The following is a 57,671-nucleotide window of genomic DNA, read 5'->3' as shown; positions in this document are numbered from 1 at the left end:
GTCGAAGGCGCGAAACGTCCGCTCCTGCGTTGCAGCGATGAACATCAGGCCGGAGCGCGTGACCAAAGGTCCACCGAGCGCGGGAACGCCCATAGGAAGCGGCAGCATCGATGGAATACCCAATGGGCCGGTGTCGCGGCCCGTTCCAAGAGGCTGACGCCACACGGTCTTGCGCGTCTTTAGATCGACCACCGCAACCTCGCCATAGGGCGGCTGGATGCAGGGTGTGTCCAGCGGCGAAAGGAAACCGCCCGTGCGGGTCGCATAAGGCGTGCCTTCCTGCGGCCAGGCCTTCAGGTTGATCGGAACCGAGCCGGCCAGATAGGATTTCACATTGTCCTTGCGCGCCTGCTCGCGGGTTATCATCTGGTTATACATGGCGAAATGGTTGACGTTGAGCGCCATCAGCTTGCGCTCTGGATCGACCGCGACGCCGGCCCATTCCGATCCGCCCAGATAGCCCGGATATACGATCGTTGGCTTCATCCCGATGGGCGTGAAATCGCCATCATAACGGGCCTGGCGGAACTTGATGCGGCACCACAGTTGGTCGAACGGACTGATGCCCCACATATGGGCCTCGGTCAGCTTTTCGCCGCCGAAACTGGGCATGCCCACCGGGTAGGGTTGCGTGGGCGACAATTTTTCGCCTGGCACCGGGTTCTGCGGAACAGGCACTTCGACCGTTTTGACCAGCGGTTCGCCGGTTCGCCGGTCGAGTACGAAGAATACGCCACGTTTCGTCGGCTGGATCAGCGCCTGCCGCATGCCCTTGCTGGTCGGCAGGTCGATGAGGGTAGCAGGGGACGCGATGTCATAATCCCACACGTCCCGATGGGTCGTCTGATAATGCCAGCGCAACGATCCGGTATCGACATCGATCGCTACGACGGAACTGGTATATTTGTTCATGACGTCGCTACGATGCGCCGCCACATAATCGGGGGTGGCATTGCCCAGCGGCACGTAGACCATCCCCAGGTCGGAGTCTCCCGTCAGCGGCGCCCAGGCGTTGGGCGTGCCGAGCGTAAAGGTTTTTCCTGGCGGTGGCAGGCCATGATCATCGGGCCGTCCCATGTCCCATGCCCAGGCAAACTTGCCCGTTACCGCGTCAAAGCCTCGGATGACGCCGGAAGGTTCGAGCGTCGACTGGCCGTCCAGGACGGAGCCGCCGACGATGACCTTGCCACGAACAATCACCGGACCCGAGGTCAGATAATAATAGCCCTTCTTTACTGCGCCCATGGCCTGGGTCATGTCGACTTCGCCGTTGCGCCCGAAGCCGGCGCAGCGCCGGCCGCTGCCGGCGTCAATGGCGAACATCCTGGCATCGCGCGAAAAGCTGATAATGCGTTCGGCGCAGGGGCCAGTGGCATCAGGCACCTTGTAATAGGCAACGCCGCGGCACACGCCCATTGCGACCGTCGAGAGATCCAACTTGGGGTCGAACCGCCATTTGATCGCTCCGGTCTCGATGTCGAGCGCGATGACCTGATTGATGACGTTGCAGGTGTACAAAGTATCGTTGATCATCAATGGCGTCGCCTGGATAGCCCCGACGACGCCCGCCGGGGGCATGCCCAGACGCGTTTTCCATGCGACCTGCAGATGCTCCACATTGACGGGCGTGATCTGCTCCAGTGCCGAGTAGCGGTCGGAACGGCTGCTCCCGTTGGAGAAGGGCCAGATGGATGCTGCGGGTGAGGGGGCCGGGCCGTCCGCGATTTCCAGCGGGCCTTCGCGATCCGACAGTGCATAGGCGGCAACGGCCACTGACAGGATGCCGAGGGCGGCAATGACAGCCCAGCGCCGCCGGCCGGACTGCATGCCGACGCTGCGCGCGCGGGAGCGACGAAGCCGATGGGCGAGCGTGACCAGTGCGCCCAGCAGGACGAAAATGCCCAGGCGGGGGAACAAGGCCCAGCCGTTCAGGCCGACTTCCCAAAGCGCCCAAGCCAGCGTTCCCGCCGCAGTGGCGGCGAAAATCCATGTCCCGGTGGCACTTCCCTTCCAGAGGAACATGCCGGCGGCGACCAGGGCGACGCCGCATAGAAGATAGTAGGAGGATCCGCCCAGCGTCGCCAGCTGAACACCCGGAATGGCGAAACCAAATCCCGTCAGGATGAGGATGAACCCGACCAGTTTCGAGACAAGTGGAGGCCATCTTCTCTTGCGGTCGGTGTGCAGCACCATCTGCGTCTCTGCCCCGCCGTTGCTCCCACTAGCTGTCATCCATTCTCTCCATCCCGACGCCGCGTGTTATCGCGCTTCGATTGATATGCTTCGTTCGATTTTCCATGGATCGCCCTTTTGGAACGGCCCGCTGGCGGTTGCCCCGTTACGTCATAGCTGGTGTCGCTCGGTTACGCCTGCCCGCTTCGAACACGATCATGACGAACAACAAGCAAGACAATGCCAGAGCAGCTGCGCAGGATGCGAATGGCAAGGCGTAGCTTCTGCTGGTTTCAAACAATAGCGCCGCCAGCGGTGCGAACGCGAAAAGGAACGGCAGCTTGATTGCGTAGCTCAGCCCTATCGCCCGGCTAATGCTAGACACGGGTACGAGCGCACCCAAAGCTGCTCCATGCAATGTCATCATCGGAACCGCGCTCATGCCCATCAGCGCTGCCACCAGATAAAGAGAGGTGCCTTTGACCATCAGCAGCGCGCAGAACAGCAGCATCTGACACAGGCTTGTCAGCACCAGAACCTGAGGGGCGCCGATCCGGTCAGCAAGACGGCCGACTATCAGAACGCCGATAAGGCCCGATGCGGCATGCACTGACAGCAATTTTGAGGCAGTCTGGATCGTCATGCCCTGACCGACGCCAAACGGAACGATGTGAACGACAAAAACAATTCCGCATCCCGCCATGATGCCGATCGCGATTGAAACCAACCAGAAAGGTCGGCTCCGCAATATGTCGCCGGTGGACATCGGCGCGGCAACGCCGGCGTCGGCTGGTGAGGCCGCATTGGTAACGCCGTTGCCTGTTCGCAGGGTCTGGGAGGGATAGTCGCGCAGGAACAATAGCAGTAACGGAACTAAGACCAGAAAAAACGCTGCGGCCCACATCAGAATGAGCGAACGGCCAAATTGTGGTAATAGCTCGCCCACCAAATAGGGGGTCGTCAATAGTGCCACGGGCAGATTAACGATCGACAATATGGTCGCGCGACCGGTCGTAAACCATCGACTGATCATGGTAAGCGGACCAATCACCCCGGTAAGAGACATGCCTGAGCCGACAAGAACGAACATCACGAGGCCGATGGGATAGACGGTGATGGTGGCCAAGCCAAAATATCCCACCGCGCTCAACACTGCCCCCAACGCCATCGCATAGCGCACAGGGATACGCTGCATTAGCCCGCCCAGAAAAGGCGCAAGGCCTCCCAAGGCCAGATTGATGAGACTCATGCCCATACTGGCACCCGCACGGCTGACACCAAAATGCGATTCGGTGGCGGCCAGCAATGGGCCGAAGGAGCCGAACGCGAAGCCAATCGCCAGATTTTGCGACAGGAAGCATAGCCCCACTATCAGCCATTTTGTTACCGGCGAGTCTGCGCGCATGCGTCCGAATCCTTGTTCATCATTGTCGAAAGCCTGCGCAACAGGTCAAGGTGCCGCGCAAACATATAGTGGGACGGCCGGCACGAGCTATCGCTACACCTGCAATCTTAAATGCCTGTCACGGCATGCTCGGCCGATTCAGCGCTGCGGCGGGCTAAGGCCATGATGTCTCTATTCAGTGCGTAGCAGGCGTTGCCGGAGTCTTCCGCAGCAGACGTCTTTCATGTAGTCGACTGAGATAACGACATACTACTAATCGCGTGAATCCAAAGTTCGTCGGATAAAGTCTGCTCGATTTTCTGGCAGAAGCGCTTCACTGAGGCTTGGATTTGGTCCATCGATATGGCGTGGAGTTTTCCTTATGCCGGTCGATGATGGTGAGGATGTTTGCCTCCAGTTGGCCGCTTATACGATGGACGTCGAGCCCGTCGAGTGCCGCTCGGTCGATCTGCTTGAGAAAGTCAGGGAACTCTGTTTCCCGGATTCTCCTGCAGCATTTGACGATGAAGCAGCTCAAAGCGATGTCAAGTGCTGCAAATATAGATGTCGGCCTATGCTCTACATGGCTGTGGGTCCGGCGTTAGGGGGATGTCCGGCATCATTAACAGCACTGGCTGTTTGCGGTCGAGCGTCTGGACCTGATCCTTCTCATCGACGCTAAAGACGATCGCGGGGGTTGACGGCGACAGGTAAAGTTCAAAGATTTATGGCATGTCGCCCGCCGACCTCGCCAATTATCATTGTCCCTTGCTGGTCTCCTCATTCATTTGAAGGCAGGCTTCGTCGACATGAAGGCCCTTATGCGACCGCTCAATTGACTACCACGGAATGCCGTATTTGCCAAAATTGACGGCACCGATGTACATTCCAGTGAACCGTGCCGCTGCAAAAGCGAAGGGGGACGACGGAGCTAACTCCGCCGTCTCCGATCTTTCTCAGCTACCGAATTTGTACGTCGCGCGGATCATGACTTCCCGTCCCCGGCTGATGACAGCAAACTGATCTTCCAGGGGATTGCCCGCTGTGAAGTTACCGGTAAGGGGGACGCCCTGTGAGGTTGCCCAATAATGCTGATCGGTAAGATTGCGACCGATCAGCGCCAGTTCCCAACGATCGTCCTGTGCGCCGATCCTCAAAGTAGCGTCAAGAAGGGCGCGCCGCGGTGAGACAGCGTGGGGCGTAGACTTGGCATCGGTGATTTCACTGCTGGTATAATTCAGATCAGTGGAGAAACCGAGTTTCAGATCGCTGCCGATCGGCGCTTCATAACCCATGCCCAGGGAGCCGCTAAGCTTCGGGGCGTTACGGAGAGTGGTGCCGCCGAGATCCTGTACCGGCGCGCCTCCGCTATTGACCATATCGCATCCCAAGGCCGGCGTTTGTCCGGTATAGCAAGGCGCCAAATATTCATCATATCGACCCCGGTTATAGGCAATCGCACCACGCAGCGTGAAGCCATCGATCGGCGTGCGATAGTTGAAGTCGAATTCGGCGCCCTTGACGCTGACCTTGCCGGCATTGCGGATCGTTCCGACGGTGCCGGCAAAGCTCGTGATCTGCAATCCCAGGATGTCATAGCTGTAAGCGGCGAAGTTCACACGCAGGGCTCGATCGAACAGAGCGGCTTTCAACCCCGCTTCAAATCCGCGAACCTTCTGTGGCCCATAATTTATCGGCAAGGATACATCTGCGGAGGAGCCGTTATATCCGCCTGACAGGAAGCCACGCTTGTACGACCCGAAGATGGTGAGATCATTGGTAGGACGATAGGAGAGGGTAACCTCCGGCGAGAAGTCATTGAAGCTGACTTTACCCGGATTGACGGGAATAACCGTTCCGGGGGACACAGTCGGGTTGCCAGTGACGTCAGCGATCAGGAGGGGAAGCCGCTTTTCCTCATGAGAATAGCGTCCACCGCCTGACAATTCGAGCGTCGGCAGGATATCCCAGTTCAGTTGTCCGAAAAACGAATAGGCCTTGCCCTTCTGCTTGAATAAATATTCATTGAACTCGATCGGAGTGACCGGATTGGCGAAGGTATGTGCGCCGGTAGTTGCAAGCGTGTCCTGGTAAAGACCTCCGAGCGTGAAATTGATCGGGCCGTCAAAGTCGCTTTGAAGGCGCAATTCTTCCGTGATCTCCCGGTCATAATATGTGATCAGGGAAGGCAGCATCGGAAGGCCCAGCCCGTAATTGACTTCCTGGGTCGCGATTCCTGTCGTGAAATGCGATGATGTCAAATAGTTTATGCGGTAATATCCGGTGACTGATGTCAGCCTCAGTTGATCCGTCAGATCGTAGTTGAGTTCCAATCCACCCAGTTGCTGGTTCACGCGAGCATAAGGCGTTCCATCGCCAAACGCAGGTTCGAATTGGGTGAAGTTGGGACCAATATTTGCGTGGGAAACCTTGTTGTTCGCACGACATTCATCATTAACGCCGACAAATTGTGGAACGCCACCATAGGGGCAATGAATATACTGGAAATTATAGGAACTGTCAGCACCACGACCACGGCCATATGTGAATTTAAGCTTTGCACTAAAGCGATCGCTCGGTTCGAACAGCAGCGTCCCGCGCACGCCCCATTCGTGGTTCTTGGGTCCATATTCTCGATTGGGCGACAGGATGTTGCCCTGGGTCTGGAAGGACAGATTCTTGACCCAGCCGCGCATATCGGATGTGTAGAAGGCAATCCTCGCGCCGAGCGTGTCCGTAACCGGTCCTGCAATATACCCTTCCGTCCGCCATTCATGCGCGTTGACTTCGTACCCGACGGATAGCTTGGCCGACAGCGACGCCGTCGGATCGGCCGTCCTCATCGAGATCACGCCGCCGGGGCTGTTCTTGCCAAAGAAAAGTGTCTGCGGACCCTTGAGAACTTCTACCTGAGCGATGTCGAAATTACCGAGCCGCCGGACGGAGGCCTTGGCGACTTGAACACTGTCGATATTGAAGGAAACGGCCTGATCGCCCAGGGGATTGGTATCAGGACCCGCGATGCCGCGCAGCGTGATGGTCCCGCCCTGAACAGTCCCCCCGCCCTCCGCGATGTTCAAAGAGGGAACAAGCCGTGCGATCCCGTCCAGGTTACTGATCCCGCGACGGTTGAGTTCGCCGCCGCTGACGGCGGTGATGACGACCGGCACCGCGATGGCGTTTTCCTCGCGCTTGCGTGCGGTGACGATGATGTCGTCTTCGCCGCGCGTGGTGGCCACCGGAGCCGATTGAGCATAAACTTGGGCCGCAGGCAGCAGGGCCGAAACGGCTACACTCGCCAAGAGCGCGGCGCATGGGCGTTTGTTCATATATCCTCCCCTTTTTCTTCCAATACCGGACCGGCAATCTCGACTGCTGCCAACTCCAGAAGATACAACCTGCGCAACTCGCCGGGGCAAAGCAACAGATCGACCAATAGCTGCGGTGCAAGGCTCATATCTCTTCATGTGAAGACTTGAGTTTTGCAGTGGAGATATATCCCTGACAGGGTGCTGAGGCGCCCGGTGTTTTGAGGAGGCTCCAATTTGTGAGACGGAGCATCCGTTATGCGCAAGACAACCAACAAATTTTCACCTGAAGTCCGGGAACGGGCGGTTCGTATGGTGGTGGAGCAGCGGGCCGAGTACGGCTCGGAATGGGAAGTGATGAAGTCGATCGCGGCGAAGATCGGCTGCTCGCTGGCGACCGATGGCCGGGAGCGTCTGAGATTGCTGGAGCGCGAAGTGAAGGAACTACGCCGGGCCAACGAGATTTTGCGCAAGGCATCTGCGTATTTTGCGATGGCGGAGTTCGACCGCCCCGGGAGATGATGATGGCGTTCATCGACGTCCATCGCGAGGATTTGGGGATCGAGCCGATCTGCCGGGAACTGGCAATCGCCCCCTCATCCTGCCATGAACACTCCGCGCGTCGTGCCGATCCCGGCAAGCGTCCAGCCCGTGCGCAGCGCGATGACGAGATCAGGGAGCAGATCAAGCGGGTACATGATACCAGCTTTGGTCTCTATGGCGCACGCAAGGTCTGGCACCAGATGCGCCGTGAAGGCATCATGGTGGCGAAATGCACCGCGGAACGATTGATGCGAGCTATGGGGCTGGCGGGCGTCAGGCGTGGCAAGAAGACGATCACCACCGTCAGCAGCCCGAAGGCACCGTGTCCGCAGGACAAGGTCAATCGGGCATTTCACGTCAGCCGGCCAAACGCCCTGTGGGTCGTCGATTTAGCTGCGCTGCCCTTCGGGTCACCTACGTGCGTAGTTGGGCAGGCTTCGTCTATGTCGCCTTCGTGATTGATGCTTTTGCCCGGCGGATCGTTGGATGGAAGGTCAGTACGTCAGCCACTGCCAGCTTCGTTTCGGATGCCCTGGAGCAGGCGATCCATGCGCGTCGGCCGGGTCCAGAGGATCAGTTGATCCATCACAGCGACAGGGGAGTTCAATACCTTGCCATGAATTATACCCACCGCCTCGCCGAAGCCAAGCTCATCCCCTCGGTCGGCAGCGTTGGCGATTCCTACGACAACGCCTTAGCCGAGACAATCAACGGCCCTTCGGCCTCATCGGGCACATCCCGCCCGCTGAGGCCGAAGACAATTACTATGCAGCCCTCAAGAACCTCGACATGGCTGCATAGCCTAAAGAATACCGCCTCCTGAAAACACGGGCCGCTTCAGGAACTGGCTGGGCGGGTCTTGCGATCCTCAGGAGTTTGGCGTTACCGCCACCTGGCCACGGTCTTCGGGTTGATCCCGTCGCGCCTGGCCAGAGCCCTCAGCCTCTCTTGACTATCTTGTATTGCTCGACGGAATGCCGCTGTCGTGCGGGCGCTCCCGTGGAGAACCTGGCCCGTAGTGCATCCTTCCATTCCAGGCCGAAAATGCACCATCAAATCCCGGGACCAAACATCTAGGTAGCCGGTGTCATCCCAACGGGGCGACCTCTCTGGCTGTAAGAACCCCGACGCACGTCTTCGATCAGATCAAACTGAGTTGGCTCCCAGCCCAGTTCACGACGGCTGCGAACCGCGCGCGACCGACTGCTCACACCAAAAAACGGGTCTGCATAAATACCCCAGATTTCGCGGGCTTCTTCGAACGTCACGGAGCGGGTCGAACACTGCATCACCTCTGCGACGGCTTCGGCGACCGTTCGCCAAGCAACTTCGCCCGCAACCGCGTGATAGAGCGCACCGGGAACACCCTTATCTATGGCCAGCCTAAACATGCGCGCCAGATCGTCGACATGCACATGTGTGTAGAGGTTCAGTCCGGCGCCAACATAGCATGCGCTGCCGGTCTTCTCGACGGATTCGAAGATCGCGGGAATTTGAGCGCTGCCGTTACGACCCCATATCTGCGGTGGCCGCATCACGATGGCCCGGATGCCTCGCTCACTTGCCCGCCGAACCATGTTCTCGGTTTCGACGCGCAACTTCAGCCAGTGCTGGCCTTCATAAGCATCGTCCTCCGAATAGCTCTCTTGCCGCCATTCGCCCATCCGCGTCTTGATCGAAAGAACGCCGGTACCTGAGGTGTAGAGCAATGCCTTATTCGTTCCCTCGTAGGCGTCCAACAGGGCCTCAAGCGCGGGGACTTCCTCCTCAAACGGAACCACCGGCGCAAACACAATCGCGTCGGACCATGCCGCAGCCTCGCGAAGCACATCCAGATCGGTCAGCGTGCCGCTGATCGGCATGATCCCTTTCTGTTTGAGAGCTTCGGTCGATTCGGCATTGCGCGCCAAGGCGCCGACCTCATGACCATGCTCCTGGAGCTCCTTGGCGACATTGCTTGCAATATAACCATTCGCGCCAAATATGAATGTCTTCACCTATTATCTCCAATATATTGCAACGCATAGATTATCGAACAACTCGCAAATGTATTTGTTCGCAGCTCTTAAAAAGAAACGAAAACAAAAATTTCATTCTGACTATATTATAATAAAAACTTCGATCTATTCAGTGACGCACATGGCTTATCGGCGGCCCGAATATTCACTATGATGGATCGCAACAGACGATCTAATCTTGCGGGCGAACCCGCGTAGAAGATTGCCCATATTTACTGCTTTCGTAGATGATGCACCATCAGACCGGGACCAACCGCGACAAGAAAGTCATCCTTGGCGACTCAGATATGCATGCCGCCGCTCGCCTCCAGAACTTGACCGGTGACCCAGCGACCATCGTCGGACGCAAGGAACGCTACAACCGCTGCGATATCGTCTGGCTGGCCAATGCGGTTGAGTGCGGCCTGCGCGGCATAATATCGGGTAAGTTCGGGGTCCTCCAGCAGCTTCGCAATGAAATCGGTGTCGGTGGCACCGGGCGCGACAGCGTTAACAGTGACGCCCCTCTTGCCGAGATCGGCGGCGAGCGAGCGTGTGAAACTGTTTACCGCTGCTTTTGTAAGCGCATAGGCGATCGTGCCTGGATAGGCGGCGAGGCCTACCATCGATGATATGTTGATGATGCGTCCACCATCAGGGATGCGCGACACAGCTTTCTGGGTGACGAGGAACGTTCCTTTCACGTTAGTGGCGAGCAGATCGTCGAGATAGGCCTCGCTTACCTCGTTGAGGCTACCGCCTCCTCCAACGCCGGCATTGTTGACCAGAATGTCGAGAGGACGGTCGGCAAGGATATGGTCGACCTCGGCGAACAGCTTGTCGATCTCGCTGCTGTCGCGAACATCACCACCGAGCACCGCCGCCTTGCCACCGGACTCAACGATTTTGGCGACGGTTGCCTCTGCGCCCTCGCGGCCTTGCCTATAATGGCAAAGCACGAACGCACCATCCCGCGCGAGACGCTTCGCAATCGCCTTGCCAATACCACGTGAAGCGCCAGTCACCAGCGCGGTCTTGCCCTCCAGTGCACCCATCATTGGTCGTCCACTTCAAATTTATTACGTGTACCGCCGAAGCACATGATGATGTCGATATCGACACATCGCGATCACCGGCAGAAAAAGGCTGCGCGATGATGCGGCTTAGCTAGGAAGCGTTGAAACAACCTCGTCGCACGTGAATACGCGGAATTCGGCGCGATCCATGAAGTTCTTCTCGTCTTCCTCGAAAATCTTCCCGATAACGGGATCGGACATAATCCGCTGCGCTTCCTCAAAGGCTGCGCGATCGCGATAGCGGAGCTCTGTTATGGCGTCATAGGGGCTCTGGAAGGCAGTGGGAGTGTCGCTTGACCGGGCACCATATTCGACAAATTTGGGATAGTTACGTCGGTAGTCAAGAAACAGATGCCCCAAATATTTGTGGGCCAGCTCGGCGTGAACTGTCTCGTAGTGATGACGAAACTGTTCATGCGTAATGTCTGATCGACGCTTGAGTAAAACGATAGCTTTCATAACAAAAGTCCTTCGGTGCTAAGCTTAGGTGGGCGAGGCCTGCAAATTTGGCATGGCATGTGGTTGGATGGGAAGATAAATGGGATTACCCTATTCCGATCATTCGCCACCAAACTCTTGCGTGAGGAAGATACTTATTATCTCCGCCCTTCCCTTGCATTTCAAGCACGCATTCAAAAGAGATCAAGGAGCTATGCAGCAGTGGTCAACCATGGGTGGCTGAATCGAATTGGACAGCAGCACAATTGAGTGGTCGATCAGGCCCATCGCGATGCGTAGCTCACTATGCACTCGCCCTTCAGCGGTCTGTGATCATTGGAAGCGTGCTCGCCTCACCGTTGCGGCACGGGCGAACTTTCGGTCTGCAACTGGTTTGACGACCGCCGTGGTCAAGTCGACCAACTTGCCAAGATGGCGGGACCACCTTACGGCTTTCCTTCCAACCGCCATGTCCTGACTCGAAATTGTGCGCGCCGATTGGCATTTCGCTACGAACTTTGGGTTGCTGAAAAATATTTTAGCGGCACCAGGATGAGTTCCATCGAGTCGTGATTTGCGGATGCGGTTTTATTTCCTGATGAGCGTAGCTGTATCATGTCAAAGGCGAGGTATTATGAGCGCAATTATCGATAATGATGGTCGTGCCGTCCACTGCACTATCGAAGGAAGCATAGGATGGCTTCGGATCGACAATCCCAAGCGTATGAATGCACTCTCGATTTCAATGGCCGTTGCTCTGGCAGACGGTGTGAGCCATTTGGCAGCCGATGAGGCGGTGCGTGTCATTATTATCGCGGGTGCCGGTAATAAGGCATTTTGTGCAGGCGGCGATCTCGATGAGATTGTGAGCAGCGGCAGTGCAGCAGGCAGCACGGATTTTGCATCGGTGCTCAGTCGCGCGGTGGAGAGCATACAACGTGCGCTCAAGCCGACGATCGCGATGATACACGGCCATTGTGTGGGGGGCGGAGTGAGTATCGCCACGGCATGCAATCTGCGCATTGCAGCGAATGAATCAAGCCTGTCGATACCTATAGCCAAGCGTGGCCTGGCCCATGATGTCGCCGGCCTTCAGCGACTGGTACAGTTGATAGGTCCTTCGCGCACACGGCTGATGCTGTACACAGGTCGCAAGTTTGGGGCCGTTGAAGCCTATGCTATTGGCCTTGTTGACGAGCACGTCCCCGCCATCGAACTGCAAGACCATACAATCTCGCTGGCACAATCCATCGCCGCTAATGCACCGCTCTCGATCTACGCAACTCGGGTCGCGATTGACTACCTGTTAGCAGACCCAATTGACCGCAACCTTGACGCCTGCGAGAGAGCAATCGAAGCGTGCCTCATCAGCGAAGACCTAGCGGAATCTGCACGCGCCTCCCTCGATAAGCGGCCACCGGTCTTCAAGGGTAGATAGGATTCCGAATCGATCAGAGCCAGAAGGCGACGGCGGTGGCGAGTATGATTGCTGACCGATAGTTACGGGCGAACCTGTCGTAACGGGTGAAGACACGCACGAAATCCTTGCCGATAAATTTGCACTTTACAAGCCAGCGGTCGCGAAATGGCGCACGTCATCTGACAGATATGCCAAGATTCCAACTACCCACGGGTGGTTTGGAAAGGCTGGCACCAACTTCAATATCCATAAGAGGCTGTCTCGAAATGCGCGGAAGAGCGCATTTCGGTTGCCGCACCAGCCCTCACCCCCACCCGACCTCCCACAGAGTGTATCCTGAATGGGAGGTCGGGTGGGGGTGTGGGCCGGTGCGGATGCGCCGGAGGCGCATTTCGAGACAAACTCTAAGTTGGACCATCCTCGCCAGTTGACGAGATTGCCAAAAGGCTAATTATTGGGCTACTTTTCGTTTCGTGACAGCAATAGCGAACGTCGATCTGCCTTGAGGGTGACAAAGGCACGGTAAATTGCGGATCGAAATGCCTCCTTGTATCGCCTTTGCTGGTGCTCAGTCCAAACGCGTTGGCCATGATTGAGCATGCAAGGATCGCCTATTCTCTGCCGCATGGCGGGAATGTTACAGAACAGCTGAATTTCAGGCGGAATAGCGCACATGCCATACTGGCCGCAGATCCGCCGCCGAGCGATGCGCCGGTGCCGGCTTATCAAGCGTAGTTGGCGAGTTTCAATCCTGCACGGGGCCAACGGACCTTCGCGAGCTTTCCGGTCGTCGACATCGTCACCCATGCGTCCTGCATATCCTCTCCGCCAAAGCAGATGTTGGTCGTCAATACATCGGGGAAAGGATAATTGGTCACCACACCCGTCGCCGGATCGACCGATCCGATCCCGGCACCGTTCAGGCATGTCGCGACACAGATATGGCCCGCTTCGTCCACCGCCAGGGAATCAAGCAACTGGCGTGCCGCGAATTGCGCGACCACATGCCCCGAACCGAGGCCCGCGATCGGCTCCAACTTTCCTTCGCCCACGATGTCGAACCCGACCAGCAGCGATTCGAACGATAGCGCACCATAGACGGTTTTGCGGTCAGGCGAGAGCCCGATGCCGTTAACATTGATACGGTCGACCGCACGTGTGATGAACGATCCATCCGGTTTGGCGAAAAAAATGCCGCCATTGAGCGTCGCGTTGCCGACATACTTACCAAGGTCGCTGAACCAAATATTGCCTTCATAATCGAACACAATGTCATTGGGACCGGCAAGGCGCTGACCGTCGCAGCTGCTGTACAGCCGTTCAACCTTGCCGCTGACCGGATCGATACGGTCGATCCAGCCGCCTTCATAGTCTTCGGGGCATTCACCAGTGGTCAGGGTCAGCCCATGCTGCTGATAGGTGATCATTCCGCCATTATTGCACACATAAAGCATGCCATCCGGCCCGACCGCGATGCCGTTAGGTCCACCGCCGCACTCGGCCACGGTTTCCTTGGAGCCGTCGGGTAGAATGCGGGTCAGTTTTCCAGCTCCCGTTTCGACGAGAATGATCGAACCGTCCTTCATCCAGACAGGTCCTTCAGGAAAGGAAAGGCCTTCGGCAACGATTTGAATGTCCATCTCATCCTGTCCCTTAACTAGAGCGTGATCGGCCGTTGTGGAGTTGGCTCTTGCCCGTGAGTCTTTCGTTTCGCAGGCGAGTGGCAGGCGGTCAGCGCGCATATCAGAATGGCCAGCCTACCCGCATCCAAGGACATCTGCCCGTTCTGCGGATGCCTTCAAACGATCGGGCGTTCGGCCACGATGGCCAAGCCATAGCCACTGATGCCGACCGGGTGCTGATGTGAGTTAGTTAGGAGCACCATGTCGCGGACGCCAATTTCGGCGAGTATCTGTGCGCCGATGCCATAATCGCGCAAATTGCCCAGATCCGCGATCGAACCCGCCCCCCCCCGCATGCGCAGCACCTGCGAAAGTACATTAGGGGTGAAACGGTTGATAAGCACGACGAGGCCGCTGCCTTCCTCGCCGATCATTCGCATAGAGCGCCCCAGCAGGCCGGACCGGCTGCCGCTTTCGCCCAGCGTGTCCTGGAAGACATTCAGATTATGCATTCGGACCAGAGTGGGGCGCGAAGGGTCGATACTACCCTTCTGCAGCACCATAATCTCGTCTCCACTAATCTTGTTGCGGTAGGAGATGATCTTCCAATCTCCACCGAAATCGCTCTGGAACATAGTTTCGGCCAGACGCTCGACCAGATGGTCATGTTTACGGCGATATTCGATCAAAGATCGGATCGTGCCCACTTTCAATCCATGTTCGCGTGCCGCGGCCAGCAGATCGGGCAGGCGGGCCATGGTGCCGTCAGCGTTCATGATCTCGCAAATGACCCCAGAGGGATTGAGACCCGCGAGACGCGAAATATCGACCGCCGCCTCTGTATGCCCCGCCCGCACAAGGACGCCGCCATCCCGCGCAACCAGTGGAAACACATGACCTGGCGAGACGATTTCCTCATGGCCTTTGCCCGCATCAATGGCCACCGCGATGGTGCGCGCCCTGTCTGCCGCCGAAATGCCTGTGGTGACCCCGTCGCGCGCCTCGATCGAAACGGTGAAAGCCGTTTCATGATGGGATTCATTGACTGTGGCCTGCAGGGCTAGCTGGAGCTGCTCAGCACGCTGCCGGGTTATCGCAAGGCAGATCAGGCCCCGCCCATATCTGGCCATGAAATTGATGGCGTCCGGGGTCGCCATCTGCCCCGGGATGATCAGATCGCCCTCATTTTCCCGATCTTCATCATCGACCAGTATGAACATCCGTCCATTGCGAGCGTCATCGACGATCGCCTCGATCGATGAAAGCCCCAACGTCCCGTCATCGCCATTTAGTCCCATGTCGTTGGCGATCATTGGTCAACCCACTGAACGACATCGGACAGTGCTGAACGCTTTGACCGGAAATTATTGGCGGGATGGTCGGGCGCAGGATAACCGAATGAGGCACCCATCACGATCATCCGGCTGTCGGGAATGCCGAAATATTCGTGCATCAGCGGTGTGTAAGTCGCCAGGGCCGCCTGCGGGATGATGCCAAGGCCCAGGCTTTCTGCTGCCAGCAGCATCGATCCCATGTACAGGCCGCAGTCGATAGCGCCATAAGGCCCCAAATCCCGTTCCGACGTGATCACCATGACGTGCGGCGCGCCGAAAAAGCGATAATTCTCAAGGGCCTGCTTGCCCGATGCGACGCGGTCGCCATAGGTCACGCCGACGCTTTCATAAAGCTGCCAGCCTACCTCGCGCTGGCGATCCTTGTATATGCCGCGATAGGCGGTGGGAAAGTCGAAATCGGGCTGCATGCGGGGAACGCCGCCGTTAGAGGCGTGATCGGCGACCGCATGATCGTACAGCGCCTTGCGGAACCGCTCCGTTCCCGCCCCTTCTGTGACGATCGTCTGCCAGGGCTGGGAATTGCACCAAGAGGCGCTGAGTTGGGCCAAACCGAGCATACGTTCGATGACGACGCGCGGAACCTGGTCCGGTTTGTAGCCCCGGCAGCTGAACCGCGCCTTGAGCAGGTCGCCGAGGACATTCGACGCTTCGGGCCACTCCCCCGCCCGGCCTTCCTGCTCGAGTACGTCCCGGCTCACACTTTCCATCGCAATCACTCCGTCATTGTCAAGCGATGCATTGCATCCACTACGCCGCATATTGCCCACTCCGATCAACACTCGATAATCCGGGCCGAAACGCCGCCTCTTTGGGTCAGAGTTAGTGCGCGAGCCAGCCTTCCGCAATCAGCGGACAAGAAGTGGCTTTTGCCTCCCCGCGCACTGCACTTTGAAACACCGAACATAGCAGAGCGGGCTATAGGATAGCGGGCTGTCAACCAGCCCCGCTATCCCATAGCATCAGCCGCCATAGCGAGCCGTCAGCCGCAGCATGATCTGCCGGCCGCGATTGACCGATCCTTGCGTGTCCGCCAGCACGCCGGTCAAACCGCCGGGCGCCGACCCGCCGAGGGGCGAGTCGAGCGTGCGCTGCACATAATATTTGTCGGTCAGATTACGACCGATCAGCGCGATTTCGTAGCGATCGTCAGCGGTGGCGAGCCGGATGTTCGCATCCAGCATGCCATAATTGTCCTGCCAGCTGGCGGGCTTGTTCGTGGCATCCGAGAAATAGCCGCTCGAGAAGCTGGTGTCGACATTGGCGCCGAAGCGCAGCGTGTCGTTGATCGTGGTTTCGTATCCCACGCCGGCCGAGCCCGTCCATTTCGGTGCCTTGACTAGGCGAGCGCCGTCGAGATTCTGCGTCGAATAGATACCCGCTGCGGACGGTGCCCCGGCATTGCAACCCAGCGCCTGCGTCTGGCCGCGATAGCAACCGATCGAGAAGCGGTCGTAGGTGCCGTCATTATAGGCGACCGCGCCCCGTAATGTAAGGCCCACGCGGGTCCGCAGCGTAGCGTCGAATTCGAAGCCCTTTACACTGACCTTGCCCGCATTGGTGACGCGCTGGATATTGCCGTTGTCGGTCGTTTCGCTCGTCGTGATCTGCAAGCCTGCGACCTTGTAGGAATAGGCCGACAAATTGGTCCGCAGCATCCCGTCGAGGAGTGACGCTTTGATACCGCTCTCGAAGCCTTTGATCAGTTGTTGATCGAAGCGCAGGTCGCTGTTGAAGTTCGTAGAGCCCGCGTTGAAACCGCCCGACAGGAAGCCCTTCTTGTAGGAGGCAAAGACGGTGAGCTTGTCGGTCGGCCGATAGCTGACCGTGAATTCCGGCGAAAAGTTGTTCCATTTATCCTTACGCGGAAAGAGCGGATTGATCGGCACCGCAGGTGGCTCGCCCAAACCGAGTCCGGAATTGACAACCGGCAACGCCTTCTTCTCATGGGAATAACGCCCGCCGACGCTGATTTCGATCACATCGATGGGCTTGATCATGGCTTGGCCGAAAACGGAAAACGCCTCTCCGTTCTGGCGCAGGAAATAATTGTTGATTTGCCTCGGCGTGACGAGGCCGATGAAAGACTCGGCCCCGGAATAAGTCTTGGACTTCTGGTAGAAACCTCCGACCATGAAATTGACCATGCCGTCAAAATCGCTGGTGAGGCGTAGCTCCTCACTGAACTCGCTGGTCCCAAAGCCTATGGTGGCGGCCAGGGCGGCATTGCGGTCATATGCCAGATTGAAATCATCGGCGAAACGTGCTTTCAACCAATAATAGCCCGTCACCGACGTCAGCGAGAGCGTGTCGGTCAGATCATAGTTCATCTCGTGCGAAACGAGGACCTGGCGCTGGCGGAAATAGGGTTCGCCATTGCCAAATTCGGGAGCCAGTGTGCCCAGCACCGGGCCAAGGTTTAGCCTTGCCATATGTCCGTTGGGCCTGCAGTCCTCCGGACCGCCGCCCTGTGCCGGTCCGCCGCCGGGGCAGTCGATCTTCTCCTGGCTCGACAGCAGGCCCGTGTCGTTGACGCGCGCATACGAGACCTTCAATTGCGCATTGAACCGGTCGTTGGGTTCCCATTTCAAGGTGCCGCGCGTCGCGAAATCGCGCGACCGCGGGAGATGTTTGCTATCAGGAGCGTAGGGCGCATAGATGCCGGTCGCTCCAGAGGCTTCATTGTCCATCCAGCCACGCATCCCCGAGGCATAGACCGCAAGGCGCGCACCAAGGGTGTCGGTGAGCGGCCCGGAGACAAATCCTTCGCCTCGCAGTTCGCGCGCATTGAATTCATAGCCGAGCGAAGCCTTTGCCTGGAACGTGGCGGTCGGATCGGCGCTGCGGATCGAAATGATGCCGCTGGGACTGTTTTTGCCGAAGAACAGAGCCTGCGGCCCCTTGAGCACCTCAATCTGGGCGGTGTCCATTTCCGCCATGCGGCGGATGTTGGCGCGCGCAACCTGGACGCCATCCACGTTGAATGAAACTGCCTGGTCCGCGAATGGATTTGAGTCCGCGCCTGCAAGGCCGCGAATGACCACATTGCCGCCCTGAACCGACCCGCCGGTGCTACCGATCATCAGCGCCGGCACGATGGTGGCCAGACCATCGAGCGACGCGATGCCGCGCTGCTGAAGCTCTGCTCCACCTACTGCAGAGACCACCACAGGCACAGAAAGCGAGGTTTCGTCGCGCTTGCGCGCGGTGACAACAATATCACCGGCAGATACCGCATCATGCGTACCTCCCCCCTGCGCGGCCGCTGGCGCGACAGAGACGAGACCAACACATGATATGATTGCGCTTGTTCCACGCAAAGCCGACGTCAAAGTGAGCGGTTCTTTGGTGCCAGACATGGTAAACTCCCCTTGAATTTTTTTGAAGCACATGAAAACGCGCGGATAATGTTGCGAGCTTCCATAATCTAACCTTCGTCGGCTCTATCGAACGCAAGTGAACCCGACACCGCCAATCCTTCGCGTCTGTGCGCTATACCGTCAATCTTCGTACACTATGAGTGTCACTGGGATTTCTTCTGTTATCATTTCAAGACAAGAAGGATCGATCTTTCTATAAGATTTGCCTACTGATGTGACCGCTGCACTCTGCAGGTGAAGGATTCGAAAAATAGCTTGACGATTTCACCCCTTGCATTGCGACACAACAGCGTTCTACTGGATGGACCTTCGACACACCCGGTCATACTATGTGCCTGATTCATATTTATCCGATGATATTTCATGGTCTTTCGATGCGAGAGGCTATGAACAGCGATGCGGTTGCTTATGCGATGGCCTGCTCAAAGTCCTTGGCAAGGCGGCGTTTGCGGTTTAGCCAAGCCTGTGTTCGCGCCCCTACCCAGCGGCGCGGGCGCACCACGAAGCCCTTTGCAACATCGGATCGCTTGACGATCGCGACGGCCCATTTGCCGATACGCCAGAGTGCAGCCCGCAGCTTGTCTCCAGCATAGCCGCCAGCCGCATCAGCTTTACGGGCAAGCGACACTGCACCAGAGGACCATGGCGGGGCCACGCTTTTGCCATAGAGCGACCTGAACTAAAGGACATGAGGCAAGGACAGGAATTATGGCGACAGGACCGTTGGTAGGAGTCAAAGTTCTGGAGTTTGCTGGACTCGGGCCGGGTCCGCTTGCCGGGACATTCCTGTCTGATCTGGGTGCCGACGTGCTGCGCATAGAACGCATAGGCGCTGGCGACCCCCCGGCGACCCAGATCGACTCCCGTGGACGCAGGGCGATCATGGTTGACCTGAAATCGCCTGATGGAATCGCTCTGTGCCTCGATCTTATCGAAAATGCTGACATCCTTTTCGAAGGCAACCGCCCTGGTGTCATGGAACGGCTCGGCCTTGGGCCAGACGTCGCGCTCGCGCGCAACCCGCAGCTCGTTTACGGTCGCATGACCGGATGGGGGCAGTTCGGCCCCTATTCCGCGGTGGCCGGACACGACATCAACTATCTTGCGCTGACCGGTGGATTACATGCCATCGGCACCAAGGAGCGGCCCGTGCCTCCATTGAATCTGGCTTCGGACTATGGTGGAGGTGCGATGTTCCTCATCAGCGGGGTTCTGGCCGCATTGTTGCACGCAAGATCCAGCGGACAGGGACAAGTCGTGGATGTCGCCATGACCGATGGAACAGCATATCTCATGTCCATCTTCTACGGCATGCTCGCGTCGGGCTACTGGAAGGATGAACGGGCATCGAACCTGCTTGATGGCGCGGCACCCTTCTATGACGTCTATGAGTGCGCCGATGGCAAATGGATCTCGATCGGTTCAATGGAGCCGCAGTTCTACGCCCTGCTGCTTGAGAAGACCGGAGCCGGACCAGTAATGGACAAACCCCAGATGTCGCAAGCGGACTGGCCTGAAATGAAGTCTGCCTTGCAAGACGTGCTGCGAACCAAGTCACGCGACGAATGGTGCGAGATCATGGAGTTCACGGACGTCTGTTTTGCGCCGGTGCTGTCCATGGAGGAGGCACCCAACCATCCCCACAACGTGGCGCGAAAGACCTTCATCGACGTTGACGGGGTGGTGCAACCAGCGCCTGCCCCGCGCTTTTCCGCAACGCCCGCTGCGGTCCAGTGGGGCCCCGCGCCGATCGACCGCGACGGCATCGATGCCATGATCCAGTGGGGATTGCCCGAAGCCAAGGCGCGCCGCTCAGCCCTGAAGGACGACGCTCGATGAACGTGAATCAGGGTGTCGCCATTGCCGCCAGCTTCGAATTGAAGCCCGGTCGTTTCCCCGATCTAAGTCCCAACGACCTGTACAGGCATCTGGCAATCAGTGCGATCCAGCAATGGGGCATCAAACCCAGTGATGTGGGGGGCTTGCTGACCGTACCATCGGGTCAGGGCGTAGGTGAAATCGACATCTACACGCACGAGAAATTCGGGGCCGAACTCGGGCTGACGCCGTCGTTCTCCGAAACATTGAACGCCGGTGGCGCCAGCTTTGCCATAATGGTGAACCGCGCCGCCAGCGCCATCCGCTCCGGGCTCACCGACAGCGTGCTGTGCCTGGGAGCCGGCAAGTTTACCAAACCCGCAAGCGGCGGAGCGGAAGTCATGGCGCGCATGATCAGCGAGCCCGATTTCGAGGTCGGTTACGGGCCTTTCATCCCGGCACTTTACGCGCTTATCGCGTCGCGATTCATGACCGAACGTGGCGCGACGTCCGAGGATCTCGCGCGTGTTGCAGTTTCCGCGCGACAATGGGCGCTGCGCAATCCTCGCGCACTGATGCATTCCAAGGGCGCGATCACGATCGAGGACGTGCTGGAATCGCGCATGATCGCCGAGCCCTTTCATTATCTCGACTGCTCCGTGCCTTGTGATGGTGGCGGCGCGATCCTGGTAACGACAGCGGACAAAGCCCGAGACATGGTGACACAGCCGGCGTACCTGCTGGGCTATGGCGAGGCTCACAGCCACAACTCCTTGAGCGCGGCTGGCGACAGGCTGATCGACACGCTGGCCATCCGTACAGGTGACGAGGCCTTTCGCCAGGCCGGACTTGGCAGGGACGAACTGGACATGGCCATGCTCTATGATGCTTTTTCGGCCACACCTTTGATCCTTCTGGAAAACCTCGGCTTGTGCGACGAGGGCCGATCGGGTGCATTCGTGCACAGTGGAGCGATCGATCCGGGCGGCAGCCTTCCGGTCAACACCAACGGAGGCCTCATGTCGTTCGGACACACCGGTGAGTCATCGGGAATGTCGCTGATCGTCGAGGCTGCGCGGCAGGTCATGGGGCAAGCCGGAGACAACCAGCTCGACAAGGCTCGCACGGCGCTGGTCCATGTATACGGAGGCATGATGTACGAGCACGCGACGATGATCCTGGGGCAATCGCTATGACCAATGGCCCAATCCCTGACGTTACGCCGACAAATCAGCTGTTCTGGGACGGTACGGCTCTGGGTGAACTGCGGCTGCGCAGTTGCAATCCCTGCGGCCACCATTTTCGCTTCGTCAGCAACTGGTGTCCCAAATGCTGGTCGACCGATCTTTCGTGGATCAAATGCACCGGTCGCGGCCGGGTGAGAGCGCACACCGTCGTGCACATTGCCCCTTATGAGTCGATGTCGGCGCGCACGCCATACAGCATCGCACTGATCGAACTTGAGGAAGGGCCGACGATGATGAGCAACATCCTCGATTGCGACCCCGCGACGATCAAGAACGGAATGGCCGTGGAGGTCATTTTCGAGGACAGGGGCGACCTTCGATTGCCGCAGTTCCGTCCTGCCTGAACCGTCACGGACTTTTGAATTTCCAAAGCATCATCGCCGCGACACGCGGGCACAAGCAGCAGTGGCGGCGACCCTTACAGGCTGGAGGCGCTTAGCGCGTTACGTTGCCCGACAAAGGCAGTGCATCGCCACAATAGGAGAAACGACCGACATTTACATATTTGGACGTGTCTTGTTGCTCCTCAAGCGACGCACGAAGACCCGTCCGGCAGGCTTCGACCGTCGCATGGGAAAAATCGGCATAGGCGTCCATCGGGACGACGCCTTCCGACCAGGACATGACTTCCTCCACCATGTTCTGCTCGTATTTCGTTACCGCAGTTTGCGCTCGGAGTGCAATGGCGGCGTGCCGCTCGTAACGGCGAGATACGTCCTTTTTCGGAATGGCAGGGTTCCACCGGATCGCACAGACGCTGGTGATTTCCGGCCGTACCCCGTTCGGTCCTGCTTCTGCGATGCGGGGATCCAGCATCAGGCGTGGAACGACGTGGTAACTTGCATAGCGCAGCCCCTCATGCGCGAGTTGCCTCTCCAGAGGTAGAACTTCCCTGCGGAAATCTTCGGCAGAGCTGAACCAACTTTCGATCAACACATCGAAGCAGCCGAAGTTTGCGTCGATACTATCATCAAATTGGTCGAAAAAGGTGCCAGGGGACGGCCGTGACAACCGATAGACAGCGCCGCGCAGGCTCGACGCATTGGCCTGGAGCGAAGGAAGATATGTCTGGGCCACCCAGTCGCAAGAAACTTGCGGGTCCGCATCGCGAGCATCAATGAAGGTTGCGAATTTCATGATTTCCTCTCCTGTTTCTATCGGTGATGACGGGCACCGGGGGCCGCCATTCAGCGCGCCCCGGCACCCGCCTCGCGACTATGAATCTTTAGGCGTGAAGAGATCGCGAACAGGACGATCGGCGACCAAAGGCCGGGCATAGGATATGTCGTCCTTGTCCCAGCGACCGAGGATGAACAGATCGAACGGCGGGATGTTGCTGCTAGCGGCGAGTTCCCCCGCCCATTCGAGGACGCAGACTCGGTCGGTAATTGCCCAAACATCGTCGCGCTTTTCCAGCCTGTCGACATAGCGGCTTCCAGCCATGTCGATAGTACCGTCCGCCCTGACGAGATTGACGATGATGTAGGACTCGCAATGGGCGGAGTCACCGTCCACTTCGATGATCTGGTTCGTCATATGGTGCTGATGACGGACCCAGTTCTTGGCATGCAGGGCATTGTTCGCGCGCGCGAAATCCTCACGATTGCCGATAAAGCCGCCGTGATCGTCTCGTGCGTCGGGATGATAGGCCGAGACGAGCAATTCAGTATCGTGACGATCGAGACCGCGCGAGTAACGCAGCGTGGCATCACGTATTTCTTCGCGATCAATCAGAAGCTGCAATTTAATAGGGTCCGGGCTCACAATACTCTCCTGTTATTTTCTGTATCCGCTGAACCAAATAAAGGCTCTTCGTAAATCTTGCGTTGGGTACTGGCGTCCTTCAGCATGATGCTGATTTTCCAGTCATTCGACGCGCGGATCAGTGCGCCCGGACTATCGAGCCGACGCGATCACCAGCCACGACGTCGACCTTCCGACCAACCATCTCTTCACTTTCGAACAGGGCGAGAAGATCCTGATCGACGATTTGGACATGACATCGGGCATCATTGGGCAAATCACATATCGCGGCACCGTGCGAAGCCGCACCATCCCGATCGTACATCACCGTATAGGCCGCAATCCTGGCTGTCCCGGAATAGGCATCAACGATCACGCACGTCGGTTCACGATCAACCTCCGCCTGGACCGCAGGCTGATCCGGCTGGCGCACATGAGCGCCGGGCGGCGTGGTCGAGTAGGTGGCGAAAACATGGTTGGACATCATCATGCCCACCCCACTCACCATCCCGAACTCCGCTGGGTCCGCTCTCAGGCAAGCGGCCATCCGGGCTATCGAGGTAAGCATGTAACTGCTTCCCGGTCCACCGGCATAGGGTAGCCCGCCGGTGACAGTTATGCGATTTCCGGGCCGATCCGGGATGCCCAGCGCATCACGCGCAAAGTTCACGGCCGAAGGAAAGCAACTGTAAAGGTCGATATACTTCACATCCGCGATTGTAATGCCTGCGGCCGAAAGCGCGGCCTCGCCCGCCGCCGCCATAGCGGGCGAACACCAGATTTTGCGGCGCACGGCCAGATAGACAGGGTCTTCCGCATAGCAGCTTGTCCAGGGATAGACCCGCCTCTCCTGTCCGATCCCATGACTGTCGGCCCATTCTTCGCTGCAAAGCATCACGGCCGCGGAAATGTCCACCTCGAGCATGGCTACCATGTGCTTTGTATAGGGATAAGCCACAAGGCGGTTCTCCGCACGCGGCTCGATCAGGAAATCCTCCTCGCGCGCTTGGGAGAACCAAGCGGAGGGATTGGCCGCCGCAATCTCGGTCATCCCGGCCAGTGTCTGACCCAGCTGCCGCCGATAGTCTTTGGGCGCAATGCCCAGATGGGCTCGCCGGGCAATATCCCGCAGCGCGAAATTATAGACCGCGCCCACGCCTTCGGTCAGGCCGATCGCTGCCTCGCCGGGATGCTGTTGTTCGTCCAGATCAAAGGCGAACTCCGGTCCTTCCGGATGCGGAAAGCTCCACGCGGGCTGCTCGCCCTGCTTGCGATACGCCCTCAATGAAGCGAGCGCTTCGCCGCCGCATACAAGCGCGACGCTAGCCTCCCCGCGTCTAATCCGATTTGCCGCCAGATTGACCAACGTCTGGCCGGAAGTTCCGCTGGGCGGGCCAATATGGCGGAACGAAGCCGATGCACCGAGCCGCTCGGCCAGTCGTGCCGCAGGATCATCATACCGCCAGCTCATGCAATCGGTGAGGAGCAGGGCATCGACTTCGGACAGGGAACGAGCATCTAGCCCTGCATCGGACATGGCATCCCGGCAGACGATTTCCCAGGCCGACAGCGGTTCCGGCCCGGGAAGTTCCTGGCGCTTCACAGTATGCTGTGCGATTCCCACCAGGACGGGCGTTCTGGGATCAACGCCGTTCATTGCACCACTCCATCGGTCATGATTAAGCGCCTGGCATCGTCAGCGACGTCTGACTTGGATTCCTGCACTCTCACGGTCCCAGGTCTGAGCGGTGACACCTTCGTCGCGCAGGCTGTACTTCAAGATTTTGCCGGTTGGGTTCTTGGGCAGTTCCGAACGGAATTCGACATATCGCGGAACGGCAAAATGCGGAAGATTATCAATCGACCAGCGGCACAGATCCTCTTCAGTTGTCCCGCAGTTTTCCCGCATCACCGCGGTAATCTTGACCTCGTCGTCGGCAGCTTTCATGCCAACGGCATGGACTGCAACCTCAAGGACATCGGGGTGGCTGATGAACGTGCTTTCCACCTCGAAACTGGAGATGTTCTCGCCTCGGCTGCGCAGATAATCCTTCTTGCGGTCGCAGAAGTAGAGGTAGGGCCCTTCCAACTTGCCGAGGTCGCCCGTGTGCATCCACATATTGCGCCACACTTTAAGGGTTTCCTCTGGACGTCGCCAATAACCCTCGAACATCACATGCGGCTCACGCGGACGGTACACGATCTCGCCGATCTGGCCGTCCGCCAACGGCCGGTCTTCATCGTCGAAGATCATGACCTCAAACTGGCAGGCGACACGCCCCGCCGATCCCTCGGGCGGTTCGGGGTCACCGATATTGTAGGTCGACAGGCGGCAGCCTTCGGTCTGGCCATATTGGAACGTGCTCATGCTCTTGACGCCAAAGCGCTCCATCCAGATACGCTTGACCTCCGGAGAGATTGGAACGCCCTGAACCACTTGAAGTTGCCCATAACACCGCTTCATTTCCTCGCTATCGGGCGCTTTCGCCACGAGCGGGAAAATGGACGCCATGAGGATGGCACTGGTTGGACGTGTGAGTTCGATCTCCTTCCAGAAGTTCGAAAGAGAGAAGCGCGCTGCCAGTGCAACACCGGTCTGGGCTAGAAGCCCGCCCATAACAACGTTGAGTGCCGACATGTGAAACAGCGGAAGGCAGGTCCAGGTCCGGTCGTTGGGGCCCTGCGGCACCGCATCAATGTGCTGCCGCCCCAGCATACAGAACAGGTTATGGCTGAGCATGCAGCCCTTTGACGGGCCAGTTGTCCCGGACGTGTAGACAAGAAGCGCGAGGTCGCCTGGCACCACCGAGATAGGGATGTCGGTTTCGTCGGTCCCGCGAAACCTGTCGAACGGCTCGACACGAAGCCCCTCGATCGTTTCATCGACCCAGTCACGGCACAGCACCAGTTCCACATCATTGAGACCTGGGGCGATCTCCGATATATATTCCAGATACTTATTATCGCAAATGACGATCTTGGCGGCAGAGTCGTTGACCTGGTGACGCAGGAATTCATGCCGATATGAGAGGTTTAGCGGAACCCAGATCGCACCGATCTTGTTGACCGCGAACCAGATGGTAAAAACGTCGAGATGGGTTTCCAATAGGCTGACAACCGTTTGGCCCTTTACCACCCCCAGATCCGCGAGCGAATGAGCAAGCCGGGTCGAGGCGCGATCCAGTTCCCGGAAGGTGAACTTCTCTCCGGAAAGATCCGCGAAAATCCCGTCAGGCTTGTCGTGGACTGCACGCTGCAAGGCGTGAAGCGGGGTGTCAGGATCGCCCAATGTGTAGTTCACCGTCATCACATTCTCCAAAATTCAACTTGGCGCTTACCGGCAGTCCTAAGGAACGGGAGGCCCAACTTTGACGGCACATCTTGCCGAGCAATGGCAAGCCGACGGACCAAGGCCTGTCGGTTGAACGCGCACCGCGCGAGCGCCGTATATTGCAAGCATAGCAAGTCGTGGAGCAGCGGTCTTATCCTTGGATGTCCGACGAATTGTCGCGCTGCGAAAATTGCGCATGACCGCCTGCCCACGTGCGTGCGCAGCTAGGCCGAATTGCACCCAGAACAGCAGCGCTCTAACCTCAAATAGCGGCATTCAGAAAGCCGGCAGGCCTGAGCCATTCGGTGCAAAAGATGAAACTGGGAGGCGGATATGCGGCAGGAGAATCGGTCGAAGCAAAAGCGTTGGCTTCATCGTGCTCATCTGTTTCCATGCGCAAAATACCGGCATCGTTGCCGGCATTCTGGCCGCCGTCCGTTGGCGTCGGAATGATTGCGGAATCCGGCACAGGCTTCGCTGTGGATATCGTTCCTTTTGCGTGCCGACGAATTGGGCCAACACTCGCCGCTGATCGTCTGCGACGACTGTGGACGCGACCATAACGATAAAACTGGCCACAAGCGGATAGGGTGCTTCAACCTCATCATTAATCGTAACACCCTACTTCGCGCTACCATCCAGTTATTCTGCCGCCATTTCGATCGACCCCCGATGCACCATCAACCCACGGACAGCAGCTCGCTCGGTGCTACCGTCCAGGCGGTCCTTGAAGAACCTGCCGCCCGTCATCACAACGTCGAGATTGCGTAACGGGTCGGTAAGAACCGAAATGTCAGCAACCGGGTCACCATTCACCACGATCAGATCTGCGCGCTTGCCAACCTCGATCGTGCCGCTCTCGTCACCTTCGAGCGCAAGCTCAGCCCCGTTCCTGGTTGCCCAGCACAGAACGTCGGCGGCCGGAATGCCGAATTCCTTCACATAAATCTCCAGCTCGGTTCCGTAGATGCCCACTTCATGCTCCATGCCCAGAGAGCCATAGTCATCGCCAGGGACCAGCTTAACGCCAGCGGCATTGGCTTTGGGCAGCATGATCTTCATGTTTGCCCATGCCGTCATGATGGGATCGATCGTCGGGCTTGGTTCATCCGTGGCAAAACCAGTCATCATTTTCGAGAATGCTAGGCTTGGCACAAAGAAGGTGCCCTGCTTTGCCATCCGGTCGATCACTTCCTCGTCGAGGAAGTCACCATGATCGACGATATCGAGGCCAAGATCGAGGCACTCCATGATCATCGCTTTGCCAGTTGCATGTGCACGCACGCGCACACCGCGATCGTGCGCGGTTTCGATCGCTGCACGCAACTCGGCGTGGCTGAGATTACGGCCATCCTCGTTATAGTGGAACCCATGTCCACCCGAAGGAAGGAGCTTAATTATTTCGGCACCGCGAAGAATTTCCTGACGCACCGCTTTCGCTACCTGGTCCGCGCCATCCACGAAAACGTTGGCACCCAAACGGCGTATGCCGTTGATGTACTTTTCCTCATGCTGCCACCACAAGCCGCGATCCTCGCCGTCGCCGGTGGTAACGATGTGGCGGCTGCACGGGGTGATGCGCGCACCGTCGATCAACCCTTGATCGAGCGCCGCCTGAAGTTGCGCATCAACGTCGTGCGCGGCCGCAGCCGACACGACCCGGGTGACGCCAGATGTGAGAGCAGTCCGCAATGCCGCCGCCGCCTGCAAGGCCAGAATAACCGGTGGCTTCTCTGTGCCTAGAAACGTACCGCTGCGGCCTGCGTAGAAAAGTGGCGGGCCGATGCTTACATACTCGCCATGCCAATGACCAACCGTCATGCCGGGCATGAGGGTCTTGCCTGCCAACGGAATGACCCGACCGTCGCGCGGCCCGCCTTCATCCTCGCAAACATCGACAATACGGTCGGCTTGCACCGCCACCGTCATACCATCCTGAACCGAGCCCGTACCGTCGAACAACCTGGCCCCGGTAAAGATAACGCGCTCGCTCATATTCATCTCCAATCCTTTGTTATGCCGCCTCTGCGGTTCAAATTCTTTGCGTTAAGAATAAGCTTGATCGAGTGCGCCTACCACTCGTTGAAACCTCATCTCGTGGTTTCGGTCCTTCAGCTTGGCACTTTTCTCCGACCCATGCCGCAGATAGTACTGCGCCCCATCACGCCACGTTACTCCGCCACGCCTTTGAAACATTTGCATTTGCAGATGTCATTGATCGGGATACGGGCCAAATCTCCTGCAAATGTCGGACCTTCCTCTCGTTATGATTATAACGCTGCTCAGAACGTCAAACCAGATGCGCAAAGATGTTAGCAGGCAGGGCCGGACTTCACTTCACTTGTAGACAAGTCTATTCACTTCAAAAGCTCGAGTAATGTAGGCATCGCCATTATCGAGACGTCTGTCATGTCAACGCGCATTGATCAGAACCCATGCGCCCATTGGCATAGCTCTTCGGTAGCGAAGCTGATCGGTTGCGCGCTCACAAACAGCGCTGTAGCAACCCAGGCGAGGCTCCAAGGGGAATGCGCACGATCGCGCCCTCAAAATCCACGATGATCGCCGATCCGATTCATGGCCACTGGATCGGTGGCTCTTACCCGTCCCGCCATTCTTCAATCGGCGATTTGATAGACCCGCTTGGCGGTCTCGCTAAACAGGTTCGTTCGTTCCTGCGCGGAGAGATCATGGGTGATAGTCTTGAACGCATTCCATAGGACCGTGTACGATATGTAGTGCATGTCCACTGGGAAGTTGCTTTCGAACATACATCGTTCCGACCCGAACAGGTCGATTGTCGTCAAGATGTGATCTCGCTGCCGCAAAGCAGTCTGTTCGGAGGTGAATGGCTTTTCTTCGTCGACCGGCACCATCCCGGTCAACGCCATGTTCAACGCTCCGAGCTTTACCGAGACGTTTGGCATTGCGGCGAGCGCGCCCATGTTCGCTTTCCATTGGGCGAAACTCTCATCCCGGCGCTCACCATAAGGGCCGACGCCAATGCAGCCACCTATGTGATCAAGGACGATCCTGGCTTCGGGAAATTCCTGCGCCAGTTCGATAAGTTCGGGAAGCTGCGGAAAGAACATCCACGCGTCGAAAGTAAGATCGCGGCGGACGAGTTCTGCAAATCCCTTTCGGAACTCTGGCCGGGCCATGATCTCAGGCTCGGTTGCCCCATATACCGGGGGAAGCGCGCTATCAAAGGCGGTCATATAGCGAATGCCACGAAAAACCGGTGAGGCGGCGATGTGAGCGTCCAGGACTTCGCCGACCTTTTCACCCTGCAGCAGGTCAGCGTGCCCGCAGATGGCAGCGCAGATACCGGCCGCCTTGCCGCCGATCCGAAGTCCCTCGAGCCGTACCTCCTCGGCATATTCCGTTTCGCCGACCAAGCGCAGGTGTTCGGGGCCATGATCACGATAATTGTAATGAGAGTCGGTATAGATCGTGGCGACGATGTTGTGGCCGGAATTTGCCACGTCGTCTATGAGTTCAACTGGACCGTACGTCTCCCAAGCCGGAAAAGGGCTTGGCGTCCACAAATGGTGATGCGAATCGACGATTGGGAGCTCCGGCTCGATTGCCGCTTCAACCACCTGCTCGCGCCATTGTTTACGGTTCACTTTACTTCCTCTTCCTCAAAATGGCTTTGTCTCGCGCAACAGTCAGATCAATAAATGAGCAACCCAATCGGCAAACCATTTATCAAATCTACGGCTGGGGCGGCATATCGCTATTGTGACCAAGCTCTGGGGTTGCCGCGCGCGCAGCGATGTCGTTTGCGGCGATGAAGCCATAAACCATGGCCGGGCCGATCGTCGCGCCGGCGCCCGGATAGCAGTTGCCGAATGGGCTGCCAGACGCGTTGCCAGCCGCATAGAGGCCCGGAATCGGACGATCCTGCTCATCCAGCACCCTGCCCGAAGAGTCGGCCTTCAGCCCTCCCTTGGTTCCCAGATCGCCCATGTTGATCGACACGGCGTAGAACGGAGCCTTGTCGATTGGGCCAAGGCAAGGATTGGGCTTCACCGACGGATCACCAAACGTCCGATCATATTCGTCATTGCCACGACCAAATTCGACATCCACGCCTGTCCGGGCATATTCGTTCATATTCGCGACGGCCCGGTTGAGCCTCGCTGCATCGACGTCGATCTTTGCAGCAAGCGCAGTGACGCTATCTGCCTTGAAGATATAGTGATCAAACCAGTCAGGCGGGATGGCACGGTCGGGCATGATCGCTGTGGGCATAAACCCGCCTGCGGTGAATTTCTGGCGGAAGGTGGCGTCGAAGATCAACCAGCAGGGTGCGTTGGCCCCGGTCTTCAACTGATCGCTCAGCATGGCGTTGCCAAGCCGATCATATCCCGCAGCCTCGTTCGCGAAACGATCGCCGTTACGATTGACGAGAAAGCCATGAGGGCGTCCGACATCGAATACGGCCTGATGGATTTCCTCGAAATTCGACACGCCCTTGATCGGCATGAACATCGTGGGAACCATCCAGCCTGTCTCGGTAAACTCGGTCGCTGCGCCGATAGCAAGGCCTGCCTTGAGCACCCGCCCGTCGTTCGCATTCGGTGGCGTGCATGACCAACGGGTTGACCCCGGAACTGTCAGGAATTTGTCACGCAGTTCCTGACTCCATTCAAAACCGCCCGCGCATACGATAACCGCCTGGTTCGCCGCGATGTCATACCGTCGGCCAAACCTGCTTACGCTCACGCCGACGACCTTGCCGTCGCTGGTGATCAGTTCTTCGACACTTGTATCGAGCCTGATTTCGACCTTCCGGTCGATCAGCCGTTCGACAAGAGGCGCAACAAGGGCGCCGCCAAGCGACAAATTGCGATCCCGGCGCGTCTTGAGGCGCGTGCCGACATCCAGCCAGTAGCGACCCAGTACCTTTGCCAGTTTGACTAGCCAGCCTTTGCCACGCACGGAAATCACGCCCGCCTCAGCAAAGTCCATAGTGTAGCGGTTCAGCAGCTTGAAACGCGTGAACTGCTCGCGCATGTGCATGAAATATGAACCCAGGCGTTTCCCGTCATACATCGGAAAGACGATCGACCGATCACTGCGTGCACCGGGTGCCTCGGGAAAATAATCCGACCAAGGCATAACATTGAAAGGGATATTCAGCGTCCGGAGGTAATCAAGGAGGGGTTGGCTCCCATCTACCAGCGCTTCGATCCGTTCGCGTCGCACCGGCCCCTCCGATACGAACGTCAGATATTTGAGCGACTCTTCGCGCGTGTCATCTCCTGAAATACCATGATGAGGAAGCCAGATCACGCCACCGGAAGTGGCCGTGGTCCCCCCATATTTGCTGGCTTTCTCAACGATCAGGACGCTCAGTCCGTGATCCTTAGCGCGCAGCGCTGCCATTAGCCCGGCTCCGCCCGATCCCACCACGATCACATCGTAACGCTCAGTCATTGATCCTCTTTCATGTCTAAGGCAGGCCTTGTTTCCGACCCGGTGCCTTCTTCGAATGCCCGAACCCGCTCTCGCTACTTGTCGGCGCTCGGCGCTTGCTGCCAAGTTACCTGCTGCTCTTGCTCCACGGGTCCGAAGTTCAGCAAGAAAACGAGCCTATCCAGCGAGACAGCACCGATCGCCTCATCGGCGGCCACCATTGCTCGAAGAAACGCTCCGTGAACACCGCCGGGTGTCACCAGGACAGTCCAATCTTGCCGAAATGAGACTTGGCTTCCTGATAGCGGAATGCCTCAACGATCTCTTGGAAAGAAAAGACACGATCGACCGCCGGACACAAACAGTTGGCGGCAATCGCATTTGTCATGTTCTCCTGGTCGGAGCGACTGCCGACGGTCATGCCCGTCACCGAACGATTGCCGACAATTGCGAACATCGAGGCATAGCTGATTGGCTTGCGGCTCAGGGCACCGATCAAAGAAGTTCGGCCACCGAACTTCTGTGCCTTGAGCGTTTGCGTGAGATCGCCGCCCACAACCTCAGTCACGAGATCGGCACCGCGTCCCCCTGTCAATGCCAGCACGGCCGATCCCCACTCCGGCTGCTCGGCATAATTCACGACATGGGAAGCCCCGAGAGACTTCAACCGCTCCAGCTTTTCCGGCGTCGATGAAAGCGCGATCACATTTGCGCCAGCCATGCGGGCAAACTGCAATACAAAAATGGAAACTCCGCCGGTGCCCTGAACGACCACCGTATCTCCTGGCTTGGTCGCCGCCTCCACGAACAGAGCGCGCCATGCCGTCACTGCCGCGCACGGCAGGGTCGCTGCCTCGACATCGGTCAACCCGGCAGGAGCAAGCGTTATCCCTTCGGCGCTGACCACGACATACTCCGCGGCAAAGCCATCTACGTGATCGCCGCGCATCTGGGCGGTCTTTTCGGGTGTGGCGGGCCCGTCTAACCAGTTCGGAAAGAAGCATCCCATCACGCGGTCGCCGATGCTGACCCGGCTAACGCCCACGCCGGTTTCTACCACCTCTCCCACGCCGTCGGACAATGGCACCCTGCCCTCCGCCGCAGGCAGAACACCGGTCACCACAAGATAGTCGTGAAAATTAAGCGAACTGGCGCTTACCTTTATCAGAACCTCACCTATGCCCGGCCTGGGAACATCACGTTCGACCAGCCGCAGCGACTCGATGGTCGCCGGTTTCGCTAGTTCGATAACCTTCAATGGACATCCTCCGAACGGCGGCGACCCATGGACGCCAACCCTTCCCCCGCCATTTCATCCGGGAAGGGTTGACGTCGTAAATGGCTACCGCCGTCGACATGGATTGTCTCGCCTGTGATCGAGCGTGCATCGGTAGCCAGCCAGACAATCATGCGCCCAAGTTCAGCGGGTTCGACCGGTGCACCAAGCGGGATTTCCTTCAGGAATGTGTTGAACATGCTGGACTTGCGCCAGCGGCGCGCCTGCGGTCCTTCGAGCATTCCCGCCTTGAGCGCATTCACGCGAATACCGCGCGGCGCATATTCGACGGCAGCGTAACGGGTGAACGTGTTGAGCGCTCCCTTCGCAACCGAATAGGCGACGCTGCCCGGCAGGACATCGGTCGACACGATGCTGGAAAAGAGGGTGACCGAGCCGCCTTCCTTCATATGGCGCGCCGCATATCGCACGAACTGAAAAGGGCCGTAGAAGTTGACGGCCATCGCTTCGTTCAGCATTGCCTGAGAGGTCTCATCGATCGAACCCATCGATCCGAGCCCCACTGCTGCAACCAACACATCGATATGTCCCGTCATCGCTGCTGCCGCGGCCACGAAATCTGCCACTTCCTGCTCGTTGCTCGCGTCGCATCGCAGGGCAGTCCCGCCAATCTCGTCCGCCAGTTCCTGAACCTTTTCAAGCCGCCGCGCTGCGACAAACACATGCGCACCTTCGGCGGCAAGCGTTTCTGCCACCGTCCAGCCTGAGCCACCGCGCTGGGATGCACCAAGCACGATCGCAATCTTTCCATCCAGCAGACCCAAATCAATTCTCCATCAGCGGTTCAGCAACTGCCACTAATGTGTAGCCGGTTCCCCGGCTCAATCAGGATAATGGCAGCGACTATCAGAAGACATGCAGATAAAATTTGCATGTATGCGCGGGAGGCAGCACAGGCGCGGAAGTTACCTTCCGCGCCTGTTTGATTTAGGCAAATTTGCTCTTGTCAATCTTGAAGAGCCGTACTGCGTTCTCACCAAGGACCTTCGCCCGCTGGGTGTCAGTCAACCCCTGCATCTCACGCTCGATGCTGAGCTTTGAGTGAGGATAGGACCCCTCGTGATGCGGATAGTCGCTGGACCAGAGAATATTGTTTTCAAGGCCCAGGTTCATCAGGATTTCGAGCATGCCGGGGTGCTCGAGCGACGAGACGAAGCAGTTTTTGCGGAAATAGTGGCTTGGAAGCTCAGGTATCACGGGCCGCACCCACATGTGGTGCGCGCGATAGGAGTGATCCATCGAATTGAGTACCCAGGGAACCCAACCGGTGCCCGCCTCAATCACGCCCGCACGCAGGTTCGGGAAACGCTCGAACACGCCCGAGGCAATCAACGTCACCAGCGGATCGATACCCGAGCCCATGGCAGCATGGAAATTGATGATCGCGCCGCCCTTGCCGCCAACAGCGCGCGGATCTTCGCCATTACCAACGTGGAAAACCAGCGGAAGTCCGGTTTCTTCGATCGCAGCCCATAGCGGCTCAAACATCTTGTCGTTATATTCGACACGGCTGCGCGGTTGATCAAGCGTGGTGAAGATCGGGCGGTTCGAGACCATGAAGCCGTGAAAACCGTTGCTGGCGGCCCACTGAACTTCCTTTATCGCATTCTCAACGTCGCCGGCAGCGATGAGCGCCATCGGCATAATGCGATGAAATTCATCCTTGAAGGTATCGAGGGCCCAGCGGTTCCACGCGCGGGTCATAACGCCCGCGAAAACCGGATCTGGCGTCGCAAAGCCAAGAATGCCCTTTTGCGGAAACACTACCTCGGCGTCGACGCCTTCACCCGCATTATGCTCAAGACGCTGCGCTACGCTACGTCCGGATGCACTGCGAAGCACATCCTGATCTTCCATGCGATCGGTATATGGTGCCAGCACTTCGAAGCTCTCGAACGATTCCTGCTCAGGCAGCAGGTCACGACGGTTCGAAGGCACGCTAACGCGTTGAGGAGCCCAGCCGTCGGTGTGAAGCCACTGCACACCATCGGCATCAACCTTCACATGAGGAAGACGATCCTTATATTGCGGATCGGTGACTCGCGATGTGAGAAAGTCGAGCGGCTCATTCGCATGACTGTCCGCACTGACGATGAAATATTTGTCCTTGCTGCCCGTAACCAGGCGATCACCCCACGAGGTGGGACCCACGCTCTGCAGGCGCCAAGCATTACGATCCGTAGACGCAACCATAAATACTCCTGTTGACCTAAAAGGGGGTGCTTTTCCGTCGATGCGCTAAAAATGGCGCGTCCACGAGTCAACGACTCACCCTTCGTAAATTTCTATTGTAACCACCACGAACGCGCCGGTCGTACCCTGCCTTGCAAACGCAATTGTCTTCGCGCGCACTCCAGACGATCAAGGGCTGTAGGGCGTCTTGACCATGACCTGCAGCGTTTCAGTGTTCATAAAATCGGGCAGCAGTGCCAGCTGCTCGCCAAGAACAGGATCGGAAAAGACAGCGGCAAGGCCATCCGGCACGGCGTCCAAGGTCTCTACCTCCCAAATATGGACAACCTCGGTCAACTTGCCGATGACAGGCTGCAACCCATAAATCAGGGTCCAACCATGTTTGCTCAAAAACAGTTTCAAATGTTCGAGTACTTTATTGAAGCCTGCATTTTGACCAAATTTCAGATCAACTCGGGTATGAACGATATAGGTCATAGATTGTCCTCAAACTGTACCATCGCGAAGATTGTGCCAAACTTGTAGGGTTCTGCATTCGAACGTCGGCCCAATCACGCGAAATGAAGCCGACGGTACTTACCTCTGAAATAAAGCAGCGGGTCCCGACTGGGCTCGAAGGTTGCGCTAACGACGCGTCCCACCAGGATAAGATGGTCACCTCCATCGTGCACAGCATGGCGAGAACACTCGAAAATGCCTAACGAGCCAGTCAGGATAGGGACGCCCGTACTGCCGGTCTTCCACGGGGTGTCGGCAAACCGATCGCCAACCCGGCTGGCAAATTTGTTGGAGGCGGGTTGCTGTCCGATCTGAAGCACATTAACCGCAAAATGACCTGCCGCTTCAAGCGCCGCCGCACTTCCCGCGCTTCGGGCGATACATACGAGCAGCAGCGGCGGGTCGAGCGATACCGAAGTGAACGAGTTGGCGGTAAGGCCGATCGGCTGGCCATCGACACCCATAGCAGTAACGATGGTGATCCCTGTTGCAAAACATCCCAGTGCGTCGCGTAGGGTGCGCGGGTCCGATCCGGCGCGATATTCGCCTGGCGTACGCGGGGCTCGACGCTCGATGAAGTCCAGCAGGACGGCGTTGAATGCGTCAGACTGTTCGGTAGGCACGCCAGAATCGTCGCGTTCGATTTCGACATATTCGGCATTGGCTATGCAGCGCACGAACGCTTCGGCAGAGCCCTGATCGATCACCGCATTCTCTGCGCCGCGCACGAACAAGACCGGGAGAGCCAGCTTGCCCGCAGCTTGATTTAACCGAGGCGTCACGTCCGCCGGGTCGATGGCTGTCATGACACGGACATCCCAATCGGGCTTCTGCACCATTTTTGCTACACGCCGCTGCATGGCATCGACAATAACCTTGCCCGCAGCTTCGTCGAGTTCAGGTGGCGCGTTGACGAGCACGAGGCCGGATGCAAGCTGGCTACCGTCTTCGCCCAAGGCGAGCGTCGCCACCCAGCCGCTCAGAGACGTTGCAACGATGACCGGACGGGCAGACATCTGGGCGAGGACTGCGCGCAAATCCGCCACGAATGCGTCGATATCGTAGCGACCGTCTTGAGACCAATCGCTTTGTCCATGTCCGCGCAAGTCGAGGTTCAGGACCTGGCGACCAGCCTGCACAAGAGCTGCAGCGGCGCCTTCCCAGTACAAGCGACTTTGTCCCACCCCATGCAACAGCAGCACAGGGGGCGCATCGGCATCTCCCGTCAGGTAGCCACGTAAAGTGAGCCCGGCAAACCCCTGAAACTTAGTAACAGCCATGAACCATCTCCGTAGTCCCATCGCGGGCGTGACCAGAGTTGCGGCCAGTCTTCACCTGAAATATCTCACCCGACCGTTTGAACCAAAGCGCTTCGACAGGGCTGGTCGGGTATGCGACTTATTCGCGACTATTGCCGGGCAAGCGCCCGGGACATGATGCTGGAAGCCACACGATCGCGTATCTTCTCAGGTGGACCGCCAATCATTTCGTTCATCAATGCGCGCTTCAGAAAGATGTGTGCATCATGCTCCCAGGTAAAGCCTATGCCGCCGTGAAACTGTACCGATTCCTCGGCGATGGCCCGAAACGCATCCACCGCCAGCAGTCTGGCCTGTCCGGCGAGCGTACTCCAGTCATCACGACGAGCCGAGAAGGCCGTTGTCGCGTGTTCGGTCAGTGCCCGTGCGATCTCCAGCTTCACCTTCAGGTCGGCAGCGCGGTGCTTCAACGCCTGGAACGATCCGATCGGCCGGCCGAACTGCTGGCGCGTCCCCATATATTCGACAGCCTCGTCGAGTGCCTGACGGCCGCCTCCAACTGAGTCCCACGCAATGGCGAGATCGGCATGTCCGCGTACGACGCGAGATGCCTCTTCGACGGTGAGCGACAGCGCAACCGAAGCAACGCCTGTCAGATGCACGTCGCCATAGCGCCTGCTGCGGTCCCAGGTAAGAGCGTTCTCCACGGTGACGCCCGGTTGCGCCATGTCGATTATGAGAACCTGTGCGTGCGCGTCGCTGGGCAGTAAAAGTGCCGTAGTTGCTTTACAAGCTTCCGGGACGGTCTGCATCGGCAGATCGCCTTCGAGCACGATGACCCGCGCCGACCCTTCGGCTATCCGATCGAGCAAAGCCGTGGCATCCGTCCCTCCATCGGCAACCAATATATCGATAGCTGCCATGGTCTGCGAAATCTGAAGCGGCGATAGCGCCCTGCCCATTTCTTCATATATCGGAGCGAGTGCCGCAAAGTTCTGGCCCAGCCCGCCATTCTCGGCCGGAACCGTCAGCATGAACCACCCTAGGTTGGCCATCTCGCCATAAAGGTCATCGGGCGACTTGGCCGTTTCTTCTTCGCTCCAGGGAGCACGACGATCGACCTTGTCTGCTAGCAAACGCGCTGCGCTGCTGCGCAGCTCTTCGGGCTCGATCAATTCAACCGGCATGTTTTCGGATGTCATGCCAATTTCTCCCGCGGCATCATCAGAACACGCTCCGAAACGATGTTACGCTGAATCTCGTTTGATCCTCCGGCGATGTTCCACTGATAGGAATTCATGAAGTCGAACATCCAGTTGCTGGTTTCATATCCGGCACCCAGAACATAGTCCATCTCCCGCATGGCGGACATGCCGCGCAGCCGCAGGCCAAGTGCCGTGAAGTCGCGCAAGATGCGTGCATACCCAAGCTTGATGATCGATGCGTCTCCGACGGCTTCCATGCCGGCGATGCGGCGCACTGTCAGCAACGAGATCAGCGCGCGCAGCCCCTCGATCCGCGATGCTATGTCGACAATCTGACGCCGTGCCTCATCATCGAGCCGGTCTGTTTCCAGACCCTCTGCCGTGACCAGGCTAACCAGACGCCAGAGTGAACGGGCCAAGCGCTCGGTCAGTTCGACAGCCGTCAGGCCGCGTTCCGATGACAATGTGGCCTGAGCCACGCGCCAACCTTCATTTTCTTCGCCAACGCGATTTTCGACAGGAATTTCAACGGAATCAAGGAATATCTCGGCGAATTCCTCGTCACCCGTGATCTGCTTGATCGGCCGGCATTCGACACCCTTGGACTTCATGTCCATCAACAGGAACGTGATTCCGGCCTGTTTCGGACCGCTCGAATCGGTGCGCACGAGCAGCAGGCACCAGTCGGCGAATTGCCCCATCGTCGACCATGTCTTCTGGCCGCTGACAACATAATGGTCGCCACGGCGCTCGGCCTTGCAACGCAGAGATGCCAGATCTGACCCGGCGTTCGGCTCGGAAAAGCCCTGACACCAGATCTCGCCTTTGAGAATTGCGGGCAGATGGCGTGCCTTCTGCTCTTCCGTTCCGCATTCCATCAATGTCATTGCAGCATGGTAAAGCGACACGAAGAAAAGGCTCATCCGTGGTGCGTCCGCGCGCGCGATTTCCTCGAAAATCGCAACCTGCTCGCCCAGCAAGCGGCCACCGCCGGGCCATTCCTTCGGCCAGTGCGGCGTGGCATATCCGCCGGCCACCAACTTGCTAAGCCACTCTCGCTGGGAAGCTAGAAACCCCTCGACGTCGTCGCCGGACTGGCGATCACGCCAGTCCGGCGGAACATTATCGGCCAGCCACCCGCGCAGTTCTTCGCGCAGTTGTGTGATGCCCTGATCCTTGCTCATGCGACCATCCTTTACTTGCCTGTAAACCGCGGCGATCGCTTCGCGAGAAAAGCTGAGACTGCTTCGGCATGATCCTCGGTACTATGACACAAGGCCTGCGCGGCCGCAGACGCTTCGAGTATGCCGGAGAGGCTGTCCGTCTGCCCCTGGCGCAGCAAACGCTTGGTCATTCGCACAGCGTGTGGCGGATTGGCGGCAATACGCGAAGCCACCGATCTGGCCTGCCCCATCAGCATGTCATCCGGCACCACCTGGGAAACAAGACCGCATGCCAACGCTTCCGTGGCGCTCAATAAATCTCCCGTAAGAGCCATTTCAGTAGCCTTGGAAAAGCCCACCACCCGAGGTAGCAGCCATGCGCCACCATCGCCCGGCACGATCCCAAGTTTCACGAAACTCTCCGCAAACTTCGCACTTTCGCCAGCAATACGAATATCGCACATGCAGGCAAGGTCGCACCCCGCTCCGATTGCAGGCCCATTAACGGCCGCGATGACGGGAACCTCAAGCGATTGGAACAACAGCGGCAACCGCTGAATCCCGTTGCGGTAGTTGCGTCGCGTGTTCGCACCCAGGGGATCGTTCAGTCCGCCCCCGATCTTCATCGCATCGATGTTACCGCCGGTGGAGAACGCCTTTCCTCGGCCCGTGAGAATGACGACCCGCACCGCAATATCCCGATCGGCAGCTTCGATATGAGAAATCAGTGCTTCGATCACCTCGGGATCCGAGATTGGGTTGCGCTGATCGGGCCGATTCAGCGTCAAAGTGACTATCCCACCCTGTTCCTCGCGGATTATGGCATCTGTCATTTTGGCAACTCACTAAGAATGCGCAGCGTCGCGGCCCGGAATGCTAGATCGTGGAGCGTCATATCATCTTTCGGCTTCAAAACGGCCATTTGACCGATGATGGGCAAACAGCGCTGTATGTCATCCAAAATGCAAACGCATCGCCATTCGGCTGTTAGTCAATTTACCCTTCGCGCAAGGTCAAAAGCCCTGATGACGCTTGCCATAGCGACCTTTTAGTTTTGGTGCCTCTCACTGCGAACCGAATGAACCGGTTTGTCAGCGGTATGTTGCTCTGGACGTAGACGTGAGACGTTTGGCATGTCTCCGATACCAAGGAGGTTGCCGCGACGCGCTGGCCGACTGGAGACGGTGGCTGGCCCCTAAACGCCGGGCCGACCCGCCCCAAAAAATAGAGAACATTCATTTGACACGTAAGCGCCGACGGAAGGTGACGTTGACGCGGCCTTTCAGGCTTTGCGGCGTGTCCGCGGCGCCCATTTTTTCGCGAGCGCTTCCAGCCTTGCCTGGATCAGGGGGATATCGGGCTGGGCGTTGGGATCATGGTCGTCGCCGAGGGTATCGAGCGCTTCTTCATGATATTCATGCCGGGGGTCGCCGAGCGCTTCGAGCTTTTCGGCATAGCCCCATGGCCCGCCACTGTCCTCCGGCGGCCGCATGCCCATTGCATCGAGGATGAGCGGATATGTCAGGTGCGGGCTGGCCGCGCTGACGCGCTCGATCTTGACGCTATGCTCCCAGGCGTCGCCAAAGTCGTAGAGATATCGGAAGGTCTTGCGCCTCGTATCCGCCAGGACCTGGGCGAGAGTGGCCTTACGGGCGTCGAGCGGCCCGTCGAAGCCATATTCAGGATCAGGGATGCCGAAGCCGGTCTGCCCGAAGCTCATTTCCCACAGATGAGAGTCCGTCCACGAGAAGGCGGTCTGGATGACGGTGTGCAGACGGTCGAGGCGGATATTGAGCGGCACCTCCAGCGTTCGGCTCACGGTCGGTGTCACATCGTCCAGCGTAATCTTCATCCGCACGATAGTGCTGTTGCTCACGCAGCCTTCTCCAGATCGTTGGTCAGCTTTGATGCCTGCCATTTCCACGGCAGGAAGTCATCGATCTGATTGATCGGGTGGTTGCCGATGCGCTCAATGACGTCGGTGAACCACGCCTCGGGCTCGACGCCGTTGAGCCGGCATGTGCCGGCCAGGGCGTAGAAGAGCGCCGCCGCTTCTCCCCCTTTCATGGAGCCGACGAACATCCAGTTCCGACGCCCGAGCGCGACCCCGCGCAGGGCGTTCTCCACCAGATTGTTGCTGATCTCGAGCCGACCGTCATCGCAGTAGCGGATCATGGCATGCCAGCGGTTGAGCGGATAGCGACACGCACGCGCCAGATTGCTGTCGGAAGACAGGCCACGGTTCTGTGTTTCGAGCCAGACGCGCAAAGCCTCCAGTTTCGACACCGCCTTGATCTGGCGGATGCGTTTCCGCTCATCGGGTGGCCCACCCTTGATATCGCGCTCGATGGCGAAGAGTTCGGCGATCCGCACGACCGCCTCCGCCGCGATCGGTGACGGGCTCTTTTCCAGTATGTCGGTAACCCGTACAAGCGCTCCGCCATCTCCGCGACCGCTCATACGAGGCTCGTTTGACTGCTCGATGTCCATGCTCACGCCTCCTCAAGGCTTTTTATGAGTTTACGGCCTAACTCCCCGGTCACCAAGGATCATGGTGTGAAGTCGACAGCGGGGGCGTACCGCGTGTCGTTCCCCGGGGGAAAGGCCGCGAGCTTTCCTATTCCGGTGCCGGCAACAAGGCCGCCTTCCGTCGGCGCTTACTTTGACACAGCCAAAATGCGAACTCATCAGCGATGCCGCCGACGAACATTCTGGCTGTGCCTGGTCCATCGTTCAGTTTTGCCGACGAAGCCCACCCATCCAACGGATTTCGCTCGCGTCACTCGACGAAGTCGCGGAATGGCTTGACCGCTAAGGATGTAGCCGCCACGCGGCAGGCCTGCCGCGTGGCGGAGTTATCAGACGACCGGCACTAGAGCCCGCACCGCCGCTGCCTGAGCAGGCGCTTCCAAAGCAGCGAGCAGCGCGGCGCGGCGCGCTTCATATTCCTCAACCGATGCGTCTTTTACCGGACCGTAACCCCGGATATCATAAGCCGCGCCAGCAAGTTCGATAGCAATCGACAGCTTCGACTGTTGCACTTGCTCCACAAGCTGGCGAGCCAATGCCTTATAATCGGCGATCTGACGGCGCTCCATGCGCCGTTCGGCCGTGTAGCCGAACGGATCGAAAGGAGTCCCGCGCAGCTTCTTGAAGTGCTGCAATACGCGAAACACCGGAAGCATCCAGCCGCCGAATTCACGCTTCCTGGGCCGACCCGATGCATCACGGCCCGGCAGCATCGGTGGCGCAAGGTGGAACTTTATCTTGAAGTCCCCATCGAACTGTTCACGCAGCAGCGCCATGAATTTAGGGTCGGCATGCAGGCGGGCAACCTCATATTCGTCCTTGTACGTCATCAGGCGAGCGAGTGTCAGAGCCACTTCCCGAACGAGCAGCTCACCACCATCGAGGTTCTTGGCACTGACCGCGCGCTCTATCTCTCGCACGAAATCGACATATTCGGCTGCGTAGGAGGCGTCCTGAAAGTCGGTCAGCAACCGAACCCGGCTTTCGAGCAGTTGCTCGAGTGTGTCGAGCGGAACCTGCTTGGTTTTCCCGGCAAGAACCCGCGACAGAGCCTCTGGCGCGTGCGCGGCAAGCCGACCAAGCGCGAATGTCCGCAAGTTGCCTTTTACGAAGGTGCCGTTGAGCCGGATCGCTTCTTCAATCGATGCCACGGAAACCGGGAGCAGCCCCTGCTGAGATGCATAACCCATCATGAACACGTTAGTCGCGATGCTGTCGCCTGTCAGATCAGTGGCAAGCCGCGTCCCGTGGACGGGCAGGAACTTGCCCCCGCCCAAGGCGTCGCGGATTGTCTCCTCGAGCTGATCGCCGCCGAGGTCCATCTTGCGATTGGTCTGGAACTCACCGGTCGGGGTCACGTCGCTATTCACGATTGCCACCGTCCTGCCTGGCTTGACGGTCTTCAAGACATCGGCTCCGCTGGCGACGATCATATCACAGGCCAGGATCAGATCGGCCGACCCAATGCCCAAACGCGAAGTGAAGATGCTGTCGGGCCGGGGCCCAGTCCGGATATGACCAGTAACGGCACCGCCCTTTTGCGCCATTCCCGTCACGTCGAGGACGGTGCAGCCTTTGCCTTCAAGATGCGCTGCCATGCCCAGAAGCGCGCCCACGGTCAAAACGCCCGTGCCACCGATCCCGGCAACCAGTAGATTATGGCCTGCCTCTCCGATCTCCACCACATCGGGCAGCGGAAGATCGTCGATCATCTTGTTCAGGACAGTAGGATCGCCAACGCTGCGGGTCGCGATTTTCGCGCCGGTGACCGTTACAAACGACGGGCAGAAGCCCTTTATGCAGCTGTAATCCTTGTTGCACGTCGACTGATCGATATGACGCTTGCGCCCGAATTCGGTCTCCAGTGGCGTGATCGAGATACAATTTGATTGGGTGGAACAGTCTCCGCAACCCTCGCAGACATCCGGGTTGATGAATACGCGCTTGTCCGGATCCTCAAGCAAACCACGTTTGCGGCGGCGGCGCTTTTCCGTCGCGCAAGTCTGCTCATAGACGATCGCCGAAACGCCATCCAGTTCGCGCAGGTTCCGCTGAATAGTATCCAGCTCATCTCGATGACGGACCGCGACGCCTGCGGGCATCCGGCTCGCGAATTTATCGGGATCGTCAGATACAAAGATCACAGGCTTCACCTGCTCGGCAAGCAGTTGCTTGACGACGTCATCGGGCCCAAGATGCATTTCGACCGGCTGGCCGCCAGTCATGGCAACCGCGTCGTTATAGAGGATCTTAAAGGTCATATTGACCTTTGATGCAACCGCAGCGCGGATCGCCAATATCCCGGAGTGCGAATAGGTGCCATCACCCATGTTCTGGAAGATGTGCTGCCGATCAACCAAGGGAGCCACGGACACCCATGGCATGCCGTCTGCGCCCATCCCGACAGGCTGCATGGTTCGCCGTTCGGGCATGACGTAGGCGGCCAGTCCGTGACACCCAACCGCAGCGACAGCAATGCTTCCGTCGGGAATCTTCGTACTCGTGTTGTGGGGGCAGCCCGAACAATAAAAGGCAGGGCGATACTTCGACCCGCCTACCGTCAAGGCCCGACCTTCCATGTCGTGGAAATGGGCGAAGCGCTGCTGGACGTCGTCATTTGCCAAGTCAATCTGCTTTAGCGCCGCCCAAATCGCCTTGCGAACCAGCGCCGGCGTCAGTTCGCCAACCGATGGAAGGATCGTTTGGCCCGTCAGGTCACGCTTGCCCATCAGGTCGGGACGTTCGTCGGCGGCAATCCCGTAGAGAAGCCGCGCCAGCTGATCTTCGACAACAGGTCGCTTTTCTTCGACGATCAGCAGGGCGCGATGCCCGCGTGCGAAAGTCTTTGCGCCTTCGGGCTCAAGCGGCCAGATCATCGCCGGCTTATAAAGGCGGATGCCCATCTCAAGGCAACGAGCGTCGTCCAGGCCCAGATCGAACAGCGCTTGCCGAACATCGAGATAGGCCTTGCCCGCGGCCACAATCCCGAGCGTGCGGCGCGGTGAATCGATCGCGACACGATCGAGCGGATTGGCCCTTACCCACGCTTCGGCGGCGGGCAGCCGCTTGTTGACGACCCAGTCCTCCATCATCAAAGGTGAAAGATTGCGCCGCAGGTGCAGCCCTTCAGGCGGAAGCTTCCAATCAGGCCGCACAAACAGTCGGTGCGGGTCTGGCAACTCAACCGACGCGCTCAGATCAAGCGTGTCGGTTATGCATTTAAGCCCTACATACAGGCCACTGTACCGCGACAGCGCCCAGCCATATAGGCCATATTCGAGTATCTCAGCGGTGTTGGAAGGATAAAGAACCGGAATAAATCCCGCAATCAAGGTATGCTCGGACTGATGGGCAGTGGCCGAAGACTTGCCGCCATGATCGTCACCCGCGACAACAAGATATCCACCATGTGCGGAGGTGCCTTCCATATTGCCAAGCTTCAGCGCCTCACACGCGCGATCGACACCGACGCCCTTGCCATACCACAGGCCGAACACCCCTTGGAATCGGGACTTGCCAAACCATTCGAGCTCCTGAGTCCCTCGAATGGCGGTGGCTGCAAGTTCCTCGTTGAGGCCAGGCTCGAAGCGAATATCGTGCTCTGCTAGCAGTTCTGGCACTCCCCAGAGCGCCGCGTCGTAGACGCCGAGCGGTGAACCGCGATATCCCGATATATACCCGGACGTCACCAGGCCGGCCGCTCGATCGCGCCTCGCCTGATCGAGTGGCAGCCTCACAAGGGCTTGATTCGACGACATGAACACTCGGCCCGAGGGCTGCACATACTTGTCATCAAGCGTGGTAACAGTTTTGGTCAAGAGCTCACCTTCGTCCTGTAGGACCGCTCCACGTGGGCCTGGTGGCCGCGAAGCGATTACCGCCCGCTCCACGGGCAAGTATCATGTTATGACATAGCACCCAGATAGCCAGGTTACTTGTCTACACATGTTCCGCGATTTGAGCCTGCCCGATATTCAACTCCATTGCCTGGCCATGCTGCAGCCGACCGGCAAGGCGCGCCCCCCCAAAAAATAATTTCGCCAAGCTGATCGTAGTTTGATTCATTGCGTCAGACGGGATTGTTTGAACTATCGGACTATCCGAAGCGGCTGTCGGCCCATGGCGATCCGCTGGAGGGCTGGGCTGGATCGTTGGTTTCGAGGCGTCGTCTGACGCTGGTCGCGGCACTGGCATATGGCGAGGGGCGGTCACGGTGCCCCATATTAGTCGAAAAGTGCCCTAAACAGTAAGGAGTCGCGAGCAGGCCCAGCGTTTCACCTTCAGCAGGTCACTACCAACCGCCTCCACTTTCGCGTGATCATCTTCATCGGAAAACATGATACCGGAAAGACCATGGCTCACCGTGCCGTTCATGTCTCTTATGGCCACGGAAACCGTCGTAACACCCTTGGCGAAATTGTTCCTGTCAATCGCATATCCGCGGGTCCGCGCGTCCGCCAGTTGAGCGCAATATTCATCGAATGAAATCGGTACCTTCCAACGCAGCAAATCAAACTCCCGCTTGAGTTCTCTTTCCGGCATATCCAGCTCGGCTGCGATCGCTCGCCCCACGGCACCCATAAGTATAGGAAGCCGCTGCCCGATCGACATCTGAATGCGCATGCGGCTGTTGCACTGAACTGAACCCGTTAGTGAAATGCGGGAGTCGGATATGCGGCGCCACAGACAGAGCGTAACACTATGTTCGATCGAAATCTGTTCCATCCGGCGACGAAGAAGAGTGAACGCCTTGGCGGGGTCGAGCGCGCCTTGCGCAATGGCAATTGCTCCGTTCCCTAGGGAGTAGAGCTTCAACTCAGGGTCAAAATCGGCAAAGTCTTCATTCTGAAGTTGTTTTAGAATTCGGAAACAGGAACTCGGTGGTAAAGAGAGTTCACGAGCAATTGCATTGACCCCCATCGGAAACCGCGCCGCAGCCAGCAAACGAAGAATTGCCAAGGTCATCGATACGGCCCCGGTCCGCTGTGCATTGGGCTCTTCGGCTAAAAGGCTAACATTCGAATCGGTTGCAAGCTCGCTCGGTTGCGCTCCGTTTGCCCGTGATCGAGATACCGATGCCGTCATTTTACATGCCTTGTCTTGCCCCATGGGCCATACATTTAGCAACCGACCCTATATGAATAACGTGGTGTCGCAACTGACTAAAGGTTCTCATAGCTTGCATAGACCATTGGGAGTGCATCGCTGGATGACGCAGATCGTAACCAATCATCCTAGATTGGCTGACGCAATGGGGCTTTCAAGTGACCAGTCTTTTCGATCGATTTTTGCCCACGCGGATGCTGGCGGATGCAGAACGTCTTCGCGGGTACGCCAATCTTTCTTGGCAGACCAGAACCCACGACATCCTGCCGAGGCCCGCGCGCGCTACGGGTTCGGCCCGAACGCCTGCCACTCTGGGCCGGATCGCTATCACGCTGCGTGAAACCTGCTGCGGGAGTCTATCCAAACTCCGAGTGATCCCTTCTCTGTCGCCAGGTAGCACGAGGGAATTCCTTAGAAGCAATGACTGCACATAGCTTGGAGCCAAGATAATTATGGACATGGACAACGAACTCATCGCGCCCTTTACTCGGCTGCTTGAAGAGGTTTCGCCGTTAGAACGCGTCAGGGAGTTGGAAAACGGAACGGCGCACCAACTCGTCTGGGACGAGATTCTCGCGTCAGGCTTCCTCGACGCCCTGGTGCCCGAGGAACGCGACGGATTTGGCCTCACCCCTACCCAGATGGCTCCCCTGCTCATTGCCTGCGGTCGTCATCTGTTGCCGACGCCTTTCGGCGATACGCTCGTGGCTCGCGCTTTGGCGCCAGAGGGGCTGCCTGTCGAAACCGGAATCCTGCTTTGGCCTACCGGGCCGAGTGGGCGATTACGCTCGCTTGTGCCGCCAGTTGCGCAAGGCGCAACGCACGCACTTGTTCAGCAGGGCGAAAACATCGAACTGCGTGCGCTCCTTCCACAGGGTGTTCCGCATAGCAAAGCCGATGGATTCGGGTTTATGGAAGCGGCCCTTGATGAAACGGCCGATCCCCTGCTTGAGTTCAAGCTTCCACAAGACACGCTGTTCAATTGGGCGGCGGTGATAACGGCCGCGTCCATGGCTGGCGCCATGGCGCATATGCTGGATATGACAGTCACATACGTAAATGAACGCCAGCAATTCGGCCGTGCATTGGCAAAATTCCAAGCTATTCAACAGCAGATCAGCGTCTTTGCCGAACGCGTCGCCATCGCAAATGTCGCGGCCAGCCTGGGTCTGTCCGAGGCCATGCCCGGACCCACCGGTGTAAAAGCGGCGATAGCAAAGACAATCGCGAACGAATCGGCAACGATCGCCGCTAACGTGGCCCACGCCGCACACGGCGCGATAGGAATCACTTGGGAGCACAACCTGTCCCTTTTTGTGCGCCGCCTCAGGCGCTGGCAACTTGTTTTCGGTTCAGGCGAGGCGCTGTCTGCTAAAGTGGGCCGCGAAAGGCTTGGACATTCCGGATCCACCAGCGTCGATTTTCTGCGCAAACACGCTTCGTTTTGACCGCATCCAGCCATAGCTCTTTCTTAATGATCAGTTTTTCTGGATCTACGAAAGGGCAGATGGCGCCCGACCTGATGGTGTAGGTTCGCTGGCGTAGTCTTAAGCGATCTCCGGCTAAGCGAGAGCTCTGCGAAAGAAGGTGACTATGGCGATCTAATCTGATGCGATGCTGGTACGGATCGGAGAGAGGTTATGGAACAGCGTGGATTTGCGGAGGCGTTTTTGCCGGCGGGATTTGGCCGCAATGCACGGCTGGAGCGGATCGCGGCCATTCTCGACTGGGGTCCGATCGAGGTGCTGGTGCGGCGCCTGCGGCCTGGCATGTCCGGGCGTCCGCCCTACCGGGCGCTGGCGATGGTTCGGGCTTTGCTGTTGCAGCAATGGTACGTGCTGTCCGATCTTGGTCTGGAGGAAGCGCTGTTGGATCGGGTGTCGTTCCGGCGGTTTTGCAGCTTGTCGCTAGAAGAGGCGACGCCCGATGAGACGACGCTCTGCCGCTTCCGGCTGGCGCTGGTTGAAGTGGGGCTGGGCGATGCGTTGTTCGCCGAGGTGGCGCGGCAGCTCGATGCGGGGGGCTACCTCGTCAAGTCCGGTACGCTGATCGACGCTTCGCTGGTCGAGGCGGCGGTGCGCCGGCCTGCGGACGGCAGCACGCCCAAAGGCGAAGAGAGCCGGTCGGCGCTGGACCCCGACGCCAACTGGATGCGCACCGCGCGCGGGACGAAGCGCTTCTTCGGCTACAAATTCCATATCGGCATCGACCAGGGATCGGCGTTGATCTGCGCCCGTGCGGTCACGTCCGCCAAAACCTATGAAAGCGAGGTCGCTGACACCTGATCCTGGGCGACGAGCGCGCCGTCTACGCCGATAAGGCGTATGAGAAGCGTGCCCGTCGCGAGGCGCTCAAGGCGCGCGGGGTCAAGGATCGCATCCAGCATCGCCGGGTGCGCGGCCAGCCACGGCTGCCGCACTGGCAACAGGTCCGCAACAGCCTCATCGGCCGCATCAGAACCGCCGTCGAGCGCACCTTCTCCGAACTCAAGCGCGGCCCCTACGGGCTTCATTCCAATGCGATACCGATCACTCCCCCATTCCGCCTCCACCTCGACCTTGCCGCCATCGCCTATAATCTGAGGCGCGTCACGGCCTGAAAGACTTGCGACGGTAAATCGCTTCCTGGCCTAACCAAAGCGGCGGTGCAAACTCATCCCCCATCACCGCTCAAAACCCAAACATCTACAACAAACCTTTTTCGCAGAGGTCTCGCGAAGGCCGGGTTGATCATGCTGCCATAGCAGGCAAGGTGATGATGGCATTATCGTTTAATCCCGAAGCACTCTCGAGTGTCATGTAGCGGTAGCGCTGGACCGCCCATTCACCGTTTTGTTCGAGCAGCATAGCGCCAAAGAGACAGGTGATGACCCCGTCATTGGGGAAGATGCGGACGACATTGGTACGCCGCTTGATTTTGTCATTGAGCCCTTCGATCGGCTATGGGCGCGCGATTGGTGCGGTGTTGTGCGGGAACCGCTATCCATTAGAGTTTTGAGTTTTGGCACGCTGGGACGTAGCTGATCGGCAAAGCTGCGCCACTGAGCTGGGCGGTGTACGGGGCGAAGGCGTTGGCAATGAACGCCGACACGACTCGGCGGCAACGTGGTCAGGTTACGCTGAACGCTTCGGCGACGGATGCTTTGACGCCCTCATGGGCATCGGAGATGAGCAACTTCACGGCCGGCAAGTCTGCGCAGGAAGTCGGTCCAGAAGACCTCGGCTTCGGAATGGCCGATCGCCATTCTGAGAGCTTCGCGCCGACCATCGCTGTTGACGCCGACAGTGAAGATGACGGCCACCGAGACGATGCGGTCGGCCCGCCCACCCGAATTTTATGTAGGTCGCCTCCATCCAGAGGTAGGGCCAGTCGACTTCGATCAATCGATCGAGGAAGGCCTTCACACGCACGTCGTACACGGGGATTATTCCAGTTTGAAACTTGGCCACCGTTGACACGTCATTCCAATTGAGGAATAGTCATTCCAGAAAATTGGTTTGTAGCCGAACAGGTGTTGACTGTAGCCGCAATTTTGGTGCTCCGTCGGCAAGTCCACCTAAAGCGAGGCTGAAGCTGATGGGAATACACAAGCAGGCAAACCTGCATGGACATTCTAGGAGAGAGAAAGTGCATCAACTCTACACAAGCGATGGTCTCAGTCCGCAGATGGCTCGCAAGTCTTGGGATGAGTTGTCGCGCAGCGAATTTTTCGATGGAGAACTGGAGGTTGAGGGTGATTTCTCGGACGTCACCTTGCACAAGGCGTTGTATTATCCGATCTCATTGTCGCGGCTCAAATCGGGCACCCGCATGTCACTGCGCCGGTCTTCGAAGAATATTCGCGATAATAAAGTCGGCTTCCGAATCATTTGGTTTGTTCGCAGTGGCTCCCTGAAAATCGTTCGAGCTCAAGGTGCCTGCACTATTCGCGCAGGTGAACTCGGCATTCTCGACTCGAACGTGCCGTTTTTCGCAACTCTGCAGGGTGAAGGCGATTTGCCTTTCGAGAGTTTCCAGGCAGTAGTACCGCCAGATCTGTTCCTGAGTCACTTGCAGCGTGCCGATCAGTTTACTGACGCGCTCAGCCTGAACAGGTTAGGCGGTGAGTTGGTGAACCGCCTGATCGATATTCTTGTCGAAAACGGTGCGCGTATCAGCAGGGAGGCAGCCAAGCCTCTCGCCGAAAGTCTGCTTGAAGCGATCGCTGAAAATTTGCGTTCCATAAATGTCGAGAGTTCACGTAGACAAAGTCTCGTTGATCGTCGATTAATGGATATCGAGAATTATATATTGATGAACCTAACTGACCCTGAACTAAGTTATGAAAAGGTTGCGGCCAGTTGTGGCATTTCGCCGCGATATCTTTGCTATGTCCTGAAAGCAAACAACACGTCGTTTTCGGAATTTCTGTGGCAGAACCGTCTGCCAAAAGCGCGTGATTGGCTTGTTATGAAGAGTACGCGTGATTACCCGATACATGAGATTGCTTATATGTCTGGGTTTAAGAGTGCTGCACATTTTAGTCGCATGTTCAGACGGACTTATGGATGCCCTCCGCGCGAATATCGAGCGGCACAAATTCAGCTTGAAGAGGCACATATGAACGACAATGGATTTTTGTCGCCAGACCCCATGCATGCATCTGCATGAACTTATGCGAGGACGGCGAGTTTAAGGTAGTTGTTATCTTACCACGGCCTTGGGCGCCGCCTATCGGCGCGTACTCCGCCATGGGCGATGCGAGCGATGGCCTTGGGCGCCGCCTATCGGCGCGTACTCCGCCATGGGCGATGCGAGCGATTGTGAAATAGTCCTTGGCAACATTAGGCCGTGAATCCATAAATTTCGACTGAGATGGATGGCTGGGACTTCAGCATTACAGGTCGGTGCTCGTGACGACTGCGTGCCATCCAATGGTGATTACAAGTATGGCGAATGCTGCAACGATGATGAGAACGGCACATCCCATTTTACGGGCGATGGACGACCTGTTTGGCTGCCCAGAATGATCATCATGCTCATGGGCATCGTTTTCTATGTAATGGATTCACGCACCCTCACACGAAGGCCGCAATGATTGTTTGTCGGCAGATTGCTTTCCTTTCGCATCAAAGTCTGATTCAGGCCCAGTATGAGCCGATATGACCTAACCGACTTCGAATGGCGCGTGATCGAACCGCTGTTGCCCAACAAGCCGCGAGGCGTGCCGCGCGCTGATGATCGCAGGGTTCTGAACGGCATTTTCTGGCTGCTACGATCCGGTGCGCCTTGGCGTGATCTGCCCGAACGTTATGGCCCGCGTACCACCTGTAATCGCTTCGTGCGATGGAGAAAGGCGGGCGTATGGGATCGGATGATGGACGCCATCACAGCCGCGCACGACGGCGACATCCAAATGATCGACAGCACTTCTATTCGAGCGCATCAGCAGGCCGCGACGGCAAAAAGGGGGATCGAGATCATTGTCTCGGTCGTTCCCGAGGCGGCCTCATGACCAAAATCCACGCGGTCGTCGATGCGCAAGGCCTTCCGATCCGGCTCGGCCTGACCGCTGGAAAGGCACATGACGGTCAAGTCGCCGACGAACCGCTCAATCACCTTGGTCCGCACATGATCGTGCTTGCTGACAAGGCATACGATGTGGAACGCTTACGATCGCTGATCGAGGAACAGGGTGTCACGCCCAACATATCCGCCAAATCCAATAGGAAATGGAAACCCTGCTTCAGCAAGCGCCTCTACCGCAAGCGAAACCTGATCGAGCGCTTCTTCTCCAAGCTGAAGCACTTCCGCCGTGTTGCCACCCGCTACGACAAGTTGGCCGAGAACTTCCTCGCCATGGTCCAACTCGCTTTAATGCGTTTGTGGCTCCGCGTTTATGAGTCATCGTGTAATTGCGGCTGCTTCCTCGGACCTCGGTGGTGGCGCACACTTCTGGCTGTCGAAGCCTGAAGGAAGGAAGGAACCATGGAACACTATGCCGGATTAGACCTGTCGATGGAAACGACGCATGTGTGTGTCGTTGATGAAAATGGTCGGAAGCTCGTGTCGGAGAAGGTCGAGAGTTCGCCAGAGGCCCTGGCTGAGATGCTCGAACGCAATGGCCCGATCAAACGCGCGGTGATTGAGACCGGCCGCATGTCGCCGGCGATCTGCCTTGGACTGCGCGAACTCGGCGTCCTGGTGGTGTGCATCGACGCCCGGCAGGCGCACCAGAGCCTGAAGGCAATGCAGGCGAACAAGACCGACCCGCACGACGCCGCCGGGCTCGCGCAACTGGCCCGAACGGGGTTCTACAAGGAGGTGCACGTCAAATCTCCTGCAGCGCATGGCGTCCGCCGCGTGATTACCGCGCGTGGCCACCTGGTCGAGGCCCGTGTCCGTTTCGATAACATGATCCGCGGTCTTTGCGCCACGTTCGGCTATCGCCCCGGCGCTGGCCAGGGAGAGGCGTTCCTCCAAAGGATCAAGCAGGCCGCGCCTATCCCAGGCCTTGGCGATGCCATCGCCTCTTTGCTGTCGGTGCGCGCCGAACTGGTCGAGCAGATCAAGGAAATGGACCGTCGCATGCGTGTTATCGCCAGCCAGTCAAAGGCCTGCAAGATCCTCATGACTATCCCGGGCGTCGGCGTGCAGAAATCCGTCGCATTCGCGGTCGCGGTGGATGAAGCGGGTCGCTTACGACAATCGCGCAATGCCAGCGCCTACTTCGGCCTGGTGCCCAGACGCCACCAATCGGGCGAACTCGACTGTACCGGCCGGATCGCCAAGCAAGGCGACGGGACCGTCCGTAAGCTGCTCTACGAGGCGGCCAACTCGATCCTCACCCGCAGCCGGGAGACCTTTGCCCTGAAAACATGGGCTTTGAAGATCGCCAAGCGCCGCGGCCTGAAGAAGGCCCGTGTCGCGGTTGCCCGCCGGCTCGCGGTAATCATGCATGCCATGCTGCGTGATGGCACTTTGTTCCAGGCATGAGGTAGAGTAAAATCTGTTTGCGAGCGGTGAAGCGTCAAAGTTGATCCGAGGGCGGTGTTCCGCGAGGGAACGCAGGGACCAACGATCTGCGAAGCTGCGTAGTGGGTAAATAAGCCCGCATCGAGTCAATGCAACGTTCGGCTCTGTGAGACCCGATACAGCACGGCCAGGCCTCGGCCCGGTTAGTGCGGACAGATCCATGAAACCCTCAAGGGATCACACCGCCTCGCTCTGCAATTACAGATCTACAGCCTAGCCGACGAGTCTTGGCGATCTTCGCTTCGGCATGTCGGCCAAGTCATGGAGCCACCGCGCCAGATCGATCAGTTGCCAGCGGGCAATTCCCTGGATCACCGGGATAGGACTGCCTTCAACGATCTCTGCAAGAGCCATGTGTTATACCAAGTCTCATTGATCAGAACTCATGTGCCCACTGTCGCAGTCCGATGGATATGATGCGCCAAGGCTGATCGACGAGGCTGTTCCATGCGAAGCAGCAGTGGTCGACGATGTCGTCGTAGGATTTGAAGATGCGGTTCGGCAGCCAGTTGTCGCGCATGAACTGCCAGACGTTCTCGACCGGTTTGAGTTCGGGTCAGCGTGGCGGGAGCAGCATCAGGGTTATGTTGGGCGGAACGACCAATTCGGTGGAGCCGTGCCATCTGTCAACGGGCACCGAAGATTCCTCAAAAGTGGGCATCTAAAATTCCCTAGTTTGGCGGGACGGTTTATGCCGGTGATCAGCCGTGATGGGGATCGGGCTTTTCCTTCGTTGGCGGGCGGCCGCGCCGTTTGGGCAAGGGCGGCGGGTTGATGGGCGGTGTAGCGCGCGCATGCCCATGGCTTGGGTGTTGCACGCGGGCATGACGATCCCTGCAGCCTTGCCTTCCGCAGGGTAGATTGCACCGAAGAACCACGCCGAGGAACGGCACTGATCCCTGGGGACAGAAGGCCGGGTGCCGCGTGTGGCCCAGCGCCGGTTCAGCTTGGTCTGCTGGCCGATCCGCGCGTCGTCCTGCCACCACAGTTCTAGGGGCGTTCCCTTGGGCAAGCTTTGGACGACGCTCGCCAGACGGGAGGCAAAGCTTTTTTTAAAATCGGCAATGTCGCCAGCCTTCTGGCCATTATGACGCGGGCGGGCCGAAAGCTTGCGGAAACCCAGAGCGCGCATCTCCTGGCTCAACGACTGCTTGGAGATCGACAGGCCGAACTCGTCCCAAATCCATTGCGCCAGATCAACCAGCCGCCAGCGAACCACGCCGTGCGCTGCTGGAATGGGACCGGCTTCCACCTGCGCGGCCAGTGCCCGTCGCTGGGCATCGTTCAAGATAGCCGACTTGCCGGGCGCCTTGCGGGACTTGAGCCCGTCTGGTCCTGCGGCATTGTAGCGGATCACCCAATCCCGCACGATTTGCAGCGTCACGCCGCCGATCTTGGCCGCCTCGCTACGGCTGCCGCCATCAAGGATCGAAGCCATAGCCAACAGTCGCCGGACCTGCTTGGCATCGCCACAGCGGCGTGCCAAATTGTGAAACTCCGACGCAGAATACTCCCAACAAACGCCAATCGATGCGGCCATCGCTAACCTCCTCTTGTTCACGATGGTGAATCAGAAAAATGCGCCGATGGGAATCCCCATGAGTCATCTTCACTGAGACCTGGTATTAGTCTCCAGCGGCAATGCCGACAGACCGACAGCGCTCCGAGATTTCAATCGCACAGTCACTTGTCTAAACTACGCGATAATCGGCAAATCGGATCCGTCCGTGGTCGAACGGGAACCGAATCTTGGAGATAAGATAATGCGTCTAGAGGGCAAGGTAGCGATCATTCTTGGCGCGTCCGCCGAAGCGGGAACAGGCTGGGCAATTGCCAAGCGTTTTGCCAAGGAAGGTGCCAAGGTCGTAGTCGGTGCCCGACGTGAAGATCTGTTGCTGAAGCTTGCCGACGAGACCGGCGGCGTGGCGCAGAAATGCGACGTTTCCAAGGAAGAGGACGTTCAGGCGATCGTGCAACGCACGCTGAGGGAATATGGCCGGGTCGATATATGTGTCAACGCCGCAGCGCTTCCGTACGGCGGCACGATCGCCAACACGCCGGATGCGGACATGATTGCTGCGATGGAAGTGAACTACTTCGGCAGCGTCTACGTCGTGCGCAATGTCGCGGCAGCCATGGAAAACGGTGGATCCATCGTTCTGTTCTCCTCCATGGCGGTGACCCACACGATGGAGTGGGTCTATCCCTATGCCTGTTCGAAAGCAGCGGTCGATTGTCTGGTGCGTTATGCCGCACTGGAATATGGCCCGCGCGGTATCAAGGTGAACTCGATCCTGCCGGGAGCGATCCGGTCCGAAATGGCTGCACCGCTTTATCAAGTAAGTGGCATGGAAGAAGCGTATCTGCGGGAAATCCCGCTGGGCCGCATCGGCGAACCAGATGATTTTGCGGAAGCTGCATTGTGGCTGTGTGGCGAAAGCTTTGTCACGGGCCTGAATTTGCAGGTAAGCGGCGGAAATCAACTCACCCGCTTCCCGACGACCGCGGAGCGCCCCGCCATCGACGGAGCTGATCCGACCAGCGGGGCATAAACCTTACAACATCGACTGGTGCCCGGCTGGATGCGCCCGCCGGGCACCAGTCCAGTACATCTATATAGATTTCGTTCTGCGAATGCCATCTTCGGGCTATCATCGCGCGAAAATGCCGGTGATGACAAACTCGGTCACCGGCTCGCGCCCGCCTCTCATTGCGATCACGCGCATCACCGCTATGCCCCGTTCCGGTTTGGTTTTCGACGATCTGACCGTTACAAATTCCAGATCCACGAGAAGCTCCTCCGGCGGAAAGACTGGCGTAATCCACCGAAGCGCCTCTACTCCGCCCCCAGCCAAGCCATGCAGGCCGAGCTTTTTAGTAAACTCTGAAACCAGCATCTGCATCATCACGGCCGTATGCCAGCCACTCGCGGATAGCCGATTGAAAACAGGGTTGGCCTCCCCTCCTTCATCGTTCAGGTGAAAAGGCTGCGGATCATAGCGCGATGCAAAATCGATCGCGGCGTCCCGGGTTATCAGGATCGATCCGATACTGAACCGTTGCCCCGCGTGGAGATCGTCGAATGAAGCCGCCGGAATGTCGGACGTTAAGCGCAGCACCAAATCAGTCATAACCTCATGTTGAAACATCTT

The 57,671-nt window shown here is 58.2% G+C and carries 42 protein-coding genes, 6 pseudogenes and 1 other annotated feature (1 of these 49 running past the window's edge); of the genes and pseudogenes, 12 read left to right on the top strand and 36 right to left on the bottom strand.

The window, feature by feature from the left end; translation table 11 throughout:
- The 4 genes from K9B33_RS20390 to K9B33_RS23105 form a co-directional block, all read right to left on the bottom strand.
- Positions 1-2,232: the 5' portion of a membrane-bound PQQ-dependent dehydrogenase, glucose/quinate/shikimate family gene (locus K9B33_RS20390; protein ID WP_224550949.1), read on the bottom strand. 183 nt of this gene lie to the left of the window's left edge; 2,232 of the gene's 2,415 nt are visible here — the first part of the coding sequence; it begins with the start codon at positions 2,230-2,232; the stop codon falls past the left edge of the window.
- Positions 2,233-2,338: 106 nt separating this feature from the next.
- On the bottom strand, positions 2,339-3,577 hold the full coding sequence (locus K9B33_RS20385; RefSeq protein WP_224550948.1) for a CynX/NimT family MFS transporter: 1,239 nt from the start codon (positions 3,575-3,577) through the stop codon (positions 2,339-2,341).
- 935 nt (positions 3,578-4,512) lie between these two features.
- Complete coding sequence (locus K9B33_RS20380; RefSeq protein WP_224550947.1) at positions 4,513-6,885, bottom strand: TonB-dependent receptor; 2,373 nt, start codon at positions 6,883-6,885, stop codon at positions 4,513-4,515.
- Positions 6,882-7,013 carry a hypothetical protein gene (locus tag K9B33_RS23105; protein WP_263499658.1) on the bottom strand — a complete coding sequence of 44 codons (132 nt, stop codon included), beginning with the start codon at positions 7,011-7,013 and terminating at the stop codon, positions 6,882-6,884. The genes K9B33_RS20380 and K9B33_RS23105 overlap by 4 nt, the downstream gene beginning before the upstream one ends.
- Positions 7,014-7,122: 109 nt before the next feature.
- Between K9B33_RS23105 and K9B33_RS20375 the strand changes: the two are divergent.
- Positions 7,123-8,208: pseudogene (locus tag K9B33_RS20375) on the top strand (IS3 family transposase).
- Positions 7,344-7,460, top strand: a sequence feature (AL1L pseudoknot). (Overlaps the previous pseudogene by 117 nt.)
- 84 nt (positions 8,209-8,292) lie before the next feature.
- Here the strand turns inward: K9B33_RS20375 and K9B33_RS20370 are convergent.
- The 4 genes and pseudogenes from K9B33_RS20370 to K9B33_RS20355 form a co-directional block, all read right to left on the bottom strand.
- A pseudogene (locus K9B33_RS20370) lies at positions 8,293-8,439 on the bottom strand (IS481 family transposase); the annotation flags it as partial.
- Between the two features lie 41 nt (positions 8,440-8,480).
- On the bottom strand, positions 8,481-9,404 hold the full coding sequence (locus K9B33_RS20365; protein WP_224550946.1) for an NAD-dependent epimerase/dehydratase family protein: 924 nt from the start codon (positions 9,402-9,404) through the stop codon (positions 8,481-8,483).
- 302 nt (positions 9,405-9,706) lie between these two features.
- The gene (locus K9B33_RS20360; protein ID WP_224550945.1) at positions 9,707-10,462 is read right to left on the bottom strand and encodes an SDR family NAD(P)-dependent oxidoreductase; all 756 of its coding nucleotides are present in this window, start codon (positions 10,460-10,462) and stop codon (positions 9,707-9,709) included.
- A 105-nt stretch (positions 10,463-10,567) separates the two neighbouring features.
- Entirely contained in the window at positions 10,568-10,939 is a 372-nt protein-coding gene (locus K9B33_RS20355; protein WP_224550944.1) for an EthD domain-containing protein, read from the bottom strand.
- A gap of 613 nt (positions 10,940-11,552) precedes the next feature.
- On the opposite strand from K9B33_RS20355, the gene K9B33_RS20350 reads away from it, so the two are divergent.
- On the top strand, positions 11,553-12,356 hold the full coding sequence (locus tag K9B33_RS20350; protein ID WP_224550943.1) for an enoyl-CoA hydratase/isomerase family protein: 804 nt from the start codon (positions 11,553-11,555) through the stop codon (positions 12,354-12,356).
- Between the two features lie 707 nt (positions 12,357-13,063).
- Here the strand turns inward: K9B33_RS20350 and K9B33_RS20340 are convergent.
- The 5 genes and pseudogenes from K9B33_RS20340 to K9B33_RS20320 form a co-directional block, all read right to left on the bottom strand.
- The gene (locus K9B33_RS20340; protein WP_224550942.1) at positions 13,064-13,978 is read right to left on the bottom strand and encodes an SMP-30/gluconolactonase/LRE family protein; all 915 of its coding nucleotides are present in this window, start codon (positions 13,976-13,978) and stop codon (positions 13,064-13,066) included.
- A 158-nt stretch (positions 13,979-14,136) separates the two neighbouring features.
- Positions 14,137-15,273: a 3,4-dihydroxy-2-butanone-4-phosphate synthase gene (ribB, locus tag K9B33_RS20335; RefSeq protein ID WP_224550941.1), complete on the bottom strand. Its 1,137-nt coding sequence runs from the start codon at positions 15,271-15,273 to the stop codon at positions 14,137-14,139.
- The gene (locus K9B33_RS20330; protein WP_224550950.1) at positions 15,270-16,073 is read right to left on the bottom strand and encodes a nitroreductase; all 804 of its coding nucleotides are present in this window, start codon (positions 16,071-16,073) and stop codon (positions 15,270-15,272) included. Before K9B33_RS20330 ends, ribB begins: the two co-directional genes overlap by 4 nt.
- A gap of 201 nt (positions 16,074-16,274) precedes the next feature.
- Positions 16,275-18,671, bottom strand: coding sequence for a TonB-dependent receptor (locus tag K9B33_RS20325; protein ID WP_224550940.1), 2,397 nt, complete (start codon positions 18,669-18,671; stop codon positions 16,275-16,277).
- Positions 18,672-19,098: 427 nt separating this feature from the next.
- Positions 19,099-19,296, bottom strand: a pseudogene (locus K9B33_RS20320) (IS5/IS1182 family transposase); the annotation flags it as partial.
- A gap of 104 nt (positions 19,297-19,400) precedes the next feature.
- Here K9B33_RS20320 and K9B33_RS20315 point away from each other — a divergent pair.
- The 3 genes from K9B33_RS20315 to K9B33_RS20305 are packed head-to-tail and all read left to right on the top strand — an operon-like array spanning position 19,401 to position 22,101.
- The gene (locus K9B33_RS20315; RefSeq protein WP_224550939.1) at positions 19,401-20,531 is read left to right on the top strand and encodes a CaiB/BaiF CoA transferase family protein; all 1,131 of its coding nucleotides are present in this window, start codon (positions 19,401-19,403) and stop codon (positions 20,529-20,531) included.
- A complete protein-coding gene (locus K9B33_RS20310; RefSeq protein WP_224550938.1) occupies positions 20,528-21,706 on the top strand; it encodes a thiolase family protein in 1,179 nt (392 codons plus the stop codon). Before K9B33_RS20315 ends, K9B33_RS20310 begins: the two co-directional genes overlap by 4 nt.
- Positions 21,703-22,101 carry a Zn-ribbon domain-containing OB-fold protein gene (locus K9B33_RS20305; protein WP_224550937.1) on the top strand — a complete coding sequence of 133 codons (399 nt, stop codon included), beginning with the start codon at positions 21,703-21,705 and terminating at the stop codon, positions 22,099-22,101. The genes K9B33_RS20310 and K9B33_RS20305 overlap by 4 nt, the downstream gene beginning before the upstream one ends.
- 91 nt (positions 22,102-22,192) lie before the next feature.
- On the opposite strand, the gene K9B33_RS20300 is transcribed toward K9B33_RS20305, so the two are convergent.
- The 20 genes from K9B33_RS20300 to K9B33_RS20205 all read right to left on the bottom strand — a co-directional run bounded on the left by K9B33_RS20300 (position 22,193) and on the right by K9B33_RS20205 (position 47,484).
- Positions 22,193-22,894, bottom strand: coding sequence for a hypothetical protein (locus K9B33_RS20300; RefSeq protein ID WP_224550936.1), 702 nt, complete (start codon positions 22,892-22,894; stop codon positions 22,193-22,195).
- Between the two features lie 78 nt (positions 22,895-22,972).
- Positions 22,973-23,521 carry a nuclear transport factor 2 family protein gene (locus tag K9B33_RS20295; RefSeq protein WP_224550935.1) on the bottom strand — a complete coding sequence of 183 codons (549 nt, stop codon included), beginning with the start codon at positions 23,519-23,521 and terminating at the stop codon, positions 22,973-22,975.
- 118 nt (positions 23,522-23,639) lie between these two features.
- The gene (locus K9B33_RS20290) at positions 23,640-25,157 is read right to left on the bottom strand and encodes a beta-ketoacyl synthase N-terminal-like domain-containing protein (RefSeq protein ID WP_224550934.1); all 1,518 of its coding nucleotides are present in this window, start codon (positions 25,155-25,157) and stop codon (positions 23,640-23,642) included.
- Positions 25,158-25,196: 39 nt separating this feature from the next.
- Positions 25,197-26,807 (bottom strand): AMP-binding protein, encoded by a 1,611-nt coding sequence (locus K9B33_RS20285; RefSeq protein WP_224550933.1) that lies wholly within the window; start codon positions 26,805-26,807, stop codon positions 25,197-25,199.
- 286 nt (positions 26,808-27,093) lie between these two features.
- The gene (locus tag K9B33_RS20280; RefSeq protein ID WP_224550932.1) at positions 27,094-27,300 is read right to left on the bottom strand and encodes a hypothetical protein; all 207 of its coding nucleotides are present in this window, start codon (positions 27,298-27,300) and stop codon (positions 27,094-27,096) included.
- 173 nt (positions 27,301-27,473) lie between these two features.
- Positions 27,474-28,826, bottom strand: coding sequence for an amidohydrolase family protein (locus K9B33_RS20275; RefSeq protein WP_224550931.1), 1,353 nt, complete (start codon positions 28,824-28,826; stop codon positions 27,474-27,476).
- Between the two features lie 623 nt (positions 28,827-29,449).
- Positions 29,450-30,460 carry an amidohydrolase family protein gene (locus K9B33_RS20270; RefSeq protein ID WP_224550930.1) on the bottom strand — a complete coding sequence of 337 codons (1,011 nt, stop codon included), beginning with the start codon at positions 30,458-30,460 and terminating at the stop codon, positions 29,450-29,452.
- An 88-nt stretch (positions 30,461-30,548) separates the two neighbouring features.
- The gene (locus K9B33_RS20265; RefSeq protein WP_224550929.1) at positions 30,549-32,276 is read right to left on the bottom strand and encodes an FAD-dependent oxidoreductase; all 1,728 of its coding nucleotides are present in this window, start codon (positions 32,274-32,276) and stop codon (positions 30,549-30,551) included.
- Positions 32,277-32,511: 235 nt separating this feature from the next.
- Positions 32,512-33,513: a zinc-dependent alcohol dehydrogenase family protein gene (locus K9B33_RS20260; protein ID WP_224550928.1), complete on the bottom strand. Its 1,002-nt coding sequence runs from the start codon at positions 33,511-33,513 to the stop codon at positions 32,512-32,514.
- Positions 33,510-34,316: an SDR family NAD(P)-dependent oxidoreductase gene (locus K9B33_RS20255; RefSeq protein ID WP_224550927.1), complete on the bottom strand. Its 807-nt coding sequence runs from the start codon at positions 34,314-34,316 to the stop codon at positions 33,510-33,512. Before K9B33_RS20255 ends, K9B33_RS20260 begins: the two co-directional genes overlap by 4 nt.
- A 163-nt stretch (positions 34,317-34,479) precedes the next feature.
- Complete coding sequence (locus K9B33_RS20250) at positions 34,480-35,745, bottom strand: amidohydrolase family protein (protein WP_224550926.1); 1,266 nt, start codon at positions 35,743-35,745, stop codon at positions 34,480-34,482.
- A 168-nt stretch (positions 35,746-35,913) separates the two neighbouring features.
- Positions 35,914-36,222 (bottom strand): NIPSNAP family protein, encoded by a 309-nt coding sequence (locus K9B33_RS20245; protein WP_224550925.1) that lies wholly within the window; start codon positions 36,220-36,222, stop codon positions 35,914-35,916.
- Between the two features lie 74 nt (positions 36,223-36,296).
- Positions 36,297-37,523: an alpha/beta fold hydrolase gene (locus K9B33_RS20240; RefSeq protein ID WP_224550924.1), complete on the bottom strand. Its 1,227-nt coding sequence runs from the start codon at positions 37,521-37,523 to the stop codon at positions 36,297-36,299.
- 128 nt (positions 37,524-37,651) lie between these two features.
- Positions 37,652-38,704 carry an acyl-CoA dehydrogenase family protein gene (locus K9B33_RS20235; RefSeq protein ID WP_224550923.1) on the bottom strand — a complete coding sequence of 351 codons (1,053 nt, stop codon included), beginning with the start codon at positions 38,702-38,704 and terminating at the stop codon, positions 37,652-37,654.
- The gene (locus K9B33_RS20230) at positions 38,701-39,891 is read right to left on the bottom strand and encodes an acyl-CoA dehydrogenase family protein (protein ID WP_224550922.1); all 1,191 of its coding nucleotides are present in this window, start codon (positions 39,889-39,891) and stop codon (positions 38,701-38,703) included. The genes K9B33_RS20235 and K9B33_RS20230 overlap by 4 nt, the downstream gene beginning before the upstream one ends.
- Before the next feature lie 11 nt (positions 39,892-39,902).
- Positions 39,903-40,703, bottom strand: a complete 801-nt coding sequence (locus K9B33_RS20225) for a crotonase/enoyl-CoA hydratase family protein (RefSeq protein WP_224550921.1) — start codon at positions 40,701-40,703, stop codon at positions 39,903-39,905.
- Positions 40,704-41,152: 449 nt separating this feature from the next.
- Positions 41,153-41,746 (bottom strand): plasmid pRiA4b ORF-3 family protein, encoded by a 594-nt coding sequence (locus tag K9B33_RS20220; RefSeq protein ID WP_224550920.1) that lies wholly within the window; start codon positions 41,744-41,746, stop codon positions 41,153-41,155.
- Positions 41,743-42,360 (bottom strand): IS66 family transposase, encoded by a 618-nt coding sequence (locus K9B33_RS20215; protein ID WP_224550919.1) that lies wholly within the window; start codon positions 42,358-42,360, stop codon positions 41,743-41,745. Before K9B33_RS20215 ends, K9B33_RS20220 begins: the two co-directional genes overlap by 4 nt.
- Before the next feature lie 368 nt (positions 42,361-42,728).
- Positions 42,729-46,217 (bottom strand): indolepyruvate ferredoxin oxidoreductase family protein, encoded by a 3,489-nt coding sequence (locus tag K9B33_RS20210; protein WP_224550918.1) that lies wholly within the window; start codon positions 46,215-46,217, stop codon positions 42,729-42,731.
- 421 nt (positions 46,218-46,638) lie between these two features.
- Complete coding sequence (locus K9B33_RS20205) at positions 46,639-47,484, bottom strand: IclR family transcriptional regulator (RefSeq protein WP_224550917.1); 846 nt, start codon at positions 47,482-47,484, stop codon at positions 46,639-46,641.
- A gap of 479 nt (positions 47,485-47,963) precedes the next feature.
- Between K9B33_RS20205 and K9B33_RS20200 the strand changes: the two genes are divergently transcribed.
- The 3 genes from K9B33_RS20200 (at position 47,964) to K9B33_RS23100 (ending at position 50,104) form a co-directional block, all read left to right on the top strand.
- Positions 47,964-48,953: an acyl-CoA dehydrogenase family protein gene (locus tag K9B33_RS20200; protein ID WP_224550916.1), complete on the top strand. Its 990-nt coding sequence runs from the start codon at positions 47,964-47,966 to the stop codon at positions 48,951-48,953.
- Between the two features lie 192 nt (positions 48,954-49,145).
- Positions 49,146-49,790 (top strand): IS5 family transposase, encoded by a 645-nt coding sequence (locus K9B33_RS20195; RefSeq protein WP_263499657.1) that lies wholly within the window; start codon positions 49,146-49,148, stop codon positions 49,788-49,790.
- Positions 49,787-50,104, top strand: a complete 318-nt coding sequence (locus K9B33_RS23100; RefSeq protein WP_318011157.1) for a transposase — start codon at positions 49,787-49,789, stop codon at positions 50,102-50,104. The genes K9B33_RS20195 and K9B33_RS23100 overlap by 4 nt, the downstream gene beginning before the upstream one ends.
- 130 nt (positions 50,105-50,234) lie before the next feature.
- On the opposite strand, the pseudogene K9B33_RS20190 reads toward K9B33_RS23100, so the two are convergent.
- Positions 50,235-50,918, bottom strand: a pseudogene (locus tag K9B33_RS20190) (transposase); the annotation flags it as partial.
- Between the two features lie 214 nt (positions 50,919-51,132).
- Between K9B33_RS20190 and K9B33_RS20185 the strand changes: the two are divergent.
- The 3 genes and pseudogenes from K9B33_RS20185 (at position 51,133) to K9B33_RS20175 (ending at position 54,480) form a co-directional block, all read left to right on the top strand.
- Entirely contained in the window at positions 51,133-52,155 is a 1,023-nt protein-coding gene (locus K9B33_RS20185) for an AraC family transcriptional regulator (RefSeq protein ID WP_224550915.1), read from the top strand.
- A 481-nt stretch (positions 52,156-52,636) separates the two neighbouring features.
- Positions 52,637-53,376: pseudogene (locus K9B33_RS20180) on the top strand (IS5 family transposase); the annotation flags it as partial.
- 96 nt (positions 53,377-53,472) lie between these two features.
- Complete coding sequence (locus K9B33_RS20175) at positions 53,473-54,480, top strand: IS110 family transposase (protein ID WP_224550914.1); 1,008 nt, start codon at positions 53,473-53,475, stop codon at positions 54,478-54,480.
- 415 nt (positions 54,481-54,895) lie between these two features.
- Here K9B33_RS20175 and K9B33_RS20165 read toward each other — a convergent pair.
- Positions 54,896-56,059: pseudogene (locus K9B33_RS20165) on the bottom strand (IS630 family transposase).
- A gap of 223 nt (positions 56,060-56,282) precedes the next feature.
- Between K9B33_RS20165 and K9B33_RS20160 the strand changes: the two are divergent.
- Entirely contained in the window at positions 56,283-57,071 is a 789-nt protein-coding gene (locus K9B33_RS20160) for an SDR family NAD(P)-dependent oxidoreductase (protein ID WP_224550912.1), read from the top strand.
- A 99-nt stretch (positions 57,072-57,170) separates the two neighbouring features.
- On the opposite strand, the gene K9B33_RS20155 is transcribed toward K9B33_RS20160, so the two are convergent.
- The coding region (locus K9B33_RS20155; RefSeq protein ID WP_224550911.1) for a MaoC/PaaZ C-terminal domain-containing protein at positions 57,171-57,671 on the bottom strand (501 nt) is incomplete at its 5' end.

The sequence above is a fragment of the Sphingobium sp. 3R8 genome, from assembly GCF_020166615.1.
GTDB lineage: Bacteria > Pseudomonadota > Alphaproteobacteria > Sphingomonadales > Sphingomonadaceae > Sphingobium > Sphingobium bisphenolicum.
Note: the sequence above shows the minus strand (reverse complement) of the source record. Positions and strands in the feature narration are given on the sequence as shown.

Excerpts from the sequence above, each read along its gene's own strand:
- K9B33_RS20385 (WP_224550948.1), bottom strand. The coding sequence starts at position 3,577 with ATGCGCGCAGACTCGCCGGTAACAAAATGGCTGATAGTGGGGCTATGC.
- K9B33_RS20380 (WP_224550947.1), bottom strand. The coding sequence starts at position 6,885 with ATGAACAAACGCCCATGCGCCGCGCTCTTGGCGAGTGTAGCCGTTTCG.
- K9B33_RS23105 (WP_263499658.1), bottom strand. The coding sequence starts at position 7,013 with ATGAGCCTTGCACCGCAGCTATTGGTCGATCTGTTGCTTTGCCCCGGC.
- K9B33_RS20360 (WP_224550945.1), bottom strand. The coding sequence starts at position 10,462 with ATGATGGGTGCACTGGAGGGCAAGACCGCGCTGGTGACTGGCGCTTCA.
- K9B33_RS20355 (WP_224550944.1), bottom strand. The coding sequence starts at position 10,939 with ATGAAAGCTATCGTTTTACTCAAGCGTCGATCAGACATTACGCATGAA.
- K9B33_RS20350 (WP_224550943.1), top strand. The coding sequence starts at position 11,553 with ATGAGCGCAATTATCGATAATGATGGTCGTGCCGTCCACTGCACTATC.
- K9B33_RS20340 (WP_224550942.1), bottom strand. The coding sequence starts at position 13,978 with ATGGACATTCAAATCGTTGCCGAAGGCCTTTCCTTTCCTGAAGGACCT.
- ribB (WP_224550941.1), bottom strand. The coding sequence starts at position 15,273 with ATGATCGCCAACGACATGGGACTAAATGGCGATGACGGGACGTTGGGG.
- K9B33_RS20330 (WP_224550950.1), bottom strand. The coding sequence starts at position 16,073 with ATGCGGCGTAGTGGATGCAATGCATCGCTTGACAATGACGGAGTGATT.
- K9B33_RS20325 (WP_224550940.1), bottom strand. The coding sequence starts at position 18,671 with ATGTCTGGCACCAAAGAACCGCTCACTTTGACGTCGGCTTTGCGTGGA.
- K9B33_RS20315 (WP_224550939.1), top strand. The coding sequence starts at position 19,401 with ATGGCGACAGGACCGTTGGTAGGAGTCAAAGTTCTGGAGTTTGCTGGA.
- K9B33_RS20310 (WP_224550938.1), top strand. The coding sequence starts at position 20,528 with ATGAACGTGAATCAGGGTGTCGCCATTGCCGCCAGCTTCGAATTGAAG.
- K9B33_RS20305 (WP_224550937.1), top strand. The coding sequence starts at position 21,703 with ATGACCAATGGCCCAATCCCTGACGTTACGCCGACAAATCAGCTGTTC.
- K9B33_RS20300 (WP_224550936.1), bottom strand. The coding sequence starts at position 22,894 with ATGAAATTCGCAACCTTCATTGATGCTCGCGATGCGGACCCGCAAGTT.
- K9B33_RS20290 (WP_224550934.1), bottom strand. The coding sequence starts at position 25,157 with ATGAACGGCGTTGATCCCAGAACGCCCGTCCTGGTGGGAATCGCACAG.
- K9B33_RS20285 (WP_224550933.1), bottom strand. The coding sequence starts at position 26,807 with ATGACGGTGAACTACACATTGGGCGATCCTGACACCCCGCTTCACGCC.
- K9B33_RS20275 (WP_224550931.1), bottom strand. The coding sequence starts at position 28,826 with ATGAGCGAGCGCGTTATCTTTACCGGGGCCAGGTTGTTCGACGGTACG.
- K9B33_RS20265 (WP_224550929.1), bottom strand. The coding sequence starts at position 32,276 with ATGACTGAGCGTTACGATGTGATCGTGGTGGGATCGGGCGGAGCCGGG.
- K9B33_RS20250 (WP_224550926.1), bottom strand. The coding sequence starts at position 35,745 with ATGGTTGCGTCTACGGATCGTAATGCTTGGCGCCTGCAGAGCGTGGGT.
- K9B33_RS20245 (WP_224550925.1), bottom strand. The coding sequence starts at position 36,222 with ATGACCTATATCGTTCATACCCGAGTTGATCTGAAATTTGGTCAAAAT.
- K9B33_RS20240 (WP_224550924.1), bottom strand. The coding sequence starts at position 37,523 with ATGGCTGTTACTAAGTTTCAGGGGTTTGCCGGGCTCACTTTACGTGGC.
- K9B33_RS20235 (WP_224550923.1), bottom strand. The coding sequence starts at position 38,704 with ATGACATCCGAAAACATGCCGGTTGAATTGATCGAGCCCGAAGAGCTG.
- K9B33_RS20230 (WP_224550922.1), bottom strand. The coding sequence starts at position 39,891 with ATGAGCAAGGATCAGGGCATCACACAACTGCGCGAAGAACTGCGCGGG.
- K9B33_RS20225 (WP_224550921.1), bottom strand. The coding sequence starts at position 40,703 with ATGACAGATGCCATAATCCGCGAGGAACAGGGTGGGATAGTCACTTTG.
- K9B33_RS20215 (WP_224550919.1), bottom strand. The coding sequence starts at position 42,360 with ATGGACATCGAGCAGTCAAACGAGCCTCGTATGAGCGGTCGCGGAGAT.
- K9B33_RS20205 (WP_224550917.1), bottom strand. The coding sequence starts at position 47,484 with ATGACGGCATCGGTATCTCGATCACGGGCAAACGGAGCGCAACCGAGC.
- K9B33_RS20200 (WP_224550916.1), top strand. The coding sequence starts at position 47,964 with ATGGACAACGAACTCATCGCGCCCTTTACTCGGCTGCTTGAAGAGGTT.
- K9B33_RS20195 (WP_263499657.1), top strand. The coding sequence starts at position 49,146 with ATGGAACAGCGTGGATTTGCGGAGGCGTTTTTGCCGGCGGGATTTGGC.
- K9B33_RS20175 (WP_224550914.1), top strand. The coding sequence starts at position 53,473 with ATGGAACACTATGCCGGATTAGACCTGTCGATGGAAACGACGCATGTG.
- K9B33_RS20160 (WP_224550912.1), top strand. The coding sequence starts at position 56,283 with ATGCGTCTAGAGGGCAAGGTAGCGATCATTCTTGGCGCGTCCGCCGAA.